This is a genomic window from Brachybacterium halotolerans, assembly GCF_016623465.1.
In the GTDB taxonomy this organism is placed as follows: Bacteria; Actinomycetota; Actinomycetes; order Actinomycetales; family Dermabacteraceae; genus Brachybacterium; species Brachybacterium halotolerans.
Genome location: NZ_JAEDAJ010000005.1, coordinates 127724 through 185394, shown reverse-complemented (window position 1 = coordinate 185394; position 57671 = coordinate 127724). Strand labels below are relative to the sequence as shown.

Annotated in this window: 45 protein-coding genes and 2 tRNA genes (2 of these 47 running past the window's edge); 25 read left to right on the top strand and 22 right to left on the bottom strand. The window is 71.9% G+C overall.

Annotation, left to right across the window (positions count from 1 at the left end; all coding sequences use genetic code 11):
* The 4 genes from I8D64_RS10770 to I8D64_RS10755 form a co-directional block, all read left to right on the top strand.
* Nucleotides 1-17, top strand: the end of a protein-coding gene (locus tag I8D64_RS10770; RefSeq protein WP_200502616.1) for a cell division protein CrgA. Its footprint begins 373 nt before the window's first position; 17 of the gene's 390 nt are visible here — the last part of the coding sequence; the start codon falls outside the window, past its left edge; it ends in the stop codon at nucleotides 15-17.
* On the top strand, nucleotides 14-856 hold the full coding sequence (locus tag I8D64_RS10765) for a GDSL-type esterase/lipase family protein (RefSeq protein WP_200502614.1): 843 nt from the start codon (nucleotides 14-16) through the stop codon (nucleotides 854-856). Before I8D64_RS10770 ends, I8D64_RS10765 begins: the two co-directional genes overlap by 4 nt.
* A gap of 127 nt (nucleotides 857-983) precedes the next feature.
* On the top strand, nucleotides 984-2129 hold the full coding sequence (locus tag I8D64_RS10760) for an LppM family (lipo)protein (RefSeq protein WP_200502613.1): 1146 nt from the start codon (nucleotides 984-986) through the stop codon (nucleotides 2127-2129).
* Nucleotides 2130-2255: 126 nt separating this feature from the next.
* Nucleotides 2256-2331, top strand: a tRNA-Arg gene (locus I8D64_RS10755).
* 65 nt (nucleotides 2332-2396) lie between these two features.
* Here I8D64_RS10755 and I8D64_RS10750 read toward each other — a convergent pair.
* Entirely contained in the window at nucleotides 2397-3629 is a 1233-nt protein-coding gene (locus I8D64_RS10750; protein ID WP_343068542.1) for a Gfo/Idh/MocA family protein, read from the bottom strand.
* Nucleotides 3619-4407: a ThuA domain-containing protein gene (locus I8D64_RS10745; protein ID WP_200502611.1), complete on the bottom strand. Its 789-nt coding sequence runs from the start codon at nucleotides 4405-4407 to the stop codon at nucleotides 3619-3621. Before I8D64_RS10745 ends, I8D64_RS10750 begins: the two co-directional genes overlap by 11 nt.
* A gap of 422 nt (nucleotides 4408-4829) precedes the next feature.
* On the opposite strand from I8D64_RS10745, the gene I8D64_RS10740 reads away from it, so the two are divergent.
* Together I8D64_RS10740 and I8D64_RS10735 are read left to right on the top strand one after the other, a co-directional pair.
* A complete protein-coding gene (locus tag I8D64_RS10740) occupies nucleotides 4830-5984 on the top strand; it encodes an alpha/beta hydrolase (RefSeq protein WP_200502602.1) in 1155 nt (384 codons plus the stop codon).
* 98 nt (nucleotides 5985-6082) lie between these two features.
* Nucleotides 6083-7192 carry an alpha/beta hydrolase gene (locus tag I8D64_RS10735; RefSeq protein WP_200502601.1) on the top strand — a complete coding sequence of 370 codons (1110 nt, stop codon included), beginning with the start codon at nucleotides 6083-6085 and terminating at the stop codon, nucleotides 7190-7192.
* A gap of 32 nt (nucleotides 7193-7224) precedes the next feature.
* Here the strand turns inward: I8D64_RS10735 and I8D64_RS10730 are convergent, their stop codons facing one another.
* The 4 genes from I8D64_RS10730 to I8D64_RS10715 form a co-directional block, all read right to left on the bottom strand.
* Entirely contained in the window at nucleotides 7225-7614 is a 390-nt protein-coding gene (locus I8D64_RS10730) for a hypothetical protein (RefSeq protein WP_200502599.1), read from the bottom strand.
* 73 nt (nucleotides 7615-7687) lie between these two features.
* Nucleotides 7688-9412: an FAD-binding oxidoreductase gene (locus I8D64_RS10725; RefSeq protein ID WP_200502596.1), complete on the bottom strand. Its 1725-nt coding sequence runs from the start codon at nucleotides 9410-9412 to the stop codon at nucleotides 7688-7690.
* Nucleotides 9412-10269, bottom strand: a complete 858-nt coding sequence (locus I8D64_RS10720) for a lysophospholipid acyltransferase family protein (RefSeq protein WP_200502594.1) — start codon at nucleotides 10267-10269, stop codon at nucleotides 9412-9414. Before I8D64_RS10720 ends, I8D64_RS10725 begins: the two co-directional genes overlap by 1 nt.
* Nucleotides 10270-10271: 2 nt before the next feature.
* Entirely contained in the window at nucleotides 10272-11051 is a 780-nt protein-coding gene (locus tag I8D64_RS10715; RefSeq protein WP_200502592.1) for an SDR family NAD(P)-dependent oxidoreductase, read from the bottom strand.
* Nucleotides 11052-11292: 241 nt separating this feature from the next.
* Between I8D64_RS10715 and I8D64_RS10710 the strand changes: the two genes are divergently transcribed.
* Nucleotides 11293-13536, top strand: a complete 2244-nt coding sequence (locus tag I8D64_RS10710; protein WP_200502585.1) for an HAD-IB family hydrolase — start codon at nucleotides 11293-11295, stop codon at nucleotides 13534-13536.
* Between the two features lie 57 nt (nucleotides 13537-13593).
* Here the strand turns inward: I8D64_RS10710 and I8D64_RS10705 are convergent, their stop codons facing one another.
* The 8 genes from I8D64_RS10705 to I8D64_RS10670 form a co-directional block, all read right to left on the bottom strand.
* Nucleotides 13594-14403 (bottom strand): ABC transporter ATP-binding protein, encoded by an 810-nt coding sequence (locus I8D64_RS10705; protein WP_200502583.1) that lies wholly within the window; start codon nucleotides 14401-14403, stop codon nucleotides 13594-13596.
* 58 nt (nucleotides 14404-14461) lie between these two features.
* Entirely contained in the window at nucleotides 14462-15520 is a 1059-nt protein-coding gene (locus I8D64_RS10700; RefSeq protein WP_200502581.1) for an iron chelate uptake ABC transporter family permease subunit, read from the bottom strand.
* The gene (locus I8D64_RS10695) at nucleotides 15517-16557 is read right to left on the bottom strand and encodes an iron chelate uptake ABC transporter family permease subunit (protein ID WP_200502579.1); all 1041 of its coding nucleotides are present in this window, start codon (nucleotides 16555-16557) and stop codon (nucleotides 15517-15519) included. The genes I8D64_RS10700 and I8D64_RS10695 overlap by 4 nt, the downstream gene beginning before the upstream one ends.
* The gene (locus tag I8D64_RS10690) at nucleotides 16554-17615 is read right to left on the bottom strand and encodes an iron-siderophore ABC transporter substrate-binding protein (protein WP_200502578.1); all 1062 of its coding nucleotides are present in this window, start codon (nucleotides 17613-17615) and stop codon (nucleotides 16554-16556) included. Before I8D64_RS10690 ends, I8D64_RS10695 begins: the two co-directional genes overlap by 4 nt.
* A 315-nt stretch (nucleotides 17616-17930) precedes the next feature.
* Nucleotides 17931-18716 carry a helix-turn-helix transcriptional regulator gene (locus I8D64_RS10685; protein WP_200502577.1) on the bottom strand — a complete coding sequence of 262 codons (786 nt, stop codon included), beginning with the start codon at nucleotides 18714-18716 and terminating at the stop codon, nucleotides 17931-17933.
* Between the two features lie 156 nt (nucleotides 18717-18872).
* Nucleotides 18873-21701 (bottom strand): phosphoenolpyruvate carboxylase, encoded by a 2829-nt coding sequence (gene ppc / locus I8D64_RS10680; protein ID WP_407650882.1) that lies wholly within the window; start codon nucleotides 21699-21701, stop codon nucleotides 18873-18875.
* 217 nt (nucleotides 21702-21918) lie between these two features.
* Nucleotides 21919-22007: transfer RNA gene (locus I8D64_RS10675), tRNA-Ser, on the bottom strand.
* 162 nt (nucleotides 22008-22169) lie between these two features.
* Nucleotides 22170-22661, bottom strand: a complete 492-nt coding sequence (locus tag I8D64_RS10670) for a peroxiredoxin (RefSeq protein WP_200502575.1) — start codon at nucleotides 22659-22661, stop codon at nucleotides 22170-22172.
* Nucleotides 22662-22885: 224 nt separating this feature from the next.
* On the opposite strand from I8D64_RS10670, the gene I8D64_RS10665 reads away from it, so the two are divergent.
* A complete protein-coding gene (locus I8D64_RS10665) occupies nucleotides 22886-23653 on the top strand; it encodes an alpha-ketoglutarate-dependent dioxygenase AlkB family protein (protein ID WP_200502574.1) in 768 nt (255 codons plus the stop codon).
* Nucleotides 23654-23732: 79 nt separating this feature from the next.
* Here I8D64_RS10665 and I8D64_RS10660 read toward each other — a convergent pair whose 3' ends face one another.
* Nucleotides 23733-24059: an ArsR/SmtB family transcription factor gene (locus I8D64_RS10660; RefSeq protein WP_200502572.1), complete on the bottom strand. Its 327-nt coding sequence runs from the start codon at nucleotides 24057-24059 to the stop codon at nucleotides 23733-23735.
* An 85-nt stretch (nucleotides 24060-24144) separates the two neighbouring features.
* Between I8D64_RS10660 and I8D64_RS10655 the strand changes: the two genes are divergently transcribed.
* The gene (locus I8D64_RS10655) at nucleotides 24145-25470 is read left to right on the top strand and encodes a sodium:proton exchanger (RefSeq protein WP_200502571.1); all 1326 of its coding nucleotides are present in this window, start codon (nucleotides 24145-24147) and stop codon (nucleotides 25468-25470) included.
* On the opposite strand, the gene I8D64_RS10650 is transcribed toward I8D64_RS10655, so the two are convergent.
* Both I8D64_RS10650 and I8D64_RS10645 read right to left on the bottom strand, forming a co-directional pair.
* Nucleotides 25451-26956, bottom strand: a complete 1506-nt coding sequence (locus tag I8D64_RS10650) for a lipase maturation factor family protein (protein WP_200502570.1) — start codon at nucleotides 26954-26956, stop codon at nucleotides 25451-25453. The two genes, I8D64_RS10655 and I8D64_RS10650, sit on opposite strands and share 20 nt — an antisense overlap.
* Before the next feature lie 93 nt (nucleotides 26957-27049).
* A complete protein-coding gene (locus I8D64_RS10645; protein ID WP_343068541.1) occupies nucleotides 27050-27772 on the bottom strand; it encodes a M50 family metallopeptidase in 723 nt (240 codons plus the stop codon).
* Nucleotides 27773-28047: 275 nt separating this feature from the next.
* Here I8D64_RS10645 and I8D64_RS10640 point away from each other — a divergent pair, with 275 nt between their 5' ends.
* From I8D64_RS10640 to I8D64_RS10630, 3 genes are all read left to right on the top strand, one after another.
* Complete coding sequence (locus tag I8D64_RS10640; RefSeq protein WP_200502568.1) at nucleotides 28048-29592, top strand: sodium:solute symporter family transporter; 1545 nt, start codon at nucleotides 28048-28050, stop codon at nucleotides 29590-29592.
* An 81-nt stretch (nucleotides 29593-29673) separates the two neighbouring features.
* A complete protein-coding gene (locus I8D64_RS17625) occupies nucleotides 29674-32379 on the top strand; it encodes an excinuclease ABC subunit UvrA (RefSeq protein ID WP_343068540.1) in 2706 nt (901 codons plus the stop codon).
* 166 nt (nucleotides 32380-32545) lie between these two features.
* Complete coding sequence (locus I8D64_RS10630; protein WP_200502567.1) at nucleotides 32546-34087, top strand: sugar porter family MFS transporter; 1542 nt, start codon at nucleotides 32546-32548, stop codon at nucleotides 34085-34087.
* 36 nt (nucleotides 34088-34123) lie between these two features.
* Here I8D64_RS10630 and I8D64_RS10625 read toward each other — a convergent pair whose 3' ends face one another.
* From I8D64_RS10625 to I8D64_RS10610, 4 genes are all read right to left on the bottom strand, one after another.
* Nucleotides 34124-35011: a Cof-type HAD-IIB family hydrolase gene (locus I8D64_RS10625; protein WP_343068539.1), complete on the bottom strand. Its 888-nt coding sequence runs from the start codon at nucleotides 35009-35011 to the stop codon at nucleotides 34124-34126.
* A 275-nt stretch (nucleotides 35012-35286) separates the two neighbouring features.
* Nucleotides 35287-36102 carry an amino acid ABC transporter ATP-binding protein gene (locus I8D64_RS10620; RefSeq protein ID WP_200502566.1) on the bottom strand — a complete coding sequence of 272 codons (816 nt, stop codon included), beginning with the start codon at nucleotides 36100-36102 and terminating at the stop codon, nucleotides 35287-35289.
* Nucleotides 36099-37664, bottom strand: coding sequence for an amino acid ABC transporter substrate-binding protein/permease (locus I8D64_RS10615; protein ID WP_343068538.1), 1566 nt, complete (start codon nucleotides 37662-37664; stop codon nucleotides 36099-36101). The genes I8D64_RS10620 and I8D64_RS10615 overlap by 4 nt, the downstream gene beginning before the upstream one ends.
* Nucleotides 37665-37834: 170 nt before the next feature.
* The gene (locus I8D64_RS10610; RefSeq protein WP_200502564.1) at nucleotides 37835-40435 is read right to left on the bottom strand and encodes an ATP-dependent DNA ligase; all 2601 of its coding nucleotides are present in this window, start codon (nucleotides 40433-40435) and stop codon (nucleotides 37835-37837) included.
* 348 nt (nucleotides 40436-40783) lie between these two features.
* On the opposite strand from I8D64_RS10610, the gene I8D64_RS10605 reads away from it, so the two are divergent.
* From I8D64_RS10605 to I8D64_RS10565, 9 genes are all read left to right on the top strand, one after another.
* Nucleotides 40784-41827 carry an ATP-grasp domain-containing protein gene (locus tag I8D64_RS10605; RefSeq protein ID WP_246482959.1) on the top strand — a complete coding sequence of 348 codons (1044 nt, stop codon included), beginning with the start codon at nucleotides 40784-40786 and terminating at the stop codon, nucleotides 41825-41827.
* Entirely contained in the window at nucleotides 41824-42726 is a 903-nt protein-coding gene (locus I8D64_RS10600) for a DUF1684 domain-containing protein (RefSeq protein WP_200502562.1), read from the top strand. The genes I8D64_RS10605 and I8D64_RS10600 overlap by 4 nt, the downstream gene beginning before the upstream one ends.
* A gap of 165 nt (nucleotides 42727-42891) precedes the next feature.
* Complete coding sequence (locus I8D64_RS10595; RefSeq protein ID WP_343068537.1) at nucleotides 42892-44022, top strand: ABC transporter substrate-binding protein; 1131 nt, start codon at nucleotides 42892-42894, stop codon at nucleotides 44020-44022.
* Nucleotides 44019-45107: an iron chelate uptake ABC transporter family permease subunit gene (locus I8D64_RS10590; RefSeq protein ID WP_200502560.1), complete on the top strand. Its 1089-nt coding sequence runs from the start codon at nucleotides 44019-44021 to the stop codon at nucleotides 45105-45107. The genes I8D64_RS10595 and I8D64_RS10590 overlap by 4 nt, the downstream gene beginning before the upstream one ends.
* Nucleotides 45104-45961: a heme ABC transporter ATP-binding protein gene (locus tag I8D64_RS10585; protein ID WP_343068536.1), complete on the top strand. Its 858-nt coding sequence runs from the start codon at nucleotides 45104-45106 to the stop codon at nucleotides 45959-45961. The genes I8D64_RS10590 and I8D64_RS10585 overlap by 4 nt, the downstream gene beginning before the upstream one ends.
* Nucleotides 45958-47277 (top strand): alpha/beta hydrolase-fold protein, encoded by a 1320-nt coding sequence (locus I8D64_RS10580; protein WP_200502558.1) that lies wholly within the window; start codon nucleotides 45958-45960, stop codon nucleotides 47275-47277. The genes I8D64_RS10585 and I8D64_RS10580 overlap by 4 nt, the downstream gene beginning before the upstream one ends.
* A 132-nt stretch (nucleotides 47278-47409) precedes the next feature.
* Nucleotides 47410-48033, top strand: a complete 624-nt coding sequence (locus tag I8D64_RS10575; protein ID WP_228357405.1) for a biotin transporter BioY — start codon at nucleotides 47410-47412, stop codon at nucleotides 48031-48033.
* A 204-nt stretch (nucleotides 48034-48237) separates the two neighbouring features.
* On the top strand, nucleotides 48238-49326 hold the full coding sequence (locus I8D64_RS10570; protein ID WP_343068535.1) for a CobW family GTP-binding protein: 1089 nt from the start codon (nucleotides 48238-48240) through the stop codon (nucleotides 49324-49326).
* Between the two features lie 83 nt (nucleotides 49327-49409).
* Nucleotides 49410-50261: an AraC family transcriptional regulator gene (locus I8D64_RS10565; protein WP_200502554.1), complete on the top strand. Its 852-nt coding sequence runs from the start codon at nucleotides 49410-49412 to the stop codon at nucleotides 50259-50261.
* On the opposite strand, the gene I8D64_RS10560 is transcribed toward I8D64_RS10565, so the two are convergent.
* Complete coding sequence (locus tag I8D64_RS10560) at nucleotides 50171-51385, bottom strand: MFS transporter (RefSeq protein WP_200502552.1); 1215 nt, start codon at nucleotides 51383-51385, stop codon at nucleotides 50171-50173. The genes I8D64_RS10565 and I8D64_RS10560 overlap by 91 nt on opposite strands.
* A gap of 143 nt (nucleotides 51386-51528) precedes the next feature.
* On the opposite strand from I8D64_RS10560, the gene I8D64_RS10555 reads away from it, so the two are divergent.
* From I8D64_RS10555 to I8D64_RS10540, 4 genes are all read left to right on the top strand, one after another.
* On the top strand, nucleotides 51529-54843 hold the full coding sequence (locus I8D64_RS10555) for a GH92 family glycosyl hydrolase (protein WP_200502550.1): 3315 nt from the start codon (nucleotides 51529-51531) through the stop codon (nucleotides 54841-54843).
* Between the two features lie 214 nt (nucleotides 54844-55057).
* Entirely contained in the window at nucleotides 55058-55858 is an 801-nt protein-coding gene (locus tag I8D64_RS10550) for a hypothetical protein (RefSeq protein ID WP_200502547.1), read from the top strand.
* Nucleotides 55859-56482: 624 nt separating this feature from the next.
* Nucleotides 56483-57322, top strand: a complete 840-nt coding sequence (locus I8D64_RS10545; RefSeq protein ID WP_200502546.1) for a hypothetical protein — start codon at nucleotides 56483-56485, stop codon at nucleotides 57320-57322.
* Nucleotides 57323-57642: 320 nt separating this feature from the next.
* Nucleotides 57643-57671 carry the 5' end (the start) of a hypothetical protein gene (locus I8D64_RS10540; protein WP_200502545.1) on the top strand. The gene runs 853 nt beyond the window's last position, so the window shows 29 of its 882 coding nt (coding positions 1-29); its start codon is at nucleotides 57643-57645; the stop codon falls past the right edge of the window.

Sequence of the window (57671 nt, the reverse complement as noted above, 5' to 3'; positions counted from 1 at the left end):
TCATGTTCTGGAAGTGAGCACTCCCCGGCCGCTCCCGGACCACGGCACCGGACCCGCTCAGCCCTGGCACCGCTTCGTCGCCCTCGGCGACTCCTTCACGGAGGGCATCGGCGATCCCGACCCGGATGCTCCGGGCGGCCATCGCGGCTGGGCCGATCGCGTCGCCGAGGAGCTGGGCCGCTCGGTCCCGGGCTTCGAGTACGCGAACCTCGCGATCCGCGGGCGCCTCTACCAGGAGATCATCGACGAGCAGATCGAGCCCGCGGTCGCGCTCGAGCCGGACCTGGTGAGCATCTTCGCCGGCGGCAACGACGTGATCCGCGGGCGCGACCCCGACGAGATCGCCGCCGCGATGGACACGGCCGTCGGCCGCCTCGCCGAGACCGGCGCGACCATCGTCCTGTGGACCGGTCCCGATGTCGGCTCCACGCCCGTGTTCCACCTGATCCGCGGGCGCACCGCGATCTACAACGAGAACATGCGCGCGATCGCGCAGCGCCACGGCGCCGCGGTCGTGGACCTGTGGTCGCTGCGATCGCTCACGCACGAGGGGATGTGGGCCGAGGACCGCCTGCACTTCTCCCCCGAGGGGCATCTGACGATCGCCGCGCACGTGCTGGACACCCTGGGCGTCGAGCACACGCTGCAGCCCCATGACCTGGGCGACCCCACCGCGCTCCCGTGGCGCGAAGCCCGCCAGCAGGACCTGCACTGGGCACGGGTCCACTTCGGGCCGTGGGTGGTGCGCCGTCTGCGCCGGCAGTCATCGGGCGATGCGGTGCGGCCGAAGAGGCCGTCGGCCGCACCGGTCTTCGGCCGCCCCATGCCTCCCGGCACCTCCGCCTCCGACCGGTAGGTCCGGGAGACACGGCGGGCCGACGGACGTCGCCGTCCTGCGCAGGCGGGTCGCGACGAGGTTCCGCCGCTCCGCCGCCCGATGGGTACTTCTCCCCACTGCGCTCCCGCACGAGGGCATCTAGGGTATGGGCAACGGGCTGCACCGAGCGCACTGGTCGGCGGCCCGCAGGCGCGGGGTCTCCGCGCCGCACACCTCCTTCGACAACGGGGCCACCATGCACTCCCTCTCCCTGCGGCGACGGCTCGCCGCGCTCCTCCTCCTTCCTCTCCTCCTGCTCGTGGCCGGCTGCGCACGGGTGACCGCGGATTTCGACATCACCAGCGCGGACAGCTACGACCTCGACTTCGACATGGCCGTCGAGAAGTCCTACGTCGAGAGCGAGTTCAGCTCCGCCGACGAGCTGTGCAAGGGCCTCGAGGACGAGGACTCCGGCGAGTTCGGCCAGGCGACGTGGAAGCCCTACACCGAGGACGACATGTGGGGCTGCAAGATCTCCGGCACCGTCGAGAAGAAGGACTTCGGGTCGGGCTTCGCGATCGACGAGAGCGATGGAGAGCTGCACCTGAAGATCTCGCCAGACTCCTCCTTCGACCCCTCGAGCAGCGGATTCACCGCGAGCGACCTCGACCTTACGGTCACCTTCTCCTTCCCGGGCAAGGTCATCGAGTCCAACGTCGGCACGGTCGACGGCAAGACGGTCACGATCACCGACGCCGGTGACATGAGCAAGGGCGTGGACATCACCGCGAAGGCCGGCGGCATCGGTGCGGGCCTGATCATCCTCATCGTCGCGGTGGTCGTCGTGCTGCTGATCGTGCTGATCATCATCGCGCTGATCGTGTTCTTCGTGGTGCGCTCGCGCCGTAGGAACAACGCCCAGAACAGCGCGGGCCCCGGCGGCTTCGGCGGACCGGCGGGCGGCTTCGGCAACGGCGGTGACTTCGGCGGGACCAGCGGCAACGGCGGCTACCCCGGCGGCTCCGGCTACCCGGGCGGCGGCCAGGGCCCGAGCCAGGGCCAGAACCCGCAGCAGGGCGGCCAGGGTGAGCAGTGGAACCAGGCCCCCGGCCAGCAGGGCCAGCAGGGTCAGCCCGGACCGTCGGCCCCGTCGGCACCCCAGGCACCCTCGGAGCAGCAGCCGTGGAACCAGCCTCCGGCCCCGCAGGGCCAGCAGGGCGAGCAGAACCAGCAGGGCCAGCAGCCCTGGGGACAGCAGCCGGGGCAGGGGCCCGACGGCGAGCAGCCGTGGAGCCGTCCGCCGCAGAGCTGAGGCTCGGCGCGCGGGTGCGCGGTCACCCGCGACGCCAATCGAAAGGCCGTGAGGCGGCTCACGGCCTCTCGATTGGCGCGGCGAACCGGGGCCGACTAGTATTACTGAGGTCGGTCACGCCGACGAGCGCCTGTAGCTTAACGGATAGAGCATCTGACTACGGATCAGAAGGTTGGGGGTTCGAATCCCTCCAGGCGCACCAGCGGAAAGGCCCCGCCACCTGCGGTGACGGGGCCTTTCGCATGTCCGGGCACGGTTCCTTCGCGCTCAGCCGCGCGCGATCGCCTCGCGCACGCTGGGCCAGGACCGGAGGATGTCGCGGGCCTCGGGATCGTCCTCCGCGGCGATCGCCTCGGTGCGCGCCTCCTCGAGGAGCTCATCGATGACCACGCGCGTGCCGCGGTCCACGGAGGCGACGGCGGCCTCGACCATCGCGAAGCTGAGGATGTTCTCGTGCACCTCGCACATGGGGGTGCGGCCCTCGCGCAGCGCGGTCACGAACTCGATGATCGAGGCGTCGATCTGGTCGGGCTCGGGCTCGGCGAGCGCCTGCTCGAGGGCCGACTGCAGAGTGCGGGTGCGCTCCTCGTCCTCGGTGCCGAGCTGCGGCACACCCTTCCCGTCCCAGGTGGCCGTCCCCTGCTCGGCCCCGATGCGCCACTCGCTGTTCCAGTAGGTCGGCAGGCCGCGCGCGTTCCAGGTGCCGTTGTAGACGAACAGCGAGCCGCCGCTCATCTCGAAGGTGCAGCTCACGGTCGCATCGCCCGCGTACACGCTCCACTGCGGATTGGTGCCGTGCGCGGTCACCGCGAGCGGGTCCGTTCCGGTGATGTAGCGGGCGGTGTCGAAGGCGTGGATGCCCATGTCCCGCAGCAGCGGGTGCTGCTGAGTGGCGCGGAAGCCCTCGTGCTCGGTGAACAGGCTGAAGAAGGCGCTGGTCAGGATTGTCGGCCCGTGCTCGGCGACGAAGCGCCGCAGCTCCCGCACCTGCGGGAAGAACCGACGCGACTGGGAGACCATGAACGGCACTCCCGTGAGCTCCGAGTGGGCCATGAGGCTCAGCGCCTCCGGCAGCGTCTCGGTCACCGGCTTCTCGCCGAGCACCGGGATGCCCGCGTGCAGGGCCTTGCGGGTGACCGGGTGGTGGGCGACGGGGACCGTCGGGTCGATGAGGATGTCGGCGCCCACCTCGAGGGCGAGGTCCACGCCGTCGGTGCCGACGGCCACGGCCGAGGGGTCCTCGACGCCCGACTGGGCGATGGACTGCGCGGGCATGCCCTCGACGAGGTCGGCGACGCCCACGAGCTCGGTCACCGGGCTCGAGGCGATCACTCGAGCCCACCACTTCCCCATCCCGCCCGCGCCGACGACGACGGCCCGCAGGGGCCGCTGCCCCGCGGAGTTCGCGATCGCGGCGTTGGGATCGGCGACGGCGTCCGAGGTGCTCGCCTCCGCGCGCGTCCCGTCGGCCGCCGTGCTCTCGCGCAGATCAGATGACACGGGTGATCTCCTCGCCCTCGGCGGTGCGGGTGCCCTCGCGGAACCAGTCCCGCGGAGCGTTGGCGATCTTGATCGCGGCGCGCTCGCGGTCCTCCTGGGGACGGGCCCAGAGAGCGGCGTTGGCGAGCACGCGCTGGATCTCCGCCTGGTGGTAGACGGGGTACTCCTGGTCGCCGGGGCTGAAGTAGAAGATGCGTCCCTTGCCGCGGTAGAAGCAGCAGCCCGAGCGGAACACCTCTCCCCCGCTGAAGGAGGAGATGAAGACCTGCTCGTCGGGCGCGGGGATGTCGAACATCTCGCCGTACATCTCCTGGCCGGGGATCACGATCGGGTGCGGCACGCCGCGGGCGATCGGGTGGGAGCCGCTCACGGTCCACACCCGCTCCTCGTCGTTGTCGTTGCGCCACAGCAGGTTGCAGGTGGTGCCCATGAGCAGGCGGAACGGCTTGGAATAGTGCGCGGAGTGGAGAGGCAGGAAGCCCATGCCCTCGCGCACGTGGCGGACCACGCGCTCGGCGACCTCGTCGGGCACGTCGTCGTGGGCCATGTGGCCCCACCAGGTGAGGACGTCGGTGCTCGCGAGGACCTCCTCGCTGAGGGACTCCTCGATGTCGTCGAGCAGGGCGACGCGCACGTCGACGTCCTCGCCGAGCGCCCCGAGCGTGCTGGTCAGCGCACCCGCGATCGTGGTGTGCATGCCCTCGGGGTAGAGTTCCTGGACTCTCTCGTCGACCTTCTCGTGCCGGTTCTCGCCGAACACGGTGATGCGCAGGGTCATCGCGCGACTCCTTCGTCTCATGGTGGTGGGGTGCAGTCGATCTGCAGGGTGGAGTACGGGCGTCGTTCCCGCCGGGGACTGCGGCAGCGCGTCTGCGTCACAGCTCCGTTCCCACGTGGTCACCATCGTAGGGTCGCGCGGCCCCCTCGGTGCACGGGCCGTCCCCTGGGTGGGACGCGGCCCGCCGGTTCCGGCCCCGATCCTGACCCCGGTCCCCGCCCGGAGACCCCGATCCCGGCCCGCCCATCCCGACATGCCGCGGCAACCAGCGACCCTTGCGCCCCTGTCCAGGGCACGTGCAGGCTGACGGTGCCCCCGGCGAGCTCTTCGGGCCGCAGCGGACGGGCGCACGGCGTCGGTGCGCTCGCGCGGCGGTCTCCGGCCCGGCCACGGCTTCTCGTGCACCGATCACAGGAGATCCGATGACCCACTCGTCCGCTGCTCGCCCCTCCCGTCGTGCCCTCTTCGCAGGCACCGCCGCCGCCACGGGCCTGATGGCGGCGCCGCTGGCCGCACCGTCCACCGCACGGGCCGCCGTGAGCGACCCCTACGACCCCTCGGCGTACACGGCGTCCCACGGCTTCACGTTCGTCGACGGCTTCCCGGTCGCCATCCCCGAATGGCGCTCGATCGACTTCCGGGTGCATGCCCCCAAGATCCGCACCTTCCCGCCGTCGTTCCGCGTGGCGCTCCCCGCCGGGTACGCCGACGAGCCGGACCGCGACTATCCCGTGCTCCTGCTGCTGCACGGGCGCCGAGGGGACTTCACGCAGTGGTCCGCCGACGACACCGGCGAGTCCGGCGGCGACGGCGGCGGAGGCGGCCAGGCGATCTCCCGCACGGAGGACCAGGACGTCATCGTCGTCATGCCCGACGGCGGCGCCGGCTCGTTCTACTCCAACGCCAATGCACCGCTGCCCGGCCGCGAGGCCGCGTGGGAGACCTTCATCATCGAGCAGGTCCTGGGCTTCGTGCACGACAGCTTCCGCACCGACCCGACGCGCATGGCGATCGCCGGGCTCTCGATGGGCGGCTGGGGCGCGCTCGCGCTCGGGCAGAAGTACAAGGACCTCTTCACCTCGATCAGCTCCTACTCGGGCCCCGGCGACTGCCGCCTGGACACGGACGACGGCAGGCTCGTCGCCTTCACGATCCTCGCCTGCCCGATCTTCGACGCCTGCAAGTACCCCGCCACCGCGAACGGCCCCGGCGCGACCTGGGGCCCGTCCCTCGCTCCGCCGATCGCCTCGACCTACGACCCGATCGAGAACATCGAGCGCTACCGCGGCAAGCGCATGTTCCTCCGCAGCGGCGACGGCAACTGGATCGATTTCGTCGCCGCCCTCCAGGGCCACGGCGATCTGCTCGACCAGATCCGTCGGAAGGCGGACACGATCGGCGGGGACGTGATCGAGGGACCCGTGCACCCGAACATGGAGCGGTTCGCGGGCGCGCTGAGCGCAGCGGGCATCGAGAACGACTACCGCATGGACAAGGGCCGCACCCACGACTGGACCCTCTGGCGCGAGAACTTCGCCGAGGACCTCCCCGGGATCATGCAGGCGCTCGAGGCCTGAGCGGGGCCCCCGCGCCCAGCGGCGCCGACGGCGCCCGCACGGCCGCACGCCACGCTCCACACTCCACCCTCCAGACTTCACACTCCTCAGGAGAGACGATGACCCACCAGACCCACGCCCACCGCCCCTCGCGCCGCACGATGCTCGCGGGAACCGCCGCGGCCGCCGCGATGACGACGGCGGGAAGCATGGCCGCCGCCCCCGCCGCGCAGGCGACCGGAACCGACCCGTTCGACCCCGGGGCCTACACCGCCTCGCACGGTCTGCGCTTCGAGAGCGGCTTCCCCGCCCCGGTGCCGTCCAAGCGCTCGATCGACTTCCGCGTCAGCACCGACCAGGTCAAGACCTTCCCGCCCTCGTTCCGCGTGATGCTTCCCGAGGGGTACGCCGACACGGAGCGGACCTACCCCGTGCTGCTGCTCCTGCATGGGGGCTGGGGCATGTTCCTGGACTGGACGGAGCGCGGAGGGAACGCGGTCGGGGCCACCGCCGGCCAGGACGTCATCGTCGTCATGCCCGACGGCGGAGGCGGATCCTTCTACTCGAACGCGAACTTCCCCCGACCGGGCCTCGAGGCGAACTGGGAGACCTTCATCATCGAGCAGGTGCTGCCCTTCGTCCATGACAGCTTCCGCACGGATCCCTCGCGGATGGCGATCGCGGGACTGTCGATGGGAGGGTTCGGCTCGCTCGCCCTGGGCCAGAAGTACGACAGCAGCTTCCTCTCCGTGAGCGCCTACTCCGGACCGGCCGACGTCACCGCACCGGGCGTCGACGCGACGATCGCGCTCGCCCCTCTCGCCGATGCGCAGAACGGCTACTGGCAGACCACGAACCTTCCCGGTGCGGTGTGGGGCTGGCCCGCGTCCGACGTGCGCTTCCAGTACGACCCGCTCTCGAACGTCGAGCGGTACCGGGGCAAGCGACTGTTCCTGCGCTGCGGCGACGGCCTGAACCCGGATCTCCACAAGATCATCGAGGCGGCGCCCGACATCGCCGCACAGCTGGGGCTGTCCATCGCGAAGATCCAGGCCGACGTCACCGAGATCGGTGTGAAGCCGACGAACGTGGACTTCCACGACGCCCTGGACGCTGCCGGGATCGAGCACGACTTCGCCGTCTGGCCGGGCCATGAGCACGATTGGGACACCTGGAACCGGGCGTTCGCGGAGGACCTGCCCGGGATCATGGCCGCGCTCCGGGCCTGATCGGTCGACGACGGGCGCCGCTGCGCGCAGGGCTACGTGCGCAACAGCCCCTCGTCGGCCAGGAACCCGCGCAGGGCGGCCACCGTTCGTCGCATGGTGCGCTCGGCACGGCGCTGACCGAGGACGCCGCCGAGCGCTCGCGGGCTCGCATCGGACCACGAGCAGACGGCGAGGCTCCCCGGCTCGTCAGAGCGCACGTCGATCCGCATCTCGAGGTGCTGGCCGCGTCCCGCGAGGCCTCCCAGCAGGACGTTGCGCCGGATGGACCCGCGCTCGAGGAGGAGCGCCCGCACGTCGTCGTCGGGCCGGGCGCGCACGCGCCACCCGTCGCGCACGCGCCATCCGTCGGCCACCAGCTGCGAGAGCAGGAGGTCGCGCGCTCGCGAGGGCCCGCACGAGAGCGCAAGGCGCACGTCACTCATGCCGACCCTTCCGCTCGACGCGGGCGTGGGCCGACGGGCGCGTCACCGGAGGGACGGCGTGTCCCGCCCGCCCTCAGGGCGTGACGACCTTGCCGGGGTTGAGGTTCCGGCCGGGATCGTTCTGCGCGAAGAGTCCCTCGATGATGTGCTCGCCGAGCTCGCCGATGTCCTCGGTGAGCCAGGGCTGGTGCTCGGTGCCCACGGCGTGGTGGTGGGAGACCGTGGAGCCCAGGTCCACGAAGGCCTGCTGCACGGCGCGCTTGGCGTTGTAGTACTGCTCGAGCGCCTTGTCCGGGCTCGTGTACTTCAGGGCGAAGGTGAAGTAGAGGCAGGCGCCCGAGTGGTAGCTGTGGGACATGTGGCAGAACATGAAGCCGGGCAGTCCCTGCTTCCGCTGCGCCTCGTAGAACGCCTCGTAGACCTTCGCGTGGACCTCGTTGATGTTCGACCACGTCGCACCGGTGTCGCAGACGTCGCCGAACACCTGGTAGCTGAGCAGGAAGTCGCGCAGGTAGGGGGTGTCGAACTTCTTCTGGTCGTAGATCGCACCCGGTCCGGCGCCCAGCGTGATGCCGCCCGCGCCCTTGACCAGCTTCTTCACGACGGACTTCTGGTGCTCGACGGTCTCCTTGGTGCCCTCGAAGCACACGTAGGAGATGCTCATCTCCTCGCTCGTGTCCCAGCCCTTGGAGCGCAGGTAGGCGAAGAGGCCGTCCTGCACCTTCGCGGCGACCCTGCCCTTGGTCGAGGTGGGCTCCTTGACCATGGCGAGGCTGAACTCGGTCTCGGGGCCGTCGGAGAGGCGGGTGAAGGTGGGCGAGACGTCGGTCGAGCGGGCGATCGCATGCATGCCGCGGATGCCGTGCTCCCAGTCGGGGTACATGTAGGCGATGACCTGGCGCACCTGCGGCAGGCGGTGCACCTGCACGGTGAGCTCGGTGATGATGCCCATCCGGCCCTCGGAGCCCAGGATCATCTCGTGGACGCTCGGACCGGAGTCGCGGCCGGGGATCGGGTTGGTGACGACGGTCCCCTCGGGGTGCACGACGCGCATGCCGCGCACGATGTCCTCGATGTCGCCGTACTTGTCGGACTGCATGCCCGAGGAGCGGGTCGCGGCCCATCCGCCCAGCGTCGAGTAGGTGAAGGAGTCCGGGAAGTGGCCCATCGTCCAGCCCTCGGCGGCGAGCTGCTCCTCGAGGTCGGGGCCGTAGACGCCGGCCTGCACGGTCGCGAGTCCCGCAGTGTCGTCGATCGAGAGCACCTGGCGCATGCGGCCCAGGTTCACGGTGATCACGGGGCGCTGCTCGGCCGGGTCGGGGGTGACCGAGCCGGAGATGCAGGAGCCGCCGCCGTAGGGGATCAGCACGAGGTCCTTCTCGATCGCCAGGCGCAGAAGGCCCGCGACCTCCTCCTCGCCACCGGGATAGACCACGGCATCGACGAGGCGGTCGAAATCGCCCGAGCGCACGTGGAACAGGTCCGGCAGGGAGCGGCCGAAGGAGTGCAGCACCCGGTACTCGTCGTCCGTGCGCACGTTCGCCTCGCCCACGAGGCCCACGATCGCTGCGCGCTCGGCGTCGCCCAGACGCCCCGCGGGCACCTCGTGATCGGCGAGCTCGGGATCGTCGAACTGGGTGATCGCCTCGAGATCCACGCCGATCTTGTTCTTCGCGAGCGGCGCGAACGCGGGCTTGTTGTCGAAGCGGAAGCGGACGTCGTCCATGCCCCACCCCCACCACTTGTGCCGGGTGACGTCGGCCGCCGTGAGATCGGCTGCGGAATGCGATGCGGTCATCAGTGCTCCTCCCGGGGTCCCGTGCGGGGGCCCAGGATCTGCTCGTAGTTGGTGTCGTAGAGGTCGACCACGGCCGCGCGCACACGCTCCATGTAGTCGACGACGGATTCGCCGTCGCGGGCCATCATCGGGTCGCCGAAGACGACGCCGACCGGCGGGCGACCGGGCTTGGGCCAGCTGCGGCCCTTGGGCATCGCCTCGTAGCCGCCGACGAGGGCGGCCGGGATGATCGGGACGCCGACGCTCGAGGCGAGCGCCGCGGCGCCCGGCTTGAACTCCCCCATGGTGCCGGTCTTCTGCCGCCCGCCCTCGGGGAACACGAGGATCGGGACGCCGCTGCGCAGCAGACGCCGGGAGAAGCCGGAGTTCTTGCGCGAGCCGTCGCGATCGATCGGGTACGCGTTGAACAGGAGGCGCACGAACAGACGCTTGTACCAGACGTGGAAGAAGTAGTCCGCGGCCACGCCCGTGGAGAGGTAGCGGGCCTGCGCCCAGGGCAGCCCCTCGGCGAGCATCGGAGCATCGAGGTGACTCGTGTGGTTCGCGACCAGGACGAACGGCCCGCGCACCGCCTTCACGCGGCGCGCGGTCGTCACGGTCTGGGTGACGTTGGCTCGCACCAGGCCGCGGAACAGCCCGCGCTGGAGCACGAAGCGCAGGGCCGCGCGGGCGCGCGAGCGGTACTTGCGGGTGTCCTCGTCCAGAGGATCCCAGCCGAGGCTGCGCAGGCGCGAGGAGACGGACTGGTCGTGGCGCGGATTCTGCGCCGACCTGTCGGCCTTGGCGTGCTTGTCCGCCTTCGCGGGCTTCTCCGCCCTCGTCGGCTCGTCCGCCTTCTCCGGCTGGTTGCCTGCCATGCTCAGCGCTCCTTGCTGCGCCGCGAGCTGAGCAGGGAGCTGAGGCGGTGCACGAGCGGGCGGGGCAGCGAGCGCAGCAGCGCGGTGATGAGCTTCCAGCGGCCGCCGGGGATGCTCACGGCCTTCCCCTTGGCGACGTCCTTCAGGCCCTGCTCGGCGAGGTCGTCGGCGTCCAGCCAGAGGAACCCGGGGATCGAGGAGCCGCGGATGCCGGCGCGCTGGTGGAACTCCGTGCGCACCCAGCCCGGGGTGACTGCCGTGGACTGCACGCCCGTGCCCTCGAGCTGCACGCTCAGCGACTCGGAGTAGTTGGTCACCCAGGCCTTGATGGCCGTGTAGTTGTTCTGCGTGATGAAGGCGCTCACGGACGCGATGTTGATGATCCAGCCCTCGCCGCGCGCGCTCATCGCGCGACCGGCGGCGCCGCCGAGCTTGAGGACGGCCCTCTGCATGACCTCGAAGCCGCGGTCGTGCTCGCTCAGGTCGGGATCGAGCAGCGAGGCGCGCACGGAGAACCCGGCGTTGTTCACGAGCACGTCGATGGCGGGGGCGTCGGTCGATTCGAGCCTGTCGGCGACCTTCTGCTGGTCGTCCCGATCGGCCAGATCGGCGACGAGGGTCTCGACCTCGACGCCGTGGCTCGTGCGCAGCTCGGCGGCGGCCTGCTGGAGGCGCGCGTCGTCACGGGCCACGAGCACCAGGGCCACGCCGCGCCGGGCGAAGGCCCTGGCGAACGCCGCTCCGATGCCTGCGGTCCCACCGGTGATAAGGGCCCTGTGCATGCGGGCCACGATACATGGGCGAGGTGCTCCCACCGAGGGGGTCCGGGCCGTCGTGCGCGTCACGCACCAGCGCGGACGAACTGTGGTCGAAGGCCCCATGCGCTACCGTCGGACGAGACCGTGCACGACGTCCGCCCGCGCCCCTGCGCGGTAGGGCACGCCCGCCGCGCCGGCGGGCGGAGGCCGGGAGACCCACCCGGCCGGGACGTCGGCCGCCCACCTGCACCTGAGGGAACACCGCATGTCCAACCCCACCCCGTCCCCCGAGCGCTCCGGCCCGAGCGAGATCCTGCTGACCGGTGTCACCGGCTTCCTCGGCCAGGCCGTCCTGCAGTCGCTCCTCGAGTACACCGACGACGTCCGCGTGACCGCCGTCGTGCGCGCGAAGGGGACGCTGACCGGCCGCAAGCGCCTCGAGGGCCTGCTGCGCAAGCCCGTGTTCTCCTCGTGGGCCGACCGCGTGGGCAAGGACACCGTGCGCGCGGCCTTCGACTCGCGCGTCGACGTGCTCGAGGGCGACCTCACCGCGATGCCGGCGCTCGACAAGAGCTACGACACGGTCATCCACTCCGCGTCCTCGGTGTCCTTCGACCCGCCGATCGACGATGCGTTCCGCACCAACGTCGGCGGCGCGCGCAACCTCTACCAGGCGCTCCTGGACTCCGGCCAGGACCCCCACGTCATCCACGTGTCCACCGCGTACGTGGGCGGCATCTCCAAGGGTCTGCGCCGCGAGGGCCGCCTCGAGCACGGCGTCGACTGGAAGGCCGAGTTCGAGGCCTCCCAGGCGGCCCGCCAGCGCGTGGAGGCCGAGTCCCGTCGGCCCGAGAACCTGCGCACCCAGATGCGCATCGCCCGCCTGCGCGACGGCCGCATGGGCCCCAAGGCCGTCGCCGCCGCCGCCGAGGAGGCGCGCAAGCAGTGGGTCGACGAGCGCCTCGTCGACTTCGGCCGCACCCGCGCCCAGTCCGTCGGCTGGACCGACATCTACACCTTCACCAAGGCGATGGCCGAACGCGTCGCCGAGGAGATGTGGGCCGACGCCGGCCACCGCGTCTCCTTCGTGCGCCCCTCGATCATCGAGTCCGCGCTGCAGCGCCCCTACCCCGGCTGGATCGACGGCTACAAGGTCGCCGACCCGCTGATCATGGCCTTCGGCCGCGGTCTGCTGCCCGAGTTCCCGGGCCTCGCGGACTCCATCCTCGACATCATCCCCGTCGACTTCGTGGTCAACGTGATCGTGGCGCTCGCGACCCAGGACGTCTCCCGCCGCGGCGACGACGCCTACTTCCAGGTCGCCTCGGGCGGCTCGAACCCGCTGCCCTTCCACGAGATGGTCGACGCCGTGCGCGGCTACTTCGTCGAGCACCCGCTGCAGGACGACGACGGCAAGGACATCGTCGTGCCCGACTGGACGTTCCCGTCCGTCGACCTCGTCGAGCAGCGCTTCCGGATGAAGGAGATCGCCACCAAGGCCGGTCAGACCGTCGTCTCCCGCCTGCCCGCGACCCGGCGCACCCGCGAGTGGACGACGACCCTGCACCGCAACGCCTCGGGCCTGACCACGCTGCGCAAGTACATCGAGCTCTACCGCCAGTACACGAAGACCGAGATGGTCTTCGACGATGCGAACACCCGCGCGCTGCGCGAGGAGCTGCCGGCGGAGTTCCTCTCGACCCACGACTTCGACATCACGAAGGTGGACTGGGTCGACTACTTCCGCAACCTCCACCTGCCCGCCGTCACGGAGCTCACCAAGGCGTACTCGCGCGGCCGCGCCGCGGTGCGCGCCCGCCAGAACCGTCCCGCGCCGGAGATGAAGGAGGCGAGCGACGCCCTCGCCGTCTTCGACCTCGACGGCACAGTGGTGGGCGCGAACATCATCCAGCAGTACCTCTCGGTGGTGCGCGCGACCAGGCCGGCCACCTCGTGGCCCGGGGAGATCGGCTCCCTGCTGCGCTCGGTGCCCTCCTACCTGCGGGCCGAGAAGCGCGACCGCTCCGAGCTGATCCGCCTGGTCAACCGCCGCTACAAGGGCTACCGCCGCGAGGAGCTCGAGCACCTGCTCTCCGGCAGCCTGGGCCGCTCGATCCGCTCCTCGATCCGCCCCGAGGCGCTTGAGCTCATCGAGCAGCACCGCCGCGCGGGCCACCGTACCGTGCTGGTCACCGGCGCCCTCGACGTGCTCGTCGAGCCGCTCGCCGGTCTGTTCGACGACATCGTCGCCACCCGCATGGATGTCACCTCCGACGGCGTGATGAGCGGCTACCTCGCCACTCCCCCGGTGGTCGACGAGGCCCGCGCCAACTGGCTGCGCAAGTACGCCGACGAGCACGGCGCCGACCTCAAGAAGTCCTACGGCTACGGCGACTCCCACGCCGACGCCTCCTGGCTCGAGCTCGTGGGCACGCCCTCGGCCGTCTCGCCGGACCTGGGCCTCTACTCGGTCGCCAAGAAGAAGCGCTGGTCCATCCTCGAATGGTGAGGCGGGGTGCGGCCCCTCGAGCGGGCCGCCGCCGAGGGGGCCGGTCCGGTGCCGCGCTCAGTCCTCGGCGACCCCATGATGCCGGCCGATCGGCAGCATCATCGGGCTCCCGGAGACGGGGTCCCGGATCACGCGGTTCTCGAGGCCGAACACGGTCCTCACCGCCTCGGCGGTGAACACCTCCCCGGGAGCGCCTGCGCCGTGGATCCGCCCGTGCTCCATCAGCACCAGGTGGTCGGCGTACCTCGCGGCGAGGTTCAGGTCGTGCAGGACCATGACGATCGTGGTGCCCCGGCGGGCGTTGAGGTCGGTGAGCAGATCGAGCACCTCGACCTGATGGTTCACGTCCAGGAACGTCGTGGGCTCGTCGAGCAGGAGCAGATCGGTGCGCTGGGCCAGGGCCATCGCGATCCACACGCGCTGACGCTGACCGCCGGAGAGCTCGTCCACGGGACGCTCGGCGAGGGCCGCGGTCCCGGTCGCGTCGAGCGCCTCCGCGACGGCCTCGTCATCAGCGGCGGACCATCGCGCCACCAGGCCCTGATGCGGGTGCCGCCCCCGGGAGACCAGCTCCGCGACGGTGATGCCCTCGGGCGCGATCGGCGACTGAGGCAGCAGGCCCAGGGTGCGCGCGACCTGCTTGGCCGGCAGACGGTGGATCCGGGTGCCGTCGAGCAGCACCTGGCCCGACGTCGGCGCCAGCAGACGCGAGAGCACGCGCAGCAGCGTCGACTTCCCGCACGCGTTGGCGCCGATGATCGCCGTGATCCGCGCGGGCACCAGCTCGAGGTCGAGGCCCTCGATCACACTGCGGTCCCCGTAACCGGCGCTGAGGCCGCTCGCGGCCAGGGTGTGGTCCGTGGTCATCGTGGAATGCCTCCTGGCGGGACGGGCGCGGGCCGGGGATGAGGGGCGGCACCGGGCGTCATAGGGATCCGCCCGAGCGCTGGGTGCGGACGACGAGATAGATGAGGTAGGGAGCACCGAGCACGCCCGTGACCACGCCGACGGGGAAGCGGGTGCCGATCGCCCACTGCCCCACGAGGTCGGAGACGACGACCAGCAGCGCGCCGACCAGTGCGGAGGGCACGAGGAGCGAGGCCCCGGGGCCGACGATCCTGGCGGCGATCGGCCCGGCGAGGAACGCCACGAAGGCGATCGGACCGGTGGCGGCGGTCGCGAAGGCGACCAGGCCGACCGCGGCGATCACGACCACGAGCCGCAGCCGCTGGACGCGCACGCCGAGGGCCGCGGCGGAGTCGTCGCCGAGCTGGGAGACGGTCAGGTCCCGGGAGGCGGCGAGGAGCAGAGGCCCACCGACGAGGAGTGCGACCAGGACGGGACGCACATCGCCCCAGGCGGCGCCGTTCAGGCTCCCCGTGAGCCAGCGCATCGCCTCCTGAAGGTCCCACTGCGCCGCGCGGGAGAGCACGTAGCTGGTCACCGAGTCGAGCATGGCGGCCACGCCGATCCCGACGAGGATCAGGCGCGTGCCCGCCACGCCCTTGCGATACGAGAGCAGATAGATCGCGAGGGCCACGGCGAGCCCTGCGAGGATCGCGATCACGGACACCGCGGGGCCCGAGAGTCCCAGCAGCACGATGGCGACGACCGCCGCGGCGGACGCGCCCGCGCTGATGCCGATGATGTCCGGGCTCGCGAGCGGGTTGCGGAGCATCGTCTGGAATGTGACGCCGCCGAGTCCGAAGCAGCAGCCCACGAGCACCGCGAGAACGGCGCGCGGCAGGCGCAGCGTCCCGACGGTGAAGGAGGCGCCGGGGACCTGCTGGCCGCGGACCACGCGCCAGATCTCCCCCGCCGAGTAGACGCGGTGACCGATCGCCAAGGAGGCGTAGAACCCGGCGGCGATCAGCACGACCAGCACGAGCACGGTCACTGTGCGGCGCACGCGGCGACGGCGGCGCTCGGTGCGCACCCTCTCGAGCGTCGAGGGCGGAGTTGCCGAGGAGGGCTGTGCGCTCACAGTGCCTTCACCTTCTGACGCCGCACGATGGCGATGAAGAAGGGGGCTCCCAGCAGCGCCGTGACGATGCCGACGTCGAGTTCCTCGGGGCGTGCGATCAGCCGCCCCAGCACGTCCGAGGCGAGCAGCAGACACGCACCCACGACACCGCTGAACACCATCAGGGGACGATGCCCGACACCGACGAGCAGGCGGCACGCGTGCGGGACCACCAGCCCGACGAACCCGATCGGTCCGCAGGCGGCGGTCACGGCCCCGCACAGGAGGACCGCGCCCAGGGCGGCGAGCAGTCGGGTCGCCAGCACGTGCTCGCCCAGGCCGGCCGCGACCTCGTCCCCGAGGGCGAGGGAGTCCAGTCCGCGCGCGGTGACGAGTGCGAGCACGAGCCCGACGAGCAGGAAGGGCCAGATCTGATGGAGGGTCGCCCAGGTCGCGCCGCCCACCCCGCCGATCTGCCACGACCGAGCGGATTCGGCGATGTCCCCGCGGGGCAGGACGACCGCGGTGACCAGCGATCCGAGGGCGGCGGAGGTCGCGGCGCCCGCGAGCGCGAGCTTGAGCGGCGTGGCACCGCCCTGCCCGAGGGAGCCGATGACGTAGACCCCGACGGCGGTGGCGCCCGCCCCGGCGATCGCGACCCACACCATGGTGCGGGCATCCCCCGAGCCGTTGCCGAGTCCGAGGACCGCCATGGCGATCACCACGGCGAGGGTCGCGCCGGTGTTCACGCCGAGGATGCCCGGGTCGGCGAGCGGATTGCGGGTGACGCCCTGCATGATGCACCCCGAGATGCCGAGCCCCGCCCCGCCGACGAGCGCGAGCACGGTGCGCGGCATGCGCTTGGCGACAGCGGCCTGGTCGAACCCCTCAGGCATCCCCCTCAGGGGCGAGAGGATGTCCTCGAGGCCGACCTGCCTGGACCCGAGGGCGACGGAGGCCAGGGCGAGGGCGGCCAGCAGCGCCAGGCACCCGAGCAGCCACAGCAGGCGCGTGCGCCGGCCCCGGCGGAGCGGGGCGAGCGTCGAGGACGCCGTCACTTCCCGGCGGCCTGCTCGAGCTCGTCGAGGTACCGGTCGAGCACGTACGAGATCGACAGCGGGGTCGGGTTCGCGGCGGTGCCGAACGGATCGTCCGAGGGCAGGGCCACGATCGCGTCGTTCTTCACGGCGGGGATCTGCGAGAGCACCGGATCGCCCTGCAGGGTCTTCACGAGCTTCTCGTCGCCGTAGGTGACGATGATGTCGACGTCGTCGAACACGTCCGCCTTCTCCGCGCTCACGCTGCCCGAGAACTCGTCGGTCTTCGCCGAGACCCCGGCGATGGACTTCGGCGTGGACATCCCCAGGTCCTCGAAGAACATCGGCCGCGTGTCATGGGCGGTGTAGAAGTTCACGACGCTGAGGTCCGAGGTGTCCACATGCGTGAGGAACATGGCCGACTTCCCCGTGACGCCGGAGTGCTTCTCCACCGCGTCGGAGATCTCCTTCTCGAGGTCGGCGATGAGCTTCTCGCCCTCGGTCTGCATGCCCATGCCCTTGGCGCTGTACTCGATCATCTCGCGCCACGGAGTGCCCCATGCGACCTCCGGGTAGGCGATGGTCGGTGCGATCTCGCTGAGCGTGTCGTAGTCCTCCTGGGTGAGCCCCGAGTAGGTCGCCAGGATCAGGTCGGGCTCGGTGTTCGCGACCGCCTCGAAATCGATGCCGTCGGTCTCGTCGAACAGGACCGGCGTCTCGGCGCCCAGCTCCTCGAGCCTGTCGCTCACCCAGGGCAGCACGCCGTCGCCGTCGTCGTCGCCGAAGTTCGCCGCGGCCATGCCGACAGGCACCACGCCGAGGGCGAGCGGCACCTCGTGATTGCCCCAGTTCACGCACGCGATGCTGCTGGGCTTGGTCGGGATCTCCGCGGTGCCGAGGGCATGCTCGACGCTCAGCGGGAAATCGCCGCCGGCGTCCGAGGCCTCGGATCCTCCCCCCGCCGCTTCCGAGGCGGCGTCAGTTCCGGAGCAGGCGGCCAGGGCGAGCGCGGGCAGCGCGAGACCGGAGCCGAGGAGAGCACGACGGCCGATGATCGAACGGCGCGGGGAATGGGACATGGTTTCCTTTCGAGGGGTGACGAGACGCCACCGGGGGCGCGCTCCGGGGCGCGCGTGCGACGCACGGCGAGCGGAACGGCGGAGTGCGGCGCGCGGCACGCACGGCGGGGTGGGCACGAGGCGCACCATCCCCGGTCACGAAGGCGGAGTGAGGTTCGCCTTGGTCAGCGTAGAGGTTCGACTACCCCGTCCGCAATCGCGCCATCGGGACATCGATGTCGCGTCACGGACACGAAGATGGCCCTGGTCACGCGCTGCTTCCCGCACCGCGACCGCTGCTTCGGATGCGACTGCTTCCGCGGCCGCGGCCGCGGCTCAGGGTTCGTGGAAGCGGGAGGGCGTGGTCCCCGTCAGGCGGCGGAAGGCCGCGATGAACGCGCTCGGGGAGCGATAGCCGACCCGCTCGCTCACATCGTCCAGGCGCGCGCCGTCGGCGAGGAGTGCCACCGCGTGCTGGGCCCGCACGCGCGTGGCCCACGGCCGGAAGGCATGCCCTGTGTGCGCGAGAAAGGCGCGGGTCAGGGTGCGGCTGCTGACGCCGAGCCGGCACGCCCACTGCTCGAGGGTCGTCCCGTCGGCGGGGTCGCGTCGGAGAGCCTCGACGATCGGGCGCAGCTGAGGGTGCTCGGGCATCTGCACCATCAGGTCCTGCTCCGCGGGACGCAGGAGGTCCAGGACCATCGACTCGGTGATCAGCCGCGACGACTCCGCGAGGTCCTCCTCGCCGAGTCTGTCGAGCACGAGCAGCAGCAGCGGGGTCACCGCGATGCTCACGGCCCGATCGGCCAGGGCCCGGGTGCGCAGGCTGAACTGGGCGGCGCGGTGCCAGGTGCCGCGCGGCGCCCACCCCGTGTGCGGCACGCCCGCCGGGATCCACAGGCCCAGGTGCGGCGTGATGGTCCACGTCCGCGTGCCGATGGTCGCGGTCGATGCGCCGCGCGCGTTCCACAGGAGCTCGTGGGTGGGGTGCGAGTGCTGCTCCCACGAGGTGTCCCGGCCCAGGTCCTCGCCCGCGTGGAGGATCTCGCGCGGGATGTCGACCGCACCCGCGGTGAGGCGCGGCAGAGTGCGCACATCACGATCCTCGCGGGCCCCGGTCATGGGACGGAGGATATCGCCGGCCTTCACGCCCCTGCACCTCGGACCGCGGCCGCGCCGCACGTGCTCGCGCACCGGACGGCGCGAGGGCGGCGGATCACGATCATCGATCGCGGTCCGCCGCCCTCACGTCGCCGTCAACTCCGGCCCGTCTCGGGCTCAGCCCGTGTTCTTCATCCCCGCGGCGATGCCGTTGATCGTGGTGAGCAGGGCGCGCTGGAGCTCCTCGGAGGGCTCCTCGCCGCTCTCGGCGACCGCACGGAAGCGCTGCAGCATCGCGACCTGCATGTAGTTGATCGGGTCGAGGTAGCGGTCCCGCACGGCGAGGGTCCGCTTGAGGATCGGCTGGCCGTCCAGGAGGTCGAGCACGCCGGTGAGGCGCTCGACCTCGGCGACGGACAGCTCGTACTCCTCGCGGATCCGCTCGAAGAGCGGCCACAGGTTCTCCGGCACGAGGGAGTGCACGTAGTGGGCGGCGATGTCCATGTCGGTCTTCGCGAGCGTCATCTCGATGTTGCTGATGACGGTGCGGAAGAAGTGCCAGTTGCCCAGCATCTCGTGCAGGTCGTCCTCGTAGCCGGCCTCGCGGGCCGCCTTGAGGCCCGAGCCGACGCCGAACCAGCCGGGGACGATCTGGCGCGATTGCGTCCAGCCGAACACCCACGGGATCGCGCGCAGGCCGTCGAGGCCCTTCTCCGAGGTGGTGCGCTTCGAGGGCCGCGAGCCGATCTTCAGGTCGCCCAGCTGCTCCACGGGGGTGGAGGTCACGAAGTACTCGGGCAGGTCCGGATCGTCGGCGAGGGTGCGGTAGCGCGCGAAAGCGGCGTCGGAGACCTTCTCCATCACCGAGCCGAAGCGCTCGAGCTGCTCGGGCGTGGTGCGCGGCTCGGTGTGCAGCGCCGTGGCCTGCAGGACCGCCGCGATCGTGAGGTCGAGGTTCTCCCGCGCGAGCACCGGCAGCGTGTACTTGTCGGAGATGACCTCGCCCTGCTCGGTGAACTTGATCGTTCCGTCGAGCACGCCGTAGGGCTGGGCGAGGATCGCGTCGTACGTCGGACCGCCGCCGCGCCCGACGGATCCTCCGCGGCCGTGGAACAGCCGCAGGGTGACGCCGTGGCGGGCTGCGACGTCGCGCAGGGTGCGCTGGGCCTGGTGGATCTCCCACTGCGAGGTGACCACGCCGGACTCCTTGTTGGAGTCCGAGTAGCCCAGCATGATCTCCTGCTGGTCGCCGCGCAGCCGCACGAGCTCGCGGTACGCGGGGTTGCTCAGGAGCTCCTCGAGGATCTCGCCGGCGTGGCGGAGCTCCTCGACGGTCTCCAGCAGCGGTGCGAAGTCGAGGTCCGCGCGCTTGTCGTCGGCGCTCGAGAGGTCGACGATGCCCGCCTCGCGGGCCAGCAGAGCGACGCCGAAGATGTCGTCGGCCCCGTGGGTCATCGAGACGATGTAGGTCTGGATGACGTCGGTCCCGTAGCGCTTGTGGGCGTTGCGGATCTCGGTGAACACCCGGTAGGTGCCGGCGGTCGAGTCGTCGAGGATCGAGTCCTCCTCGGCGAGGGAGGCCCCGTACATCGGCCGACGGCTCGTGAGCTCGGAGCCCAGCACCTCGCCGCGCTCGGCGCGGCTGAGCTCGCCGTAGGGGCGGTCGAGCTCGCCGAGGCGGTCGAACATCGCGGCGAGCACGTCGTGGTGCTTCTCGGAGTGCTCGCGCACGTCGAGCGTGGCGAGGGTGAGGCGGATGCCGGCCAGCAGGTTCAGGGCGACGGCGATCGCCCCGTCGGCCGCGCGGCGGCCCTTGTGGCGGGCCAGGGCGTCGCGCACCACCTGGACGTCGTCCAGGAGCTCGTCGGCCGAGAGGTAGTCGCGACCGTGCACATGGGCCGAGCCCTCACGCATGCGCTCGCGGGTGTGCTCGAGCTTCGTGCGGATGGCGCCGAGCTTGAGACGGAAGGGCTCGGCGGCGTACATCCGCTGCTGCTCCTCGTCGACGGAGCCGCCGGCTTCGACGTCGGCATCGATCGAGGCCTGCAGGGCGTCGTCCTCGCCGACCAGGGTCGAGGACTCGGAGAGATCGCCGATGAGGTCGGAGACGATCTGCACCGACACGTCGATCGCGGCCTCGGCCTGCAGACCGAGCACCTCGCGGGTGACGTCGGCCGTGACGTACGGGTTGCCGTCGCGGTCGCCGCCCATCCAGGTGCCGAAGCGCAGCGGGACGGCGCGTTCGGGCAGGTCGGCGCCGTGGGCGCGCAGCTCCTCGCGCAGGTCGTCGATGAGACCCGGCATGGTGTGGCGGTAGATGCCGCGCAGGTAGTACAGCGCGTTGCGGGACTCGTCCTGCGGAGTGGGCTGGGTGCTGCGCAGCTCGTCGGTCTGCCAGAGCATCTCGATGAGCTCGGCGAGGTGACGGTCCTGGCGGCGGCGCTCGGGCGTGCCCTCTTCCGTCTCCTCGGCCAGCAGGTCGGAGACGTTGCGCAGCTTGGTGAGCACCGCACGGCGCGAGGCCTCGGTGGGGTGCGCGGTGAAGACGAGCTCGATGTCGAGCGAGTCGACGGCCTGCTGCAGCGCCTCGGAGCCCAGGGTCTCGTGGATCTCCGCGACGGTGCGCGGGATCCAGGACTCGCTGGTCGGGTTCTCGTCGATCGCGCGGACGCGGTAGAGCTGCTCGGCGGCGTTCGCGAGCAGGAAGTACTCGGTGAAGGCGCGGGTCAGCTCGGTCGCCTGCGCGTGCGGCAGCTCGGCCAGGCGCTTCTGGATGGCCTGCGCCTCCGCGGCGTCGCCGGAGCGCTTGGCCTCCTTGGTCTGTCGGCGCACGTCCTCGACGAGGTCCAGCAGGCCCTGGCCATGCTGGTCGGCGAGCGTGCGACCCAGCAGCGTGGACAGCCTGCGGACGGTCGCGCGCAGTGGCGCGTCGATGTGCGGATCATCGCTGACCACGGGGAACTCGCTGGTCAGCGTGGGGATGTGGATGCCACCTGTGTCGGACACTAGGCCTCCTGCTCCTGCCTCGGCGCACGGCCGACGACAGCAGCCGACGGCCGTGTCGGCTCTGAACGGTCTGGGTAAGAGTACAGGCGCGTCCCGACAGGCGAGCAGGCGTCTCATCCGGCGGGGGTGAGCAGGAGCGTCCGGCACATGCCCCGGGACGACGAGAGGGCCACCCCCAGGAAGCTCCAGCTCCTGCGGGGTGGCCCTCTCTCACGGGCGGAGACGAGAGGATTTGAACCTCCGAGGCGGTTTTTGCCGCCTACTCCCTTAGCAGGGGAGCGCATTCGGCCGCTCTGCCACGTCTCCTCGCGCATCGGGTGCGCGGTGCGCGACCTGCGGCGTTGATCAGGAGCGGATCCGGATCAGCGCTGCGTGCACGCAACGCCGTTCATCGTAGCGGAGGGCGTACGGGCCAGCAAAAGGGCCGACGGCGGATCGGGCGCATGTCACGTCAACAGGCGGCCGACCTCAGAGCCCGAGCTTCGCCTGCAGGTCGGCGATCTGCTTGGGCGTGCCCACGCGGTACTTCACGTAGGTCAGGCGCCCCTCGGCATCCACGGCGAACGTGGAGCGGATGACGCCCTCGACGATCTTGCCGTACATGTTCTTCTCACCGAAGGCGCCATAGGAGCGCAGCACGTCCTTCGACTCGTCGCTCGCGAGCGTGTACGGCAGGTCCTGCTTCGCCGCGAAGGTCTTCAGGTCCTCGATGGCGTCCGGGGAGATGCCGACCACCCGGTACCCCTGCGCGGTGAACATGTCGTGGTGATCGCGCAGGTCGCAGGCCTCCTTCGTGCACAGGGACGTGTTCGCCGCCGGGTAGAACCAGATCAGCGCCGGGGCGCCGCGGAGGTCGGTGAGGCTCACGCGGCCGCCGTCGGCGGTGGGCAGTTCGAAGTCGGGGGCCATGTCGCCCACGGCGAGCTTCACGGGGCCGCCTGCGGCGGGGGTCGTCGGCATGGGTGCGTCTCTCCTGGGTGGTCGGGCCGATGAGCGGCGCAGCCCTCGCGGGCGGCCGGGGTCGGCGGGTCGCTGTGCTCCCGCCACTGTACGGACACGGGCCGACGCGCGAAGGGCTCGAGAGACAGGGAGGCGCGGCCGGTTCATCGGTGCGCCGTCGGCGGGTCCGCGAGTGCACGGCGGCCCCATCGGTTCCGTCGGCCCGGTCTGCGAGGATCGGCTCCATGGATGCGCAGCACGAGGACGGCTCCCTCTTCGGCGATGATCTGCTCCCCCGCCCCGCGCGGGCGCTCGGACCGGGGGCGGTCTGGGTTCCGGGATTCCTGCGCCTGGACCAGCAGGCCTGGATCTCCGCGCGCTTCGAGGAATGGGCCGACGGGCCCGTGCCGCCGCGCTCCCCGAAGGTGCGTGGGCACGAGATGAGCGTGCGGACGGTGTGCCTGGGCTGGCACTGGCGCCCCTACGCCTATTCGCGGGAGGCGGTCGACGTGAACGGCAACCGTGTGCTGCCGTTCCCGGACTGGATGACCCGCCTGGGCCGTTCGGCGATCGCGGCGGCCGCGGAGCACGATCCCGAGCTCGCCGACATGTCCGCACGGCCCGACACCTCCGGCGCCCCCGGCGGCAGAGGCAGCAGCGACTCCTCCTCCGCTCCCAGCCGCCTCTACTCCCCCGACACGGCCTTGGTGAACCACTACTCCGCCGCGGCGAAGATGGGCATGCACCAGGACAAGGACGAGCGCTCGCTCGCCCCCGTGGTCTCGCTCTCGATCGGCGACGCGTGCACGTTCCGCTTCGGCAACACCCAGGCGCGCACGAAGCCGCACGAGGACATCACGCTCGAGTCCGGGGACCTGTTCGTCTTCGGCGGCCCCGCCCGTCTCGCCTTCCACGGCGTCACCAGGATCCAGCCGGGCACGGCGCCAGAGGGCTGCGGGATCACGGAGGGACGGCTGAACATCACGCTGCGGGAGACCGGGCTCGAGGGCTGACGACCCCGTCGGCCCCGCTGCCCCCTGCCGCGCCGCCCTGGCCTGACCGACCGACGACCGACGACCCGACCCGACCCGTCTACTCGTCGACCGGATCCGGCGCCAGGGTGCCGTCGGGGGCGATGTGCTCGAACATCTGCTGCACGACCATCACCACGTGGGGGTCGTCGACCGTGTAGAAGAGGCGGCGGCCGTCGCGCCGCGCGGAGACCAGGCCGGCCAGGCGCATCTTGCTGAGGTGCTGGCTGGCGGTGGCGACGGTGATGCCCGCCTCGTGGGCGAGGGCGCTGACGTCCAGCTCGCCGGCGACGGCGAGGGCGACGAGGTGCAGACGCGTGGGAGAGCTGAGCAGCGCGAAGGTGCGCGCCACGGTCTCCAGTTGTTGCCTCGTCGGTTCAATGCCCATTAATTCATTGTGTCACCGTCTTGCGTCTCACCATGCACGCTTCGACACTTGCATACCTGCCTAAACGTCTGACAGTGTGTCCGACGTGCTGAGATCGATCCGCCCCGCGCTGCTGTGCTTCCTCGTCGCCGTGCCCGCGCTCGTGCTCCGCCTGGGCGGGATCGAGGCCCCCTCGCTCGTGGGACTGCTCGTCTTCGGCGCAGCCGTGGTCGCCGCGGCGTTCGTGCTCGCGTGGGCGGCCGAGGCCGCAGAGGTCGACATCAGCGGCGGTCTCGCCGTCGCGATCCTCGCGATCATCGCCGTGCTCCCCGAGTACGCCGTCGACCTCTATTTCGCCTTCCGCGCGGGCTCCGAGCCGGACTACGTGCAGTTCGCCGCCGCGAACATGACCGGTTCCAACCGTCTGCTGCTGGGGCTCGGCTGGCCCGTGGTGGTGCTGGTCAGCGTCGCGATCGCCTCGCGCCGCTCGGGACGCACCGTGCGCGAGGTCGTCCTGGATCCCGCGCACCGCCTCGAGCTGGGCTTCCTGCTCATCGCCTCCCTGCTCGCCTTCGTGATGCCGCTGACCGCGACCATCAGCTGGATCCTCGGTGTAATCCTGCTGGCCTGGTTCGTGTTCTACCTGGTGCGGATCGCGCGCGGCGGGGCCGAGGAGGAGCCCGACCTGGTGGGCACCGCGGCGCGCATCGGCGCGCTGCCCCAGCGCACCCGACGCCCCGTGGTGATCGCCCTCTTCGTGGTCTCCGCGCTGATCATCCTCGCCTGCGCGGAGCCGTTCGCCGAGGCCCTCGTCGCCTCCGGCAGCACCCTCGGGATCGACCAGTTCCTGCTCGTGCAGTGGCTCGCGCCGCTCGCCTCCGAGGCTCCCGAGTTCATCGTCGCCATCATCTTCGCGACCCGCGGGAAGGCCGCGGCCGCGCTGGGCATGCTGATCTCCGCCAAGGTCAACCAGTGGACGATGCTCGTGGGCAGCCTGCCCATCGCCTACGCGCTGGGCGGCGGCAGCGGCACCCTGGCCCTGGACCCGCGCCAGGTGGAGGAGATCCTGCTGACCGCCGCGCAGACCATGATGGGCGTCGCCCTGCTGCTGGGCCTGCGCTTCCCCCGCTGGGGCGCGATCGCGCTGCTCGCCCTGTTCGCCGTGCAGTTCGCGGTGCCCGGGACCCACGGCCGCCTCATCCTCTCCGCGGCCTATCTCGTGATCGCGCTCGCGCTGTTCGTCCTGCATCGTCGCGGGATCCTGCCCGCCCTCACCGCCCCGTTCCGCCGGGAGCCCGAGGGGCCCGACGGGGGTCCGTCCGACGGAGGCCCGTCTGAGGGGACCGCGCCCGACGGGACCAGGCCCGACAGGACCGCGCCCGACGGGGGGACGCACCCCCGAGCCGACCGCCTCAACCCAGCCGGGCGATGATCCCGAGGTCCGCGCGGACCCACTGGTCGCCGCTCGCACGGTGCTCCGCGCGGCTCGCGTAGCGGTAGTCGAACAGCCGCACCCGCAGGCCCGTCGGCGCCCTCCCGTCGAAGGGATCCGCCCGCAGCAGACGTCGGATCTGCGGATCGCCCTCGAGCAGCTTCGTCAACAGCGCGGCGAACCAGGGGTCGGCGTTCGGCCGCAGGGCGAGGAACCACATCAGCCAGTCCAGTCGCAGGTGGTAGGGCGCGAACTGTCGTGGACGCCGCGCGAGGGGCCCAGGCTTGCCGTGGAAGAGATAGGGGTGCCACTCCTCCTCGCTCGCCGCGCCCGGGTCCTCGGCGAGAGTCCCTTCGATCTCGACCTCGTGGCGCTGCTTCGTCATCGATCCGAAGGCGCCGTAGGCGTTCACGAGGTGCCACCTGTTGAAGCTCGCGTTCATGAGCTGGTGCGAGGAGAAGAGGTTCCTCAGCGGCTTCCCGCTGAGGGCGACGAGTCCCGCGACGACCGCGATCACCAGCACGTGCCACCACAGGGGCGAGGAGGCGAGGACGCCGCCGTCGGCCGCTCCGCGCCCTTCCCCGGGACCGTGCGGCAGGCCCCATCCGGGCCAGGGCCCGCCCGTGATCCAGCGCAGGAACGGGTCGCTGATCGCACTGAAGGCGACGAGGATCGTGAGCAGGTTCAGCCAGGCGAAGTTGCCGGTGAGCATGAGGAAGAGCTGGGTGAGGATCACCAGGCTCGCGCCGATCGAGGCGAGGGGCTGAGGGAGCAGGATCAGCCAGATCGCGCCCAGCTGCACCACGTGGCTGCCGAGGGTCTCGAGCCGGTGCCACCAGCGCGGCATGAGGTGCGCCCGCCTGCTCAGCGGGCCCGGCATGGGCTGGGTGAGGTGGTGGTGCTCCATCGCGGTGAGGTCGCGCCAGGCGGGATCGCCCCGCATCTTGATCATCCCGGCACCGAACTCCAGGCGCAGCAGCATCCAGCGCAGGAACAGCAGGATCAGCAGGGGCGGCGCGACCGCGTCGGACCCGAGGAAGCCGACGACCGCGCCGCACTCCAGCAGCATCGACTCCCAGCCGAAGCCGTAGAAGATCTGGCCCACGGAGTGGATGGACAGGTAGAGCCCCCACATCACGAGGAAGACGGGGATCGTGGTCCACGCGGGCCCGAGCTGCGGGAGGCCGAGCACGCACGCCGTACCCAGCAGCATCCCGATCGCGCACATGACCCGCAGCAGCCGGTCGCTGTAGGGGGTGCGCGAGAAGCGGAAGAGCGTGGGGCCGCCGCGTATGCCGCGCTCCTCGAGCCGGGCGAGGAACCGCGGAGCGGGCAGCAGTCCGCGCTCCCCCAGCAGCGCCGGGAACTGCCTCCATGTCGAGGCGAAGGCGATCACGAACACGAGGGCGACGCCGCGCATGATCACCTCGCGGGCGATCGTGTACTCGCGGGCGTCGAGCAGCGAGAGCCAGGCGTGCAGTTCCATCTCGGTCACCTCGGTGCCATCATCCGCCCGTCAGGAGCGGGCGTCGAGGGCGGGCCGACGGGCCGCAAGCCGATGGGCCGACGGGCCGACGCCTCAGCCCAGCGCGCGCAGCAGCACGGCCCCGGCCCACCACGAGCACAGGGCGAGGACCAGCGCGTAGCCGGCGTTCCATGCCCATGCGGGCACTCCGGTGAGCTGGGCGAGCTGCTGGGGATCGTCCTGGCGGCGGCCGCCGGTCATCACGGTCCCGAGGTGCCGCCAGGCGCCGAGCAGGAGCAGCACGCCGAGCGCGAGCACCAGGGCGCCCGGGCCGAGCGCCCCGCCCCACCACCACACGGCGCCCACGATGAGAGCGCTCACCAGCACGGTCGCGACAGTGTGCAGGGAACGGGAGAAGACCAGGGAGAGCATCAGCAGCACGAGCGCGACGGCGAGCGCGGTGCGGGCCCAGCCGCCGAAGGCGATCTGGATGAGCAGCGCCCCCACCAGCGCGGGCATCGGGTATCCGGCCCAGGCGGAGAGCACCCGGCCAGGTCCCGTCGGCCGCCCCACCGTCACCGCGTGGCCGGACATGTCCCCGCTGACCACGAAGCCGGTGAAGCGCCTGCCCACGAGGATGCCGACGCCCGCGTGCCCGAGCTCGTGCACGACCGTGACCGCGAGGCGGGCGAATCGCCAGACGATCGGGACCACGACGGCGGCGAGGGCCACAGCGATCGCGGCGAGCGACCACCAGCCCTGGTCGGGCGGGGTCGCGGGCAGGCTGCGCTGCCACGCCCCGGAGAGGGCGTCGGTGAGAGAGGTGCCGATGTCCACGCCCGCCAGCATCCCAGGCGCAGCTGGGACCGGGCCGTGGCGCGTAGGGCGCGCGGGCCGACGAGAGACGGGCCGGAGGGAGACCGGCGACGGGCCGGCGGGCCGACGAGAGACGGGTCACGCCCGCAGGACAGCTCTCGCGCACATGCCGTGGGCACGCTATCGTCGCCAGCGCGGCAGGACATCAGACGTCTGATGACAAGGGTGCTCCCGTCGCGCACGATCAGCGTCGATCGCCCCGTCCGGCACGGGGCCCGAGACCCTGGAGGGATTCCGTGGAGACCACCGGACTGGGCGCCCTGAACTGGGCGGTCATCGTCATCTATCTGCTCGCGATGCTGGGCGTGGGCGTGTACTTCACGCGCCGCGCGTCGAAGAGCACCGACTCCTACTTCCGCGCCCAAGGGCGGATCCCCGCGTGGGCCGCGGGCTTCAGCATCTACGCGACCACGCTCTCGGCGATCACGTACATGTCCACGCCCGAGCAGGCGTACCTCAGCGACTGGTCGTACGCCGCCGGCAGCCTCGCGATCTTCGCGATCGTGCCCGTCCTCATCGCGTTCTACGTGCCGTTCTTCCGCAAGCTCAACGTGGTCACGGCCTACGACTACCTCGAGGAGCGCTTCAGCCCGGCGATGCGACTGATCGGCTCGCTGATGTTCGTGCTCTTCCACATCGGCCGGATCGCGGTCGTCATCTACCTGCCCACGCTCGCGATCTCCTCGGTCACCGAGATCAACCCCGTGCTGGTGGCGGCCATCGTCGGCCTGCTCTCGATCATCAACACGTTCCTGGGCGGCATCGAGGGCGTGATCTGGGCCGACGTCATCCAGGGCATCATCCTGCTGCTGGGCGCGGTCGTGATCATCGGCAGCGGCCTGCTCTCGATCGACGGGGGCCTCGGGACCGTTGCGAGCGACGCGATCGCCGACGACAAGCTGATCTCCGGCAAGGACTGGGACCTGGGCGGGATGCTCGGCGCCTCGATCCCGATCATCTTCATCGGCTCGGTGTTCACGAACCTCTACCAGTACACGGGCAGCCAGGACGTGGTCCAGCGCTATCAGACCACCGCGAGCAGCCGGGAGACGGCCCGTTCGCTGCTGACCAACGGCGTGCTGTCCCTCATCACAATCCCGCTGTTCTACGGCATGGGCACCCTGCTGTACAGCTACTTCAAGCACACGAGCCCGCTGCCGGACTCGGTGAACACCTCCGCGATCGTCCCCTACTTCGTGGTGCACGTGCTGCCCGCCGGCGTCTCGGGTGTGGTGCTCGCGGCGATCTTCGCCGCCGCCCAGTCGACGCTGTCGTCCTCGCTCAACTCGATCTCGGCCTGCCTCACGGTCGACGTGTGGGACTGCTTCCTGGTGCGCCGCGGTGCGAAGAGCTCTTCCGTCGGCCTCGCCCGCGCGATCATCGTCGTCGCCGGGATCATCGGCACGGGCGCGGCGCTCTACCTCGCGAGCACCGATCAGGCGGAGACCTGGAACCTGTTCCTCTCGATCCTGGGGCTGTTCGGCACCCCGATCGCCGCGGTCTTCGCCCTGGGCATCTTCACCCGGCGCGCGAACGCCGTGGGAGTGATCGCGGGGCTCGTCGTCGGCTCGATCGCGGCCTGGATCGTCCAGGACTCGGGCTCGACCCCGTTCATGGTCGCGTGCTTCGCCTTCGTGGGCACCGTGGTCGTGGGCTACCTGGTCTCTCTCGCCTGGAGCGCGATCCGTCCCGGCGGCGGCGACGGGCACGACATCCGGCCGCTCACCATCCACGGCACGAAGTCCGCCTACGTGCGTCGAGCGGAGAACGCAGGCGCGTGAGCGGGCGCGTGAGCGTGAGGGCGGGAGCGTGAACGCGTCCACTGCTGCCGGCGCGACCGGTGCGGCCGATAGCGTGGGGCGGTGAGCCCTCACCGGATCCCCCGCCCCACGGCCATCGAGGTGCGCGGCGCGCGCGTGCACAACCTCCGGGACGTCGATGTCGACGTGCCTCTGGACTCCCTGGTCGCGATCGCCGGGGTCTCGGGCTCGGGCAAGTCCTCGCTCGCCCTCGGCGTGCTCTACGCGGAGGGGTCGCGCAGGTACGTCGAAGCGCTCTCGACGTACACCCGTCGGCGCATGTCCCAGGCCCCGCGCGCCGCGGTCGACTCGGTGACCCACGTGCCCGCGGCGCTCGCCCTGCGCCAGCGGCCGGCGGTGCCCGGGGTGCGCTCGACCTTCGGGACCTCGACCGAGCTGCTGAACGTGCTGCGGCTGATGTTCTCGCGCCTGGCCTCGCACCTGTGCCCGAACGGCCACCGGGTCGCGCCGACGATCGACGTCGCCGCCGAGGTCCCGATCTCCTGCCCCGTCTGCGGGGCCGCGGTGCACGCCCCGGGCGCGGAGTCCCTCGCCTTCAACTCCGAGGGCGCCTGCCCGCGCTGCGAGGGCATCGGCACGGTGCGCGAGGTCGACGACGCGGCGCTCGTGCCCGACCCCACCAAGACCCTCGACGAGGGAGCCGTGGCCCCCTGGCAGATGTTCGGCTTCAACGTCCAGCCCGACATCGCGCGCGAGTTCGGGGTGCGCACGGACGTGCCCTTCCGGGACCTCACCGACGCCGAGCGCGAGATCGTGCTGGACGGCCCCGAGGAGAAGAAGCACATCACGGTGACCTCGAAGAAGGGCGTGCACGACCTCGACTTCACGTTCCGCAACGCCCGCCTCACCGTCACCGAGGAGCTGCGCCGCGCCGACACCGAGAAGCGCCTGGCCCGCGTGAGCCGCTTCCTCGTGGAGACCGTGTGCCCCGACTGCGAGGGGACGCGCCTCTCCCCCGCCGCGCGCGCTCCGCGCATCGGCGAGCTCGGCCTCGCCGACGCCACCGCCCTGACCCTCGACGGCCTGCTCGCCTGGGTCCCGACCGTGATCGGCCCGCTTCCCTCCGACATGCACCCGATGGCCCGCGAGCTCGTCTCCCAGCTCACGGGCATGGCCGACCGGCTCGTGCAGCTGGGCCTCGGCTATCTCTCCCTGGACCGCGCGGGCTCCTCGCTCTCGACCGGCGAGCGCCAACGGGTCCAGCTCGCCCGGGCGGTGCGCAACCGCACCACGGGCGTGCTCTATGTGCTCGACGAGCCGAGCATCGGCCTGCACCCCTCGAACATCGACGGCCTCCTCGCGCTGATCGGGGACCTCCTGGCGGACGGCAACTCCGTACTCCTCGTCGACCACGACGTGCAGGTGCTGCGCGAGGCGGACCACCTGATCGAGATCGGCCCGGGCTCGGGGCGCGAGGGCGGCGAGGTCACCGCCAGCGGCAGCATCCAGGAGGTGATCGACTCCGGGGACTCCCGCCTCGCCGGCTTCCTCGATGGCAGCGCCGACGTGGTGGTCCGCGAGCCGGCGTCCCCCGCGGAGGCCTTCGCCCGCGGAACCATCACCATGACCACGAGCGCCCTGCACACGGTGCATCCGCTGACGGTGCGCGTCCCTCTCGGCCGCCTCACCGCGGTCACCGGGGTCTCGGGCTCGGGCAAGACCACGATGGTGCTCGAGTCCCTGGTCCCGGCGCTGCGCGCGGCGACGGCCCGCGGGGCCGACGGAGGGCCGCCCGAGGAGGGCCCCGCCCCGTGGGGGGGGGGGCCCCGGGGGGGCCCCCCCCCCCCCCCCCCCCCCCCCCCCCCCCCCCCCCCCGCCCCCGGGGGGGCGCGGGGGGGGCCCCCCCCCCGGCCCCCCCCCCCCCCCCGGCCCCCCCCCGCGCCCCCCCCCCACGACTCACCCCGGCCGGTCCTCCCCGGACACGTGCGCACGCTGGATGCCGCCGGGATCCGCCGCGTCCACCAGATCGACGCGACCCCGATCGGCGTGAACATCCGCTCGACCGTCGCCACGTACAGCGGGGTCCTGGACGACCTGCGCCGCGCCTTCGCACGGACCTCCGAGGCGAAGGAGGCAGGACTCGGGGCGGGCGACTTCTCGTACAACACGGGGTCCCTGCGCTGCCCGCGCTGCGAGGGCACCGGGCGCGTGGTCCTGGACGTGCAGTTCCTGCCCGACGTCGACATCGACTGCCCCGAGTGCGAGGGCACCCGGTACTCCCCCGCGGCCGACGCCTACCCGCGCGGCGGCGTCACGCTCCCCCGCCTGATGGGACTCACGGTCCAGGAGGCGATCGAGGAGGTGGGCGACATCCCTGCGGTGAGGAGGCGCCTGCAGGCCCTCATCGACCTGGGACTGAGGTACCTGACCCTGGGCGAGGACACCCCGGCGCTCTCCGGCGGCGAGGCGCAGCGCCTCAAGCTCTCAGGGCACATCGACCGTGGTCAGGCCGACGCGCTCTTCGTCTTCGACGAGCCCAGCGTCGGCCTGCATCCCCTGGACGTGCGCACACTGCTGCACGTGCTCGACCGCCTGGTGGGCAACGGCGCGACCGTGGTGGTGATCGAGCACGACCTCGACATGATCGCCAACGCCGATCACGTGATCGACATGGGGCCCGGCGGCGGGGCCGCGGGCGGCAGGATCGTCGCGACCGGCGCCCCGCAGGATCTGGCCGAGGAGCCGGACAGCGCGACCGGGCGCTTCCTGCGCTCGCACCTGGACCGCAGCGCCGACACCGGGAGCTGATCTGGGCCCGGGTGACTGCTGCGTCACGCCGCGCGAGCGCGCGGACCCTCGCGGACCCTGGCGGACCCCCATGTATCGCAGGATTCCGGACATCTCGCCCCCGTCGGACCCCGCGTCGGACCCTCACGTGACGCAGTCCCTCCGGTCGAGGAGTACAGTCCCGGCCGTGTCGAATTCACCGGAGAATGCCAGCGGCCCCGTCCCGGATCCCACCGGACGCCCCGACCATGCCTCGACCCCCGATGCCGCTCCGCCGGGAGGCGGAGTGCTCGCCGCGCTCGACGCGCGGGACGTCAAAGGTCTGTACCTGTACCTCGCGGTGCTCGCGACGATCGGCGGCTTCCTCTTCGGCTTCGACTCCTCGAACATCGGCTCGGCGCTGGTGTTCCTGCCCTTCGACCTGGGCTCCTGGGGCACCGGCATCACCGTCGCCGGCGCCTCGCTCGGCTCCTTCGTGGGCGCGCTTCTCGCCGGTCCGCTGACGGACCGCTTCGGCCGCAAGTCCCTGCTGCTCGTAGACTCGGCGCTGTTCGCGCTGGGCTCGATCATCTCGGCGCTCGCCCCCGAGGCCACCACCCTGATCATCGGCCGCATCATCATCGGCCTCGCGATCGGCGCGGACTCCGCGATCGCGACCGCCTACATCGCCGAGTTCGCGCCCAAGAAGCGCCGCGGCTCCCTCGCCGTCATCCAGCAGTGGATGATCACGATCGGCATCCTGGGCGCGTATGTCATCGCTGTGCTGCTGCTCAAGGCGTTCCCCGACTCCGCGGTCACCGTGGACTGGCGGATCATGCTGGGCGTCGGCTTCATCCCCGCGATCCTCTCGCTGCTGCTGCGCGCGCGGATGCCCGAGTCCCCGCGCTGGCTGCTCGAGCGCGGACGCGAGTCCGACGTGCTGACCGCGATGCGCAAGCTCGACATCGAGGCCACCGCCGAGCAGGTCCACGCGGAGGCCCTCGCCGTCCAGGAGCGCGTGCGCCGCCTGGCGAAGACGACCCTGTGGACGCCCGCCGTGCGGCGCGCCCTGGTCGTGGTCTGCGTGTTCTTCGTCTTCCAGCAGATCACCGGCATCAACGTCGCGTTCTACTACGGCCCCGAGCTGCTGGGCCCGTACTTCGGCACCGACGCCGGGAACCCCGTGGACGCCGAGATCGCCGGCGTGATGGCCGCGGGCGTGCTCGCGATCGTCAACGTGCTGGCGACCTACTTCGCGTTCCGCTGGATCGACAAGCGGGGCCGGCGCAAGCTCTCCATCGGCGGCTTCGGATTCATGATCGTTTTCCTCGTCATCGGCGCGATCGGCAACGCGACCCTCACGGGCACCGCGCAGCTCGTGGTCCTCATGATCACCTTCGCGCTGTTCATCTCGAGCTTCGCGATCGGCGTGGGCGGCACCGGCTGGCTGCTGCAGGGCGAGATCTTCCCGACCGCCGTGCGCGGGCGCGCCGCCGCGATCGCGGCCGCCGTCAACTGGCTCGCGAACTTCGCCCTGGTCCTGGCATTCCCGCCGCTGCGCGACGGCCTGGGCCTCAGCTGGGTGATGATCATCTTCGCGGTGCTGTGCCTGCTGGGCGTGCTGTTCGTGCACCGCTTCCTGCCGGAGACCAACGGCAAGGGGGCCGACGAGTCGATCCTCCTGTTCGAGGGCCCCGTCAACCGCGAGGATCCCTCGCAGCCGTCGGTGGCCCCGGCCGCGCTGCGCTGAGGCACGGCGGGCCCGCCCGGGCTGGCCCGGCCTGGCTTACGCCGTTCCCAGCAGACGCTCGAGCACGCGCACCACGCCGTGCTCGGCGTTGCTGGGCGCGGCATACCTCGCGGCGGCAGTGATCCGCGGGTGGGCGTTGGCCATCGCGAACGACCACTCGGCCACGTCGTACATCGCAAGATCGTTGAGGTAGTCGCCGAACACGGCGGTCTGCGCAGGCGTGATCCCGAGAGCCGCCTGGAGCGCGAGGATCCCCCGGCCCTTGTCCGCCTCGGGGTGCATGACATCGATCCAGTGCGCGCCCGAGACGACCACCTGATGGGTCTCGGCCAGGTCAGCGAACTCGGCGGAGGTCGCCTCGGCGTCCGCGAAGTCGTGGACCGCGAGCTTGAGGACCTCCCCCTGCACGGCATCGAGGTCGGGGACGATCTCGAGCCGGTGGTAGTACTTCCGGGCCTCGGCGAGGAAGGCCTCGTCGTCCCGCTCGACGTACGCGGTCTCGACGCCGCAGACCACGAGGCCGAGGTCCAGGCCGCCCGAGACGAGGTCCCGCACCCGGGCGATCACCCGCGCGGCCGTCGGCGCGTCGACGGTCGTGGTCGCGACGACCTCTCCGTCGTGGACGACGAGCGTCCCGTTCTCGGCCACGTAGGTCTCGATGCCCGGCGCACTGCCGTTCTCCGCCCCGAAGGTCGCGCGCAGGGTCGCGAGCTGGCGCCCGCTCGCGGGCACGAACTCGATCCCCTGGGCGCGCATGCGCTCCTGCAGCGCCCAGAAGTCGCCGGGCACCTCGCCCTCGGGCGTCAGCAGCGTGCCGTCCATGTCGGCGACGACGAGGCGGACGTCGTGCGGGCCGGCCGGGATCTCGGACCAGGGCTCGGCGGATGGAGCGCTTGCAGAGGCGCTGGTGAGGGACTCGGTCACGGTGGCAGCTCCGATCGGCCGACGGCGGGACGGACCGACGGGCAGACGCCTGCCCGTCGGAGGAACAGGACCCTGTCAGTGTCCCCCGACATCGGCTCGGACACCCGGCGCGCATTGCCGCGCTCACATCGAGGGCAGACGTCGGGCCGGGGTCGACGTCGAACCCGGACCGGCGTCGGGCCGGGGCCGCGGACGCACGGCTGCCCCGCACCCGAGCGGGTGCGGGGCAGCCGCCTCGCGCAGGGCCAGTGCTCGACGCGCAGATCTCCGAGCGCTCAGAGCACCTTGGCCAGGAAGTCCTTGAGCCTCTCGCTCTGCGGATCGCCGAAGATCTCCTCGGGCGTTCCCGCCTCGACGATGACGCCGCCGTCCATGAAGATCGTGCGGTTGGAGACCTCGCGGGCGAAGCCCATCTCGTGGGTCACCAGGATCATCGTCATGCCGTTCTCGGCGAGGTCGCGGATCACCTGGAGCACCTCGCCCACCATCTCGGGGTCGAGCGCGCTCGTGGCCTCGTCGAAGAGCATCACCTCGGGCTCCATCGCGAGCGCACGCGCGATCGCGACGCGCTGCTTCTGACCGCCGGAGAGCGAGGCCGGCTTGGCGTCGGCCTTCTCGGCGAGCCCCACCCGGTCCAGGAGGGTGCGGGCGCGCTGCTCGGCCTCGTTCGCGGAGCACTTGCCCAGCTGGGTCGGCGCGAGCATGATGTTCTCGAGGACGGTCATGTGCGGGAAGAGGTTGAAGTGCTGGAAGACCATGCCGATCCTCTGGCGCACCTCGTCGATCTTCACCTTCCGCCCCGAGAGGTCGGCGCCGTCGATGACGATCGACCCGCCGGTGGGGTCCTCCAGACGGTTCAGGCAGCGCAGGAAGGTGGACTTGCCCGACCCCGAGGGGCCGATGATCGCGACCACCTCGCGCTCCTTCACCGTGAGGTCGATGCCGGTGAGCACCTCGTTGTCGCCGAAGCTCTTGCGCAGGCCCTCGACGACGATCTTCTCGGGACGCTCGCCCGCACCCTTCGTCGCACCGCCGGCACCCGCGCCGCCGGGGGCGCTCGTCTGCCCGCTCGGACTCGTCTGCTCGCTCATACCGCGTACTTCCTCTCGAGTCGCTGCGACAGCAGGGTGAGCACCGTGATCACCGCGAAGTACAGGAACGCCACCACGACCAGCACCTGCGAGGACATGTAGGTCGTCGCGATGATCTGCCGGGACTGGTAGGTGAGCTCGGCAAGTCCGATGACGCTCAGTAGCGAGGTGTCCTTCAGCGTGATGATGCCCTGGTTCACGAAGGTCGGGATCATGATGCGGAAGGCCTGCGGGAGCACGACCTTCTGCATGGTCTTGCGGTGGCCCAGGCCCAGCGATCGCGCGGCCTCCGTCTGCCCGGAGTCGACGGCCTGGATGCCGCCGCGGATGATCTCGGTCATGTAGGCGCCGGTGTTCAGCGTCAGCGTGATCGCACCGGCGACGAACGGCCCCATCTTGAGGTCGGGGAACATCTGCGGGATCGCGAAGAAGATGAAGAACGCCTGCACCAGGATCGGTGTCCCGCGGAACACGTACACGTAGGCGGTCGCGATCCAGCGGAAGGGCGCGAAGCGCGCGAGCCGGGCGAAGCCGAAGATGATGCCGAGGACGAAGGCCAGCACGAGAGCGACCACGGTGGACAGGAACGTGAGCCATACGCCGTGCAGCAGCTGCGGCCAGTAGTCCGTGATCACCGTGAGCACGGAGCGGTCGGGCTTCTGCGCCTGCTCGCCGCCGCCGTCGCTGCCCTGGGCGCCCACGTACTTCTCGACGATCGTGTCGTACTCGCCGCTCTTCTTGAGGTTCTTCAGACCCGCGTTGAACTTCTCGCGGAACTCCGCGTTCTTGCCCTTGTTCACGGCGGCGCCGAAGTCACCGCCGCCCTGCGGGTCGCCGACCTGCTTGAAGCCGGACCCCTGGGTGATGCCGTAGGCGATCACCGGGTAGTCGTCGAAGTAGCCGACGGCGTGCCCGGACTTCACCGCGTCGACCACGTCGGTGGTCTCCTGGTAGGTGTCGACCGTGTAGCCGCACTTGTCCTTGTTCTCCTCGGCGAAGTCCTTGCCGGTGGTGCCGTTCTTGACGGCGACCGTCTCGCCCTTCAGCTGGTCGAGGGAGGAGATGTCGCTGCTCTCGGGCACGGCGAACTGCACGCCGCCCACGAAGTAGGTGTCGGTGAAGTCGAAGGACTCCTTGCGCTCGTCCGTGATGGTCATGCCCGCCATCACGGCGTCGACCTGGTTCGAGGACAGCGCCTGCACCGCCGCGTCGAAGCCGAGCGGACGGATCTCGACCTCGAAGCCCTGGTCCTTCGCGATCGCGTTGAGCAGGTCGATGTCGATGCCCTCGAGGTCGCCGTCGGAGCCCGTGTACTCGAAGGGCGCGTACGTCGTGTCGGTGCCGACGACGTACTTCTCCTTCGGCTCCGCGTGCGCGGGCTGCGCGCTCACCGCGGCGGTGAGTGCGGCCATGAGCAGGACCGCGAGCAGCGCGATCCAGCGCAGGGCAGGTGGCCGGGATCCGGCGGGCGCGGGCGCGAGGGCGGCCGACGCGGTGCGCGGCGGGGCCGCGTTGGGTGACGCAGGCGGGATGCCTGGTGTGGGCGGGGAAAGGGGCGACACCGGTTCCTCCTCGGACCTCGCGGCCGCCCGGGCATCGGTGCCCCGAGGGGATCCGCACGGCTGCGAGCCCGACGAAGGCGGCACGTGCGATGTTGTCGTGACGTGTCGTACAGCACGTGCACCATAGCAAGACGGGCGCCGGACCCCGTTCGCAGGATCCCTCGGAGGGGTCAGGACTCCCAGCGCACTTCGTCGGCGTCCTTGTCGGGGCGCCACCCCCTCCACACGGGCCGGCGCAGCCTGTCGTCGGGGGTGCGCTCGGCATGGCGCACCTCGCCCACGAGGTCGGCGCGCACCCAGTGGGCGTCGCGGGCATCGGCACTCGGGACCCCGCTCACCGGCGGTGTCCTCCGCGCGCGTGAGTGGAGGCGCTCTCGTGCGTGCTCGAGATCGTCCTGGCTGAACCCGGTGCCCACGCGACCGACGTAGTGAAGATTCCCGTCCTCGTCCGGGACGGCCAGCAGCAGGGAGCCGATGCCGCCTGCGCGCGCTCCCCGTCCCTCGCACCAGCCCACGACGACGACCTCCTGGTGATGGGCGTTCTTGATCTTGAGCCAGGTGCGGGCACGGCGCCCGGGCTGGTAGATGCTCGACTCCTTCTTCGCCATCACGCCCTCGAGCTGGAGCTCCTGGGAGCGGGCGATCGCGTGGTCCACGTCCCCGTGCACGGCGTGCGGGAGCTTCACGTGCTCGGTGGGGTCGACGGTCGCGAACAGGGCGTCGCGCCGCTGCCTGTACGGCGTGCGCAGCAGCGACCTGCCGTCGGCCTCGAGCAGGTCGAAGACCATCAGGTGGACCTCCGTCTCCTTCTGGGCCCGCTCCACGTCGCGTCGAGAGGTGAGTCCCAGACGCCCTTGGAGGCGCGAGAACGCGGGCCGGTCGTGGGAGTCCAGGGCGACGATCTCACCGTCCAGGACGATGCGTCCCGTCCCGGAGCCGGTGCCGCCCACCGCGTCTTCCAGCTCCCCGAGCTCGGGGAACGTCGCGGTGACGTCCGTGCCGCCGCGGCTGGTCAGGCGGACGCCCGCCGAGGTGATCGTGGCGATCGTGCGCATACCGTCCCATTTCATCTCGAAGGCCCAGTCGTCCTCGTCGGTGTCCTCGCGTGAGCCGGGCGTCGCGAGCATCGGGCTGATCTCCTCGCGGACGCCTGTCTCTTCGCGGGCACCGGTCTGCTCGCGGTCGCCTGTCTCCTCGCGGGCACCGGTCTCCTCGTGGGCGCCGGCCGATCCCTCCTCGGGCTGGTCCTTCATGAGGTGCAGCAGCCAGTCGGCCTTCGCCTTCTTCTTCGCGGCCGCAGTCCTGGCGCCGCGGCCCATGCCTCCGGTGTGGATGAACGCGAAGCGGCGCGGCACGCCTCCGAGCCCTCCGCCCTCGCGGCCGCGGCAGACGGCGATGACCTCACGGCCCTCGCGCCACTTCTCGATCTCGACGAGGCCGCTGTCCCAGATGGTGACCTCTCCCCCGCCGTACTCGTCCTCGGGGATGCTCCCCTCGAAGGTGCCGTACTCGAGCGGGTGGTCCTCCGTCTGCACCGCCAGCCGGTTCACGTCCACCTCGAGCGGCGGTCCCTTGGGGACGGCCCAGGAGACGAGCACCCCGTCGTGCTGGAGCCGGAAGTCCCAGTGCAGGCTCGAGGCGTGGTGCTTCTGGATCACGAACATCGGGTCCTGCGCCTCGAGCGCTCGCTGCGCCGCATCGGCCCGCTCGTGCGATCCCTGCCGTGCCGCCTCCGGGGTCGGCTCCGGGGTTGCATCCGGGACGGGCTCCGGGGTGCGGCGCGCGTCGCGCTTGGAGCGGTATGTGCGCAGTCGATCGTCCGCGGCCCCGGCCGACGCCTCGTCGTCGGCCGACGCCCCTCCCGCGGCCGACGAGTCATGCTGTTCGAGGCCGAGCGCCGCGAGAGGATCGGTCCCGCCCTCGATGCGCGCGAGGACCTCCTCGAAGTCGAGCTGGGCGAGGGAGGAGTCCTCGATCTCGTCCCAGGTGCGGGGCGCGGCGACCGTCGGCCGCTCCCTGCCGCGCAGCGAATACGGGCACACCGTGGTCTTGTGCCCGTTGTTCTGCGACCAGTCGACCAGGACCTTCCCTCGGCGCAGGGACCTCTTCATGTCGCTGACCACATGGTCGGGATGCTCGTCCTCGAGGGCTCGCGCGAGGCGGTGCGCGAGCTCTGCGACCTCGTCGGCGGCGGAGGTCCCGTCCAGCGGGGCATAGAGGTGGATCCCCTTCGAGCCGGACGTCACGGGATAGGAGTCGAGTTCCATCTCGGCCAGGAGATCCCGGCACCACAGCGCCACCTGGGCGCAGTCGTCGAGACCGGCGCCCTCTCCCGAGTCGAGATCGAGCACGAGGCGGTCAGGGCATGACGATTCGCCGTCGGCGTCGAATCGCCACTGCGGGGTGTGGATCTCGAGCGCCGCGAGCTGGGCGAGCCACACCAGCACGGCGGCCTCGTCCACGAGGGGGTAGGTGGAGATGCCGTCGTGGTGCTCGAGGTCCGCTCGCGGCACCCAGTCCGGCGCGGAGTCCTCGAGATCCTTGCGGAAGAAGACCTTGCCGGGGTGCTCGGCGGTGCCGACCCCGTCGACCCATCGCTTCCGCGTCGCCGGTCGGCGCGCGGCCTGCGGCACCATCACACCGGCGGCGCGCCGGTAGTAGTCGATGACCTCGCCCTTCGTGGTGCCGGTCGAGGGATACATGACCTTGTCGAGGTGCGTGAGCCGCAGCGAGCGGCCGTCGACCTCCACCTTCTGCTCCCGTGCGGACATGGCTCCACTGTTGCGCGGATCACCCGTCCTGTCACGGGCGGGCCAGGGCGCCGCTGCGCAGGACCCCCGTGTTCCGGGGTGCGGCGCGCCGCGCGACGTGGCCCACATTCTCCAACCCCTGCCCTCCGCTTATGGCACCCATAAGCTACGTTCGGAGAACACGATCACTGCCGCCTCGGCGTGTCTGGGCGCAGTCGGGTGCATCCCTGCACCGGTCGTGCGTCGCGCGGAACGGGGAGTCCGCAGATGACGCGGGATGTCCGCGATCCACCGCGCGACCCGCGGGAGGGCCGGCGTCGGCCCACCCGCCGCTCCGGCAGCTCCAGAGCTCGATGTCCAGGAGGCCCGATGTCCGACCCCGCATTCCCGACCGCATTCGCGGCCCCGCCCGCGACCTCGGCCCTGCCCGTGGTCCCGTCCCTGCCCGCGGTCGCGGCCGCTCCGGCGGTCCACGTGCTCCACGACAACCCGGAGTGGATCGCTCCGTTCACCGCGGCCTTCGAGGCCGTCGGCGTGCCGCTGATCGAGTGGCCGCTCGACGGCGGCGTGCTCGACCTCGACAGCGAACCTCCCCAGGGCGTGTTCTGGTCCCGCCTGAGCGCCTCGTCCCACACGCGCGGCGCCCCGCACGCGAAGGACGTCGCGCGCGGCACCCTCACCTGGCTCGAGTCCTGGGGGCGGCGCGTGGTGGGAGGCTCCCGCGTGGCCGACCTCGAGGTCTCGAAGATCCAGCAGCACGCGGCGCTGCGCCATGCCGGGTTCGACGTGCCGCGCACGATCGCCGTGCACGACCGCGACTCGCTCGTCGATGCCGCCCGCGCCCTGCCCGCCCCCTTCATCACCAAGCACGACCAGGGCGGCAAGGGTCTGGGCGTGCGCCGCTTCGAGGACCACGAGTCCTTCGAGGAGTACGTGCGCGGCGCGGACTTCGAGGAGAGCGCCGACGGCATCACCCTTCTGCAGGAGCTGCTCGTGGCCCCCGAGCCCGTGATCACGCGCGCGGAGTTCGTGGGCGGCCGCTTCGTGTACGCGGTGCGCGTGGACACCTCCGGCGGCTTCGAGCTGTGCCCCGCGGACGCCTGCGCCCTGCCCGGCACCCCGACTCCCCCGGCCTTCCGGCTCGACGACTCGATCACCGCGAGCACGCCCCTGATCCGGCGGTACGAGGAGCTGCTGGCGGACCTCGGGATCGAGATCGCGGGCATCGAGTTCCTCACCACGACCGACGGCCGCACCGTCACCTACGACCTCAACACGAACTCCAACTACAACCCGGCGGTCGAGGCCGAGGCCCCGACGCCGGCGGTGCGGCAGGTCGCGCGATGGTTCGGGGAGCTCCTGGACGCCGAGCGCGGCACGGTGCCGCTGGACGTCGTGCGGGGCGCCGCATGAGCGCCGCACCCGAGACGGCCGCCACCGGCGCCTTCACCGCGGAGTGGACCGCCTGGCACGAGGCGCACGAGCGCTCGCGTACGGACCCGCTCGGCATCCTCGCCGCGACGGGACTGCACTGGCTGGGGCGCACGCGACTGCGCGCGCCCGGGGTCCCTGGCGCCTGGTCCGTGGGCCCCCAGGGACCGCTCGTCGAGCTCGCCGAGGGCGAGATCCTCACGGCAGGCGGCGAGGAGCTGCGCGGCACCCGCCAGCTCGCACCGTTCATGCACGACGGCACCGTGCTGCTGCACTTCGTGGACCGTACGTCCGGCACGCCAGGCGCGTCAGGCGCGTCAGGCGCGCCAGGCGCGCCAGGCACGTCCGAGCACGGCGTCGACGGAGTCGCGGAGGTCTCGCGGCGCGGCAGCGGCGTCATGCTGCGGCCCCGCCGCGCGGACAGCCCCTACCTCGCCTCCTTCACGGGGACGAAGGCGTATCCGGCCGACCCGCAGTGGGCGATCGACGCCCGCTTCGTCGCCGACTCCGCGCCGACCACGCGCCGGGTCGATGCCGTGCTGCCCGGCATCCAGCACAGCTTCTCGAGCCCGGGCCGCCTCGAGTTCGAGCGCGACGGGCGCACCCACCGCCTCACGGCCTTCGCAGGCGCGGACGGCGCGCTGACGGTCCTGTTCCGGGACGCGACCAGCGGGATCACGACCTACGCGGCGAGCAGATCGCTCACGGCCCCCGCCCCGTCCGCCGACGGCTCCGCGGTGCTCGACTTCAACCGAGCGGTGAACCTCCCCTGCGCCTACACGGACTTCTCGACCTGCCCGGTGCCGCCGCGGGAGAACACCCTCCCCTTCTGCGTGGATGCCGGGGAGAAGGTGCCCGCCGCCCGCGCGAGCGCGGCGTGAGCATGGCGTGAGCCCGGGGTGAGCGAGCCGTCGCTCCGGCGGCGACCGGGGGTGTGACCCCTGCCGCCGCCGGGTGACGCTCCCCTCATATCGTGATCTAGTAGACCCTGCACGCCTACTTAGGCGAACCTGCATACTCACCCAGCTCACCCGAAGGACCGTTCTGTGACCTCGTCGCGCCCGCTCCCCCGCACCTCCTCCCACGAGCCCTCCGTCCGTCGCCCGCTCGCGCGGCGCTCCCTGCTCGGGATCGCCCCGTCGGCCGCGGTCCTCGCCGCGCTCACCGCGTGCGGCGCGGGCAGCCAGTCGGCCGACGACGCCGCCTCGGACGCGGGTTCCTCCGACGGCGGCTCCGGTGCCGCGGCGGGCGGCGCGCAGGGCGCCCCGTCGGACCTGCCCGAGGGCTGGACCTGGGTGGAGGGCACGGACCTGCCCTCGGCGTCGGCGACCCCGGAGCTGCCGGTGACGGTCACCGACGGCACGGGCGAGAAGGTCGAGGTCAAGGACATCTCGAAGATCATCGTGGGCGGCGAGGACGTCGCCGACATCCTCGCGGCGCTGGGGCTGCAGAAGAACATCTATGCGGCCCCCACGAACTCCGTCGCCCAGGCCGCTCTCGATGCGCCCGAGCACTTCGAGTTCAGCCAGAAGACCGGCGTCGAGGGCCTGCTGAGCGTCAAGGGCACGCTCTTCATCGGCAACAACGTCAAGCGCCACGGCAAGCCCGCGGCCCAGTTCCGGGAAGCCGGCGTGGACGCCGTCGTGGTCGACGACCAGCAGCCCATCGCCGACAAGATCCGGGCCGTCGCCGAGTACGTGGGGGCGAAGGATGCGGGCGAGGAGCTCGCGAGCGCCGTCGAGGACCAGCTCGACCAGGCCGCGTCCGACGCCAAGGGCACCGGCATCGACGGCCTGCGCATCCTCGCGGTGACCTCGAGCGGCGCGGGTGGGGCGAACGCCGTGGTCGGAACCGGCACGGCCGCCGCCGACATCATCGCGGCCGCGGGCGCGACGAGCGTCGGCGTCGAGGAGGGCCTGCGCGGCTACTCCGTGAAGTACAGCGACGAGGGCCTGCTGGACACGAAGCCCGACGTCATCCTCACCGGCGACGGCGACCTCGAGGAGTGGGGCGGGCTCGAGGGCTTCCTCTCCGCCTTCCCGACCCTCGCGCAGACCCCCGCGGGCACCTCGAACACCTTCTTCCTCATGCCCAGCGAGCAGATCAAGGTCAGCGGCGTGGGCGTCGGCGCCGGTGCGATCGCGCTGGTGAAGGCCCTCGCCGCCGTCGCGAAGTGACCGCCGCCGAGGACACCGCCGGGTCCGCCCCGCGCCGTGCGGCGCTCGAGCGGACCCGGCGCCTGCCGCTCGCGATCGGCCTGCCGATCAGCGGCGCGGTGCTGGTGGTCGCGATCGTGGTCTCGATCGGCACGGGTCCCATCCAGCTCAGTCCGAGCACGGTCCTGGGCGTCATCTGGCACGAGATCCTCGGGCAGGGCGCCGCGCGCCCGGCGCTCGAGACCACCGTGGTGATGGACCTGCGGATGCCGCGCGTGCTGTTCGGGGCACTCTCCGGGGCGGCACTCGCGGTCTCCGGCGCGGCGCTGCAGAGCCTGTTCCGCAACCCGCTGGCCGATCCCGGCATCATCGGCGTGAGCGGCGGCGCCTCCACCGGGGCCGTCGCCGCGATCGTGCTTCTTCCCCCGCTGACCGGTGCGGCGGTCGCCTGGGTGGTGCCCGCCGCGGCCTTCGCGGGCGGCATCCTCGCCACCACGCTGATCTACGCGCTCGCCCGCCCGGGCATGGACTCGGGCACCGCGCGGCTGCTGCTCGTGGGCATCGCGATCGGCTCCGCCTTCGCCGCGATCACCGGGTTCCTCACCTTCGCGGCCGACGACGACGATCTGCAGACGGTCGTCTTCTGGCAGATGGGCTCGCTGGGCGATCTGGACTGGATGAAGCTCGCGATCGGCACGCCCGTGATCCTCGTCGGCGTGGTGATCATGATCCTGCTCTCGCGCCGCCTGGACCTGCTCACGCTCGGCGACCGGCAGGCCCACCACCTGGGCCTCGACGTGTCCACGACCCGCAAGATCGTCATCGGGACCACCGCGCTGCTGACGGGCACGAGCGTCGCCTTCGCGGGCACGATCGGCTTCATCGGGCTCGTCGTCCCGCACATCGTGCGCCTCATCTGCGGGCCCGCGCACCGCGGGGTGCTGCCGATGTCGGCCGTGATCGGAGCACTGCTGATCGTCGTCGCGGACACGCTCTCGCGCACCGTCGCCCCGCCGGCGGAGGTGCCGATCGGCCTGTTCACGGCGATCATGGGCGCCCCGTTCTTCCTCATGCTCGTGCTGCGCTCGCGGACGGTGCGGCTGTGAGCGCGCAGACGGGGGCTCGCGTCGGCGCCGCGGCGGCCGATGGCCTCACGGCAGGCACCGAGGCGGCAGGCGCGCCCGCGCCCGGCACCACCGGGGCCGAGCCGTGGATCCGCGTCGAGCGTGCCGGCTTCGCCATCGGCGGTGCGGTGCTGCTGCAGGATGTCGAGTTCTCGGCGAGCGGGGGCGAGCTCGTGGCGCTCGTCGGCCCCAACGGGGCCGGGAAGTCGACGCTCCTCTCCCTGCTCTCGGGGGATCAGCGGCCCACGAGCGGTCGCGTGCTGCTGGACGGCAGGCCGACGGCCGACTGGCCGGCGAAGGCTCTGGCCCGGCGGCGCTCGGTGATGACCCAGCACCACAGCCAGGCCTTCTCCTTCACCGTGCACGAGGCGGCGGCGATGGGCCGCGCCCCGCACCCCGTCGGCCCGGACGACGACGCCCTCATCGAGCGCTGCCTGCGCGAGGCGGACGTCGACGCCCTCGCCGGGCGGGACGTCACGACGCTCTCGGGCGGCGAGCTCGCGCGGACCGTGTTCGCCCGCGTCCTCGCCCAGGACGCCCAGGTGGTCCTGCTCGACGAGCCGACGGCCGCTCTGGACCTCCATCACCAGGAGGTGCTCATGGCCCGGGCGCGCGAGCTCGCGCAGGAGGGCCGCTGCGTGCTCGTGGTCCTCCACGACCTCACCCTCGCCGCGCGCTGCAGCGACCGCATCGCGATGTTCGACGGCGGGCGCCTGGTCGCGCTCGGACCGCCCGAGGACGTGCTCACCCCCGACCGCATCCGCGAGGTCTATCGCCATGAGGTCGCCGTGCTCGAGCACCCGACCTCCGGCCGGCCCCTGGTGGTGCCGCTGTGACCGCGCAGGAGCCGACGCGCCGTCGCCCCGGAGCTGCCGGGGCTACCGGAGCCGCCGGGGCCGCCCAGCGCCCCGATCTCGCGGCTCTCCTGTCCGGGCCCCGGTGGGAGCCGCTCCCCCGGCCGACGGACGCACCCGTCCAGCGGGTGCGCGTCGTGCGGGCCGAGCAGCACCCCTCGACGTCCGCCCCCGTCGGCGCGTCCGTCGAGGTCCTCGCGCGCGAGGAGGATCGCGCGATCATCCGGCTGCGCCACCACGCCCCCGGCGCGAGCGCCGTCGCAGCGCAGATCAACGGCTGGTGGAATCCCGATCCGCCCGACGGACTCGACCTCGTCGCCCAGGGCGACGGGTGGTTCACGGGCGTGTTGTCCGTCCCCGGGGACCTCTGCGCGACGATCGCCTTCCTCGAGCACCATGATGATGACGGTGACGGCGGGGCCCCGGCAGACCCCCCGTGGTGGAGCGACGGACTCAAGGGGAAGCGCCCGGCGGCGCCGGCGCGACCACAGGCGCGGCCCGGCGGATCCCTGGTCCTGGACCTGGTCCGCGATCGGGTCATCGCCTCGCACGCACCCTCCAGCGTCCCCGTGCACGAGCTGGCGACGGCCGCGGGCGAGCCGCGCACACGCTGGTGCGCGATCGACGGGACACGTGGGAGCAGCGGGACCAGCGAGGACGGCGGGGACCGAGCGGGCACAGGGGACGACGCGCTCCCGCCGTCGGACCTCCCCCTGCTCGTCGTCACCGACGGGGAGGCGCACGTCGACCGTCTGGACACCCCGGGAGCACTCGCCGAGGCCGTCCGCGCGGGCGACCTCCCGCCGCTGCTCGCCGTGTTCCTCGACGCATGGCCCGACCGCGCCCGGGACCTGGGCGTGCCCGGCGGGCAGGCCGCATGGATCGCGGACACCCTGGTGCCGCGCCTGCGCCCCACCCCCGATCCGCGGCGCACCGTGGTCACCGGATCGAGCTTCGGGGGACTGACCTCGCTCTTCACCCTGGCCCGGGCACCGCACAGGATCGGTGCCGCGATCGCGCAGTCCGTCTCGCTCTGGCGCTACCCCCATCTCGCGCTCGCAGCACCCCTGCGCGCGGCGCTGCGCAGCGAGGCCCCCGGAAGCGTGCGCATCCGTCTGCACGCCGGTCACTTCGAGGGGACCATGGGCGAGGCGGCGCGCGAGCTCGCGGACGCCGTGTCCGACGGGACCGGGGCCACGATCCCCGTGCGCATGCATCGCGGGGGCCACGACTGGGCCTGGTGGCAGCTCGCGATGGTCGAGGAGCTCTCCGCCCTGCTCGCGCCGGATCGCGCCTGACCTCGTCTGACCACGCCTGATCTCTCCGATCGCGTCTGATCGTCCGCGCGACCCCACGTGAACGCGCGGCCCGCGCGAGGGGCCGGCCGCACTACCATGGCCGCTCGTCCGTTTCCCGGAAGAAGGAGTCCCGTGACCGCCGCAGCCCTCTCCCCCCGGCACCCCGTCCTCGCCGATGCCCTGAACCGACATCGCTCGCTCGGGATCGATGCCGCGCTGGTCGTCGCCGGAGCCGCGATCGTCGCCCTGCTGGCCCAGGTCGAGATCCCGCTGCCCGTCGTCCCGATCACGGGCCAGACCCTGGGCGTGCTCCTCGTGGGCGCGGCACTCGGTGCGCGCCGCGGAGCCGCCGCGCTGACCGCGTACATGGTCGCCGGCCTCGCCGGGGCCCCGGTGTTCGCGGGCTTCAGCGGCTCCCTCGCCGCGGTGATGACGCCGAGCTTCGGGTTCATCCTGGGCTTCATCCCCGCCGCGTACCTCGCGGGCTGGTTCGCCGAGCGCTCGTGGGACCGCCGCTCCTGGAAGGCCTTCGCCGGCTTCGCCGCCGCGAGCGTCGTGCCCTTCCTCGTGGGCGTTCCGTACATGGCCTGGATCCTGAACGCCGTGATGGGCGCGAGCGCCGACCTCGGCCAGATCCTGGCCCTGGGTGTCACGCCCTTCATCGCGGGCGGCGTCGTGAAGGCCGCGATCGCCGCGGTCGCGATCCCGCTCGCCTGGCGCGGCGTGCGCGCGATCGACCGTTCGCAGCGCGACTGATCCCTCCCCGCCGCGGCCCTGCGCCGCGCCGGATTCCGAGGCCCCGCGGGTTCGCCCGCGGGGCCTCGCGCGTCCCACCGCCTCCCCGCTTGTTGATAATCTTTCCCAACACGGGGTGGTCGCGCCGGTCCGCACCGCCTGCTCCACTCCGCCTGCTCTACTCCACCCGCTCCACTCCGCCCGCCCCGCACCAGGAGGACGCCCGTGCCCGTCGGCCCGTCGGCCCCGCAGCCCGTTCCCGTGATCGCCCTGACCGGGCACCTCGGGGCGGGGAAGACGACGGTGCTCAACGCGCTGCTGGCGGTGCCGGGCGCGCGCCTGGGCGTGATCGTCAACGACGTCGGCGAGATCAACGTGGACGCGGCGATGGTCACCGGCCAGGTCGACGATGCCGCCTCGATCGCCGGCGGCTGCCTGTGCTGCCTGCCGGACTCGACGCCGCTGGACGATGCGCTGGAGCGCCTGTCCCGGCCGCGCCTGGCCCTCGACGCCATCGTCATCGAGGCGAGCGGAGCCGCCGAGCCGCTCGCGCTGGGGCGCATGATCCGCTTCTCCTCCGCCGAGCGCACGCGACTGGCGGGCGTGGTCGAGGTGGTCGACGCCGAGACGTGCTTCGAGACCGTCGACCCCGGCGGGGACGGCCCGCACCCGCGTCCCGCGCCCGCCCGGTACGCGGCTCCCTCGCTCGTGCTCGTCACCAAGACCGACCTGCTGCCTGCGCGGCTCGCCGCACGGCGGCTCGAGGCGATCACGGCCCGCGTCCGCGAGCGCAGCGAGGACGCGCACGTCCTGGCCGTCCCCCGCGGAGGGCTCGACCCGGCGCTGCTCCTGGACGTCGCCCGGACGGAGGATCCGCCCGACCAGCTGCCGCTCGCGGCGCTCGCGCGGGAGGAGCACGCCCGGCACGTCCATGAGCACGCGGATGCCGTCACGGTCCACGCGCACGGCCCGGCGGAGCCGTCGGCCCTGGCCGACCTGCTCGAGGACCCGCCCGAGGGCGTCTTCCGCCTCAAGGGGATCGTCGCCGTCGCCGGACCCCGTGATCGGCGGCGCTTCGCGCTGAACCTCGTGGGCCGACGCGTGCATGTGGCGGCAGCGCCAGCGGAGGCGGACGCGGGGGCGCAGGCGGAGGCAGAGGCGGAGAGCGAGCATCCCGAAGGACTGGTCGCGATCGGCATGCACCTCGACGAGGCGGCGGTCCGCGCCCGGCTCGCCGCAGCGCTCGCCCCGTGCGAGCATCCCAGCGCCGCGGGCATGCGCCGACTGCTGCGGCTGAAGCGGCTCAGCGCCTGAAGGTCGCGGCCGACGGGAGCCGGGATGGGACGAGCGCCGGGTCCCCGGGGAATTCTCGTCGCCTCCCCCTCGTTCGTCCTGCCATGGACGTCTCCGATGGTTCGACGGCGGAAGCCTGGGTCCTCGCCGTATCGCGCATGGTGCGGCTCGCCCCCGGGGAGGTCCTGCCTCCCCATCGCACCTCCCTGTGGCTGCTCGTGCGCGAGGGCACCGTCGAGGTCGCAGGGCGCACCGGCCCCCATCGCCTGGAGCCCGGGGACGCCGCCTACATCCACCGCGCGCGCGTGCACCCCGTCCGCGCCCTGTCCGTCACCTCCCTCGCCGTCGCCGACCTCCGGCGCCTCGGGAAGAACCCGCCGGCCGCGCCGCTGATCGCGCGCGATTTCGCCGCCCGCCAGAACGGCGCCGTGGCCCTCCTCGACCTGTGCCCGATGCGACCGGAGACCGCCGTCGACCGGCCCCGGATGACCACCGCCTACGGCGAGATCCTCGGTTCGGCGATGCTCTCCGAGGCCGGCGGCGCGACCCCGTCGACCGCGGCGGATCCGATCGTCCATCGCGCGGCAGGGGCGATGGAGAGCGACCCGCTCCACGGCTGGACGCTCTCCGAGATCGCCGGGCACGTGCACGTGGGCACGACCGTCCTCGTGGAGCGCTTCCGGCGCGCAACGGGCCTCAGCCCGATGCAGTACCTGCGGCGACTGCGCCTCGAGCAGGCCATGGACGAGCTGGGGCGGACCGACGCCCCGCTCGCACGCGTCGCCGGCACCGCGGGATACGGGTCCGTCGAGGCCTTCGTGCGGGCCTTCCGCGCGCACACGGGCTGCACGCCGGGCCGCTGGCGTCAGTCGATCCGGGGCCTCACCGGGAGCACGATGAACACGAGGGCGGCGAGCACGGCCGCGACGGCGCCGAGCCGCAGCGCCGCCAAATAGCCCGCGCCGTCGACGAGGGCCCCGCCGAGCACCGCACCCACCGTGATGGCCGCCTGGAAGGCCGTGACCTGCAGTGAGACGGCGGCCTCCGCACGGTGCGGCTCGACCGCCGTCACCCACAGCTGGGTGGTCACGGGGATCATGTTGAAGCCGACGCCCCAGGCGACCGTGCCGAGCACGAGCAGCACCGCATGCTCGGCGGAGGCCACCGTGAACAGGGACGCCGCGAGGATGGCCGGGGCCGCCGCCGTGGCCCAGCGCAGCCAGCGGGAGAGGTAGCCGCCCGCGAGGTTCCCGACCAGTCCGCCGATGCCCCAGGCGAGCAGGATCATCGCGACCGACGCGGGCGCGACCTCGGCGATCGCGAGGCGGATGTAGGGGTAGGCCGTGAAGTTCGCGAGCGCCGCGAGGCCCACGCCCACGATCCCGGCCATCAGGAGCCTGCTGCGCAGCACCTGCTTCATCATCTCGATCCCCGCCCCGGGCAGCGCCGGCACCGGTGGCAGCACGGCGCGCAGCACGAGGGCGGAGAGCACGCTGACGGCGGCGATGATCGCGAACACGGCGCGCCACCCCACCAGGTCGCCGAGCACCGAGGCGAGCGGCACGCCCACGATGGTCGCCGCGCTCGTGCCAAGGGCGAGGGCGGTCGAGACCAGGGCGGGCCGGCCGGTCACCCGCACGCCGATGGAGAATGTGAAGGACCAGTACCCGGCGATCGCGACGCCGAGCAGCACGCGGGCCAGCAGCACGAGCGGCAGTCCCGGTGCGACGACCACCACGAGGTTCGAGATCGTCGCGAGGGCGAGCAGGGCGAGCAGCACGGCGCGGCGCTCGGCGCGGGGAAGGAGCGCGGCGATCGTCGGGGCGGTGAACGCGCCCGCGAGGGCCGTCGCTGCCACGGCGAGTCCCGCGCGCCCCTCGGTGACGCGGAGGTCCGACGCCATCTGCGGGAGCACGCCCGCGGGGACGAACTCGGAGCCCACGAGCGCGGCGGTGCCCGTCGAGAGCGCGAGCGCCGTGATCAGAGCACGCCGCCCCGAGACCCGGGTGTCGGGGCGGGGGGCGTCGGAGGCGTCGGAGGCGTCCTGGACGCCACGGTCTTCTCGGGTGGAACAGGTCATGTCCCGAGACTCCCCGAGTGCGCGGCCCACGGACTGACCGCGCGACCGCAAGGACTGACCGCATGACCGGACCGCTCCTCGGCGCGCCGACCAGCGCGTGGGAAGACGCAGGCAGGAGGGTGTGACCTGCGTAGCATGGCGGGATGATCCTCACCCCCGGAGGCGGGCCCGTCGGCGGCCCCACCAGTCGCGATGCCGCAGGTCTCCTCGCCCCCGAGGCGGTGCGTGCGCAGTTCCCCGTCGGCGAGCGCAGCGAGGCCGCCTTCCCGTTCACCGACCGCGATCTCGATCCCGTGCTCCACGTGATCGCACCGGGCGAGCGCCTGCACGTCTTCGTGTATCCGGAGCTCGACGACGCCCTCACCTGGGGTGCGACGCATGTGGCGGTGGACCTGGAGCTCTCCGACGGCACCCGCCTCTCCGAGCTCGGCGCGCCCGACCAGTACGGCACCGCGATCGACGCCGCCGCTCAGGGCGCGGCGAAGATCCTGTACGCCGACCAGTGGAACGACGTGCAGGTCGATCTCTCCCCCGCCGTCGGCCGCACGATCGTGGGCGTGCTGGTGGTCGCCGACCCGCCCGCCGGGGCCGGGGGCGCGCCTGATCTCACCGCCTGGTTCGACACGCCGCGCATCGAGCCGATCCCCGCCGACCCGCCCGTCGACGATCCCGTGGCCTGGGTGGACACCCGCCGCGGCACGAACGCCTCGGGCGACTTCTCGCGCGGGAACAACCTGCCGATCACGGCCTGGCCGAACGGCTTCGCCTTCTTCACGCCGGTGACCGACGCGCGCTCCCTGCGCTGGCCGTACCAGTACCAGCGCGCGAACGACGCGCAGAACCGTCCGCGGCTGCAGGGGCTCGCCGTCTCCCACCAGCCGAGCCCGTGGATGGGCGACCGCAATCAGCTGATCATGATGCCGCTGACGGAGCCCGATGCGACTCCCGTCGGGCGCTCCCGCGCCTTCACCCACGACGACGAGACCGCCCGGCCCGACCTCTACGCGGTCACCCTCGAGGACGACACGCAGCTGCAGCTCGCCCCGAGCGACCACGGCGCCGTGCTCGAGGTGACCTTCCCCGAGGCGGCTCGTCGCCGCGCGCTGCTCCTCGAGGGGGCCGACGAGAACACGCGGCTCGATCTCGCGGGCGCGGTGTTCGACGGGACCTTCGCGGGCTGGGTGGACAACGGCACCGACGGCGAGGAGCGCTCCGCGGGGCGCTCGCGGATGTTCGTCGCCGGCACCCTCGACCCGCTGCCCGAGCACGTCGGCCCCGCCGGCGGGGACCTCGGGAGCGCGCGCGTCGCGACCTTCGCCGATGACGCCCGCACGGTGACGATGCGCCTGGCGACCAGCTTCATCGGCGTCGAGCAGGCCCGCCACACCCTCGACCTCGAGCTCGCCGGCCGTGACCTGCGCACGATCCAGCGCGCGGCCCACGCCGCTTGGACCGAGCGCCTCGGGGTGATCGGCGTCGAGGGCGCGACGGCCCCGCAGCGCCGCACCCTGTACGGCAATCTCTACCGCCTGAACCTCTACCCGAACTCCCAGCACGAGAACACGGGCTCGGCCCGCGATCCCCGGCCGATGCACGCCTCACCGGTGGCGCCCACGCGCGGCGAAGTCACCGATATGCGCACGAACGCCCAGGTGATCGCCGGTGAGCTGTTCGTCAATCATGGTTTCTGGGACACCTACCGCACCTGCTGGCCGGCTTTTGCGCTGCTGTACCCGCAGCTCGCGCCGCGGCTCGTCGACGGCTTCGTCCAGCACTATCGGGAGGGCGGCTGGATCCCGCGCTGGTCCTCCCCCGGCTATGCGGACTGCATGACCGGCACGAGCTCGGACGTCGCCTTCGCCGACGTGCAGGTCAAGGGCATTCCCCTGCGCGATCCTCTCGCGACCTACGAGGCGGGCCTGCGCAATGCGACCGTCGCCTCCCCGGACCCGCTGGTGGGTCGCAAGGGGGCGGATCGCGCAATGTTCACCGGGTACGTCGACACAGACACGCCCGAGTCGGTGTCCTGGACCCTCGAGGCGCACATCAACGACCAGGGCCTCGCCCACCAGGCGAGACTCCTCGCCGAGGCACCCGAGAATCCCGGGACGCACGAGCTGTCCGAGCAGCGGCGCCGCGCCCTGCGCGAGGAGGCGGAGTACCTCGAGGCGCGCAGCGCCGGATTCGCGCTGCTGTTCGACCCGGCGATCGGCTTCTTCCAGGGCCGACGGGCCGACGGCGCCTTCGCGCAGAGCCCCGAGAAATTCGACCCGCGCGACTGGGGCGGCGACTTCACGGAGACCGACGGCTGGAACTTCGCCTTCCACGTGCCGCACGACGGCGAGGGCCTCGCCGCGCTGTACGGGGGCCGCGAGCAGCTGCGCGCGAAGCTCGAGGAGTTCTTCGCGACGCCCGAGACGGGCCGACGCCCCGGCACCTACGGCGGCGTCATCCACGAGATGCACGAGGCGCGCGCGGTGCGCATGGGCCAGTTCGGCATGTCCAACCAGCCCAGCCATCACATCCCGTTCCTGTTCCACCACGCCGGCGCGCCCCATCGCGCGCAGGAGGTGGTGCGGGAGGTGCACCGGCGCCTGTTCACCGGTGAGCAGATCGGGCAGGGGTACCCGGGCGACGAGGACAACGGCGAGATGAGCGCCTGGTGGCTGCTGACCGCGCTCGGGCTCCACCCCCTGCAGCTCGGCACCGACGTGTACCACCTGGTCGCACCGCTGTTCGACGTCGCGTACGTGCGGCCGCTGGGCGGCGAGGAGTTCACGATCCGCGTCGAGGACCAGGCGATGGACCACCCGTACATCCAGGCGGTGCGGCGCGAGGGCACGCTGCGCTCGACCTCCTTCCTGCGCCACGGCGACCTGCGCGGCGAGATCCGCGTGCAGCTGGGCGCCGAGCCGGGACCGGCCGATGCCCCGCCCGACTCCCCGACGCTGCCCGGCGAGTCTCCACGCCCTCTCGTCGACCTGCTAGCTCGGGACCCGGAGGATCCGCTCCTGGACGACGATGCCCGCACGGAGACCCTGCTCGAGCCCGTCGACGACGAGATCATCATCGATCTTCCGCTGACGGCTCCGTCGCCGGGTCGCCCCGTCCCGCGCTTCCTCACACTCACCTCCGGTGCCCACGAGGGTCAGGATCCGTCCTCGTGGCGCCTCGAGGTGCGCGAGGACGACGAGAAACCCGGAGCCGAGGAGGCGCCGGGGGATGCTCCGGGAGACGGGGACGCTCGAGCGTCCGCGGCCTGGCGGGTCGTCGACGAGCGCTCGGGCGAGACGTTCCGGTGGCGCCGACAGACCCGCCCCTTCGCCCTGCCCGACGTGCGAGGCGCCGACGGTTCGCCCCTCTCGGGCCCAGCGCGCTTCCGGCTGGTGCTCACGGGCGTGCGCTCCCCCATCGCTCTCGCGCAGATCGAGCTGCTGGCCCCTGCGCCGCTGCGCTGAGGTCCAGCGCCGCGGCGTCGGCCCCGCCGTCGACTCCTTCCGCGCGACACGCCGCGCATAAAAAAAGTTTCTTACGTTGACCGGCTGGTTTCCGGAATGTTCACTCGCTCGGTCTTGACCCTCGGTCACGCTTTGGCAAAGGGTTGGTCATGGAAGCGGCGGCACGGGCGGATCGCTCCCATCGACACCGGACCGGAACGAGGAGTTGAGTTCCTTGTCCATCGACACCACACAGCACGACATCAGTCGCGGATCCTTCCTCCGCGGGGCACTCGCGGCAGCCGGCGGCATCGCCGGGATCGGCGCGGCCACGGCAGCGGGCGCCGCCCCCGCCGGGACGTCGCCCGCGAAGGCCGACGGCGACTTCACGGTTCCCGCGAGCTGGGACCAGACCGTGTTCGGCACGGGGCTCGGGAACGGCAAGAAGGTCTACATCGACGGCCTGAGCGTCCTCTACCAGGAGGGCACGCCCACCACCCTGAGCGCGAAGGAGGTCGAGGCCCAGTTCGCCCAGACCCTCCCCCGCGGCGCGAAGGAGGGCGAGATGTTCACGGCGAAGTCCACGGGATCGCTCGACCTCGACGGGGGGTCGATCCTCGTGCGCCTCAACGGGGACAAGGGCACGCGGGTCGACGCCGAGGCGTACCTCGTGCGCACGGCGAACCCGAAGGCCCACGGCGTGATCACGAAGATCGACGTCCCCCACGTCACGCCCCTCTACCTCCCGCAGAAGGCGCACCTGGCATGGAGCACGACGCGGATCGACGATCCCGCCTCGGTCTCGACCAAGGAGGCCCGCGAGCAGCTCGCGAACGCCCTCGCCTGGTGCTACCAGACGAACGGGGAGCCGCAGGTCGACACGAAGGACGTCAAGGTCTTCGACGACGGCGTGCACATCACCGGCTACGCGCGCTGGATCCCGGACATCGGCCTGGGCTTCCAGCCCTACTACGGCATCGCACTGCCGACGGCATCCGGCTGGAGCTACCTGTTCGGCAGGCTGCCCGGCACGTGATCCGCGGGCGACCCCCGACGGCAGCCAGTCCGAGGGCTTCACGCCGCACGTCTCCGGGCCGGCGCGTCTGGACGGAGGCCCGGTGGTCCTTCTCCTCCTCGGCGATGCCGGCAGCGAGGTCTGGGCCGAGGCCCAGCCGGTGCACACCGCAAATCCCGGTGTCCGCGGCCTGCTGCTGCACACTGCGACTGGTACGGCACGGCGGTCGGCGGTGACGGCGGCTGGTCCATCTCTGCGCGCAGCTGCCTGACGAGAGCTGACCACTCCCCGGGGCGGCGCCCCGTCATGAGCGCGCGGGAGCCCGACCAGGCGGGCACCCGCGCGCTCCGACGCATCACCAGCCGAAGCACCGGCCGCGAGGCGTTCCGAGGTCACCCGGAGATCACGGATCACCCACGCTCCGGACGCAGAGCGACGTATCGCGACGCATCATGACGCAAGTCTGTTCGATGCGACACGCCGGGCGCGGAACAAATTTTGTACCCCTGACCTGCAAGAACGCAATCTTCACCCTGAGGCGGGTTGACGTGAGTCAAGCCCTGGTAAAGGGTTGGTCATGTTCACGACGCGGGTCGCACCCGGCCCGGCCGATGACTCCATCCCCACGATATGAGAGGCATGGTCATGCCCACCGAACTCCGCACCCGCGCCATCTCCCGCGGCACCTTCCTCCGCTCCGGTCTCGCCCTCGCAGGCGGAGCGCTGGGCGCCGCCGCACTCGGCAGCGGACCGCTCGGCGCGACGGACGCCGAGGCCGCCACGTCGGGCGCGGGAGCCGCCGCACCGGCGAAGGCCGCATCGCCCGTCCAGCTGCCCACGAGCTGGAAGGGCACCGCCTTCACCGCACCCCTGCCCTCCACGCACGACGGATACATCGCGAGCTGGACGGCGCTGTACGGGGCGGGCCCGCTCACGTCGCTGAGCGCGAAGAAGGTCGCACAGGCGGACGGCATCTCGAACTTCCTGCCCTACGGCGAGTACGAGCAGAAGGAGCGCTTCACCCCGCACGTCGCCGGCGCCGTCCACCTGGACGGCGGCCCCGTGCGGATCCGCTTCGTCGGGAACAAGGGCAGGAAGTTCACGGCCGAGGCGCACCTGGTGCGCTCGGCGGACCCGAAGTCGCCGGCGCTGCTGCTGCACGTGCTCGGCAAGAGCGCGACCTCGCTCGTGCTGCCGAAGGGGTCGCCGATCGTCTGGGGCACTCCCCCGGTCACGTCGCTGTCGAAGCTGAAGACGGCCGACGCCCGCGAGGTGCTGGAGCAGGGCGTCGGCTTCAGCTTCGGCGAGGACGGCCCGAACCCCGCGCATTCGAGCCGCACGACCGTGCTCGACGGCGGTCGGCACATCGTGGGGAGCGTCCGCTTCCCGGCGCACGGCACCCGCGTGACGCGCCGGTGGTTCGGCACCGCGGTGCGCGCGGACGGCGGCTGGACCTACCTGGTCGCCGAGCTGCCGAAGAGCTGACGGCCCCGCCGCAGACCGCCGAGGCGCCCACGCGTCCGGCCCATGATCGTCGTGCCCGGTTCCTGCCCACCGTCGGGGGGCGAGAGGGAGGAGCCGGACACGACTCTTCTCCGTGGCGCAACCTTACGCAGAAGTAAGCTCGTTTCGCCACGCCGGTTGCAAAACAAATTTCTCACCGGTGGCCTGCAGGTTCCCTCCGCAGGCCAGATTCACCCCTTGACGTCCGGTCAAGCGTTGGTAAAGCCTGAGTCATGCAGAGGGCGGGTCTCCGGGACGGAGAGTCCGCCGCACCGGAGTCCGAGACCGAGGAGTGGTTCTCGATGACCACCATCCGCAGCACGCATGCCAG

Excerpts from the sequence above, each read along its gene's own strand:
- I8D64_RS10760 (WP_200502613.1), top strand. The coding sequence starts at position 984 with ATGGGCAACGGGCTGCACCGAGCGCACTGGTCGGCGGCCCGCAGGCGC.
- I8D64_RS10745 (WP_200502611.1), bottom strand. The coding sequence starts at position 4,407 with ATGACCCTGCGCATCACCGTGTTCGGCGAGAACCGGCACGAGAAGGTC.
- I8D64_RS10740 (WP_200502602.1), top strand. The coding sequence starts at position 4,830 with ATGACCCACTCGTCCGCTGCTCGCCCCTCCCGTCGTGCCCTCTTCGCA.
- I8D64_RS10735 (WP_200502601.1), top strand. The coding sequence starts at position 6,083 with ATGACCCACCAGACCCACGCCCACCGCCCCTCGCGCCGCACGATGCTC.
- I8D64_RS10730 (WP_200502599.1), bottom strand. The coding sequence starts at position 7,614 with ATGAGTGACGTGCGCCTTGCGCTCTCGTGCGGGCCCTCGCGAGCGCGC.
- I8D64_RS10725 (WP_200502596.1), bottom strand. The coding sequence starts at position 9,412 with ATGACCGCATCGCATTCCGCAGCCGATCTCACGGCGGCCGACGTCACC.
- I8D64_RS10720 (WP_200502594.1), bottom strand. The coding sequence starts at position 10,269 with ATGGCAGGCAACCAGCCGGAGAAGGCGGACGAGCCGACGAGGGCGGAG.
- I8D64_RS10715 (WP_200502592.1), bottom strand. The coding sequence starts at position 11,051 with ATGCACAGGGCCCTTATCACCGGTGGGACCGCAGGCATCGGAGCGGCG.
- I8D64_RS10710 (WP_200502585.1), top strand. The coding sequence starts at position 11,293 with ATGTCCAACCCCACCCCGTCCCCCGAGCGCTCCGGCCCGAGCGAGATC.
- I8D64_RS10705 (WP_200502583.1), bottom strand. The coding sequence starts at position 14,403 with ATGACCACGGACCACACCCTGGCCGCGAGCGGCCTCAGCGCCGGTTAC.
- I8D64_RS10690 (WP_200502578.1), bottom strand. The coding sequence starts at position 17,615 with ATGTCCCATTCCCCGCGCCGTTCGATCATCGGCCGTCGTGCTCTCCTC.
- I8D64_RS10685 (WP_200502577.1), bottom strand. The coding sequence starts at position 18,716 with ATGACCGGGGCCCGCGAGGATCGTGATGTGCGCACTCTGCCGCGCCTC.
- I8D64_RS10670 (WP_200502575.1), bottom strand. The coding sequence starts at position 22,661 with ATGCCGACGACCCCCGCCGCAGGCGGCCCCGTGAAGCTCGCCGTGGGC.
- I8D64_RS10665 (WP_200502574.1), top strand. The coding sequence starts at position 22,886 with ATGGATGCGCAGCACGAGGACGGCTCCCTCTTCGGCGATGATCTGCTC.
- I8D64_RS10660 (WP_200502572.1), bottom strand. The coding sequence starts at position 24,059 with ATGGGCATTGAACCGACGAGGCAACAACTGGAGACCGTGGCGCGCACC.
- I8D64_RS10650 (WP_200502570.1), bottom strand. The coding sequence starts at position 26,956 with ATGGAACTGCACGCCTGGCTCTCGCTGCTCGACGCCCGCGAGTACACG.
- I8D64_RS10620 (WP_200502566.1), bottom strand. The coding sequence starts at position 36,102 with ATGAGCGAGCAGACGAGTCCGAGCGGGCAGACGAGCGCCCCCGGCGGC.
- I8D64_RS10610 (WP_200502564.1), bottom strand. The coding sequence starts at position 40,435 with ATGTCCGCACGGGAGCAGAAGGTGGAGGTCGACGGCCGCTCGCTGCGG.
- I8D64_RS10605 (WP_246482959.1), top strand. The coding sequence starts at position 40,784 with ATGTCCGACCCCGCATTCCCGACCGCATTCGCGGCCCCGCCCGCGACC.
- I8D64_RS10600 (WP_200502562.1), top strand. The coding sequence starts at position 41,824 with ATGAGCGCCGCACCCGAGACGGCCGCCACCGGCGCCTTCACCGCGGAG.
- I8D64_RS10565 (WP_200502554.1), top strand. The coding sequence starts at position 49,410 with ATGGACGTCTCCGATGGTTCGACGGCGGAAGCCTGGGTCCTCGCCGTA.
- I8D64_RS10560 (WP_200502552.1), bottom strand. The coding sequence starts at position 51,385 with ATGACCTGTTCCACCCGAGAAGACCGTGGCGTCCAGGACGCCTCCGAC.
- I8D64_RS10555 (WP_200502550.1), top strand. The coding sequence starts at position 51,529 with ATGATCCTCACCCCCGGAGGCGGGCCCGTCGGCGGCCCCACCAGTCGC.
- I8D64_RS10545 (WP_200502546.1), top strand. The coding sequence starts at position 56,483 with ATGCCCACCGAACTCCGCACCCGCGCCATCTCCCGCGGCACCTTCCTC.